General features: G+C 70.5%; 52 protein-coding genes and 1 pseudogene (1 of these 53 running past the window's edge). 30 read left to right on the top strand and 23 right to left on the bottom strand.

Features of this window, described 5'->3' with window-relative positions:
- Both ACFVYN_RS14500 and ACFVYN_RS14495 read left to right on the top strand, forming a co-directional pair.
- Positions 1-148, top strand: partial view of an amino acid deaminase gene (locus tag ACFVYN_RS14500; protein ID WP_389997470.1) — the end only. It extends 1127 nt beyond the left edge of the window; only the last 148 of its 1275 coding nucleotides appear in the window; its start codon lies off the left edge, out of view; its stop codon occupies positions 146-148.
- A gap of 22 nt (positions 149-170) precedes the next feature.
- The gene (locus tag ACFVYN_RS14495; RefSeq protein WP_389997467.1) at positions 171-1781 is read left to right on the top strand and encodes an amidohydrolase family protein; all 1611 of its coding nucleotides are present in this window, start codon (positions 171-173) and stop codon (positions 1779-1781) included.
- Between the two features lie 33 nt (positions 1782-1814).
- Here ACFVYN_RS14495 and ACFVYN_RS14490 read toward each other — a convergent pair whose 3' ends face one another.
- Positions 1815-2747, bottom strand: a complete 933-nt coding sequence (locus ACFVYN_RS14490; protein WP_389997464.1) for a serine protease — start codon at positions 2745-2747, stop codon at positions 1815-1817.
- Positions 2748-3966: 1219 nt separating this feature from the next.
- Between ACFVYN_RS14490 and ACFVYN_RS14485 the strand changes: the two genes are divergently transcribed.
- Positions 3967-5178 (top strand): pyridoxal phosphate-dependent aminotransferase, encoded by a 1212-nt coding sequence (locus tag ACFVYN_RS14485; RefSeq protein WP_389997461.1) that lies wholly within the window; start codon positions 3967-3969, stop codon positions 5176-5178.
- Positions 5179-5261: 83 nt separating this feature from the next.
- Positions 5262-5678 carry a hypothetical protein gene (locus tag ACFVYN_RS14480; RefSeq protein WP_389997458.1) on the top strand — a complete coding sequence of 139 codons (417 nt, stop codon included), beginning with the start codon at positions 5262-5264 and terminating at the stop codon, positions 5676-5678.
- Between the two features lie 397 nt (positions 5679-6075).
- Here the strand turns inward: ACFVYN_RS14480 and ACFVYN_RS14475 are convergent, their stop codons facing one another.
- On the bottom strand, positions 6076-7899 hold the full coding sequence (locus ACFVYN_RS14475) for a phosphoenolpyruvate carboxykinase (GTP) (RefSeq protein ID WP_389997456.1): 1824 nt from the start codon (positions 7897-7899) through the stop codon (positions 6076-6078).
- Between the two features lie 336 nt (positions 7900-8235).
- Here ACFVYN_RS14475 and ACFVYN_RS14470 point away from each other — a divergent pair, with 336 nt between their 5' ends.
- From ACFVYN_RS14470 to ACFVYN_RS14455, 4 genes are all read left to right on the top strand, one after another.
- The gene (locus tag ACFVYN_RS14470; protein ID WP_389997453.1) at positions 8236-8949 is read left to right on the top strand and encodes a hemolysin III family protein; all 714 of its coding nucleotides are present in this window, start codon (positions 8236-8238) and stop codon (positions 8947-8949) included.
- Between the two features lie 102 nt (positions 8950-9051).
- The gene (locus tag ACFVYN_RS14465) at positions 9052-10596 is read left to right on the top strand and encodes a DHA2 family efflux MFS transporter permease subunit (RefSeq protein ID WP_389997450.1); all 1545 of its coding nucleotides are present in this window, start codon (positions 9052-9054) and stop codon (positions 10594-10596) included.
- Complete coding sequence (locus tag ACFVYN_RS14460; RefSeq protein ID WP_389997448.1) at positions 10593-11234, top strand: TetR/AcrR family transcriptional regulator; 642 nt, start codon at positions 10593-10595, stop codon at positions 11232-11234. The genes ACFVYN_RS14465 and ACFVYN_RS14460 overlap by 4 nt, the downstream gene beginning before the upstream one ends.
- Positions 11235-11267: 33 nt before the next feature.
- On the top strand, positions 11268-12026 hold the full coding sequence (locus tag ACFVYN_RS14455) for a Mut7-C RNAse domain-containing protein (RefSeq protein WP_389997445.1): 759 nt from the start codon (positions 11268-11270) through the stop codon (positions 12024-12026).
- On the opposite strand, the gene ACFVYN_RS14450 is transcribed toward ACFVYN_RS14455, so the two are convergent.
- Both ACFVYN_RS14450 and ACFVYN_RS14445 read right to left on the bottom strand, forming a co-directional pair.
- Entirely contained in the window at positions 11983-14013 is a 2031-nt protein-coding gene (locus ACFVYN_RS14450; RefSeq protein ID WP_389997443.1) for a thioredoxin domain-containing protein, read from the bottom strand. The genes ACFVYN_RS14455 and ACFVYN_RS14450 overlap by 44 nt on opposite strands.
- Before the next feature lie 29 nt (positions 14014-14042).
- Complete coding sequence (locus ACFVYN_RS14445; RefSeq protein WP_389997441.1) at positions 14043-14429, bottom strand: hypothetical protein; 387 nt, start codon at positions 14427-14429, stop codon at positions 14043-14045.
- Positions 14430-14870: 441 nt separating this feature from the next.
- Between ACFVYN_RS14445 and ACFVYN_RS14440 the strand changes: the two genes are divergently transcribed.
- Entirely contained in the window at positions 14871-18074 is a 3204-nt protein-coding gene (locus ACFVYN_RS14440) for a tetratricopeptide repeat protein (protein ID WP_389997438.1), read from the top strand.
- A 311-nt stretch (positions 18075-18385) separates the two neighbouring features.
- On the opposite strand, the gene ACFVYN_RS14435 is transcribed toward ACFVYN_RS14440, so the two are convergent.
- Complete coding sequence (locus ACFVYN_RS14435) at positions 18386-18643, bottom strand: hypothetical protein (RefSeq protein WP_389997435.1); 258 nt, start codon at positions 18641-18643, stop codon at positions 18386-18388.
- The gene (gene mca, locus ACFVYN_RS14430) at positions 18636-19496 is read right to left on the bottom strand and encodes a mycothiol conjugate amidase Mca (protein ID WP_389997701.1); all 861 of its coding nucleotides are present in this window, start codon (positions 19494-19496) and stop codon (positions 18636-18638) included. Before mca ends, ACFVYN_RS14435 begins: the two co-directional genes overlap by 8 nt.
- Before the next feature lie 136 nt (positions 19497-19632).
- Between mca and ACFVYN_RS14425 the strand changes: the two genes are divergently transcribed.
- Positions 19633-20031, top strand: a complete 399-nt coding sequence (locus tag ACFVYN_RS14425) for a DUF4307 domain-containing protein (protein WP_389997433.1) — start codon at positions 19633-19635, stop codon at positions 20029-20031.
- Between the two features lie 167 nt (positions 20032-20198).
- Positions 20199-20699: a transcription elongation factor GreA gene (greA, locus tag ACFVYN_RS14420; RefSeq protein WP_389997431.1), complete on the top strand. Its 501-nt coding sequence runs from the start codon at positions 20199-20201 to the stop codon at positions 20697-20699.
- A gap of 60 nt (positions 20700-20759) precedes the next feature.
- On the opposite strand, the gene ACFVYN_RS14415 is transcribed toward greA, so the two are convergent.
- The 3 genes from ACFVYN_RS14415 to ilvA all read right to left on the bottom strand — a co-directional run bounded on the left by ACFVYN_RS14415 (position 20760) and on the right by ilvA (position 23967).
- Complete coding sequence (locus tag ACFVYN_RS14415; RefSeq protein ID WP_352389260.1) at positions 20760-21557, bottom strand: ABC transporter permease; 798 nt, start codon at positions 21555-21557, stop codon at positions 20760-20762.
- A 5-nt stretch (positions 21558-21562) separates the two neighbouring features.
- Positions 21563-22540 carry an ATP-binding cassette domain-containing protein gene (locus ACFVYN_RS14410; RefSeq protein WP_389997428.1) on the bottom strand — a complete coding sequence of 326 codons (978 nt, stop codon included), beginning with the start codon at positions 22538-22540 and terminating at the stop codon, positions 21563-21565.
- 197 nt (positions 22541-22737) lie between these two features.
- Positions 22738-23967, bottom strand: a complete 1230-nt coding sequence (gene ilvA / locus ACFVYN_RS14405) for a threonine ammonia-lyase (RefSeq protein WP_389997425.1) — start codon at positions 23965-23967, stop codon at positions 22738-22740.
- A gap of 163 nt (positions 23968-24130) precedes the next feature.
- Here ilvA and ACFVYN_RS14400 point away from each other — a divergent pair, with 163 nt between their 5' ends.
- The 3 genes from ACFVYN_RS14400 (at position 24131) to ACFVYN_RS14390 (ending at position 25565) form a co-directional block, all read left to right on the top strand.
- Positions 24131-24634, top strand: coding sequence for a MarR family winged helix-turn-helix transcriptional regulator (locus ACFVYN_RS14400; RefSeq protein ID WP_209440215.1), 504 nt, complete (start codon positions 24131-24133; stop codon positions 24632-24634).
- 150 nt (positions 24635-24784) lie between these two features.
- Positions 24785-25288, top strand: coding sequence for a sigma factor-like helix-turn-helix DNA-binding protein (locus tag ACFVYN_RS14395; RefSeq protein ID WP_389997423.1), 504 nt, complete (start codon positions 24785-24787; stop codon positions 25286-25288).
- 28 nt (positions 25289-25316) lie between these two features.
- On the top strand, positions 25317-25565 hold the full coding sequence (locus ACFVYN_RS14390) for a hypothetical protein (RefSeq protein ID WP_389997420.1): 249 nt from the start codon (positions 25317-25319) through the stop codon (positions 25563-25565).
- A gap of 7 nt (positions 25566-25572) precedes the next feature.
- Here the strand turns inward: ACFVYN_RS14390 and ACFVYN_RS14385 are convergent, their stop codons facing one another.
- Positions 25573-26730, bottom strand: a complete 1158-nt coding sequence (locus ACFVYN_RS14385; RefSeq protein WP_389997418.1) for a cystathionine gamma-synthase — start codon at positions 26728-26730, stop codon at positions 25573-25575.
- Between the two features lie 195 nt (positions 26731-26925).
- On the opposite strand from ACFVYN_RS14385, the gene ACFVYN_RS14380 reads away from it, so the two are divergent.
- The 4 genes and pseudogenes from ACFVYN_RS14380 to ACFVYN_RS14365 form a co-directional block, all read left to right on the top strand.
- Positions 26926-28044 (top strand): hypothetical protein, encoded by a 1119-nt coding sequence (locus ACFVYN_RS14380; protein ID WP_389997415.1) that lies wholly within the window; start codon positions 26926-26928, stop codon positions 28042-28044.
- Between the two features lie 126 nt (positions 28045-28170).
- On the top strand, positions 28171-28845 hold the full coding sequence (msrA, locus tag ACFVYN_RS14375; protein ID WP_389997412.1) for a peptide-methionine (S)-S-oxide reductase MsrA: 675 nt from the start codon (positions 28171-28173) through the stop codon (positions 28843-28845).
- 35 nt (positions 28846-28880) lie between these two features.
- Positions 28881-29525 (top strand): hypothetical protein, encoded by a 645-nt coding sequence (locus ACFVYN_RS14370; RefSeq protein WP_389997409.1) that lies wholly within the window; start codon positions 28881-28883, stop codon positions 29523-29525.
- Positions 29526-29669 (top strand): annotated as a pseudogene (locus ACFVYN_RS14365) (peptide-methionine (S)-S-oxide reductase); the annotation flags it as partial.
- Positions 29670-29732: 63 nt separating this feature from the next.
- Here ACFVYN_RS14365 and ACFVYN_RS14360 read toward each other — a convergent pair.
- Positions 29733-30395, bottom strand: coding sequence for a hypothetical protein (locus tag ACFVYN_RS14360; protein ID WP_389997406.1), 663 nt, complete (start codon positions 30393-30395; stop codon positions 29733-29735).
- A gap of 107 nt (positions 30396-30502) precedes the next feature.
- Here ACFVYN_RS14360 and ACFVYN_RS14355 point away from each other — a divergent pair, with 107 nt between their 5' ends.
- The 3 genes from ACFVYN_RS14355 (at position 30503) to ACFVYN_RS14345 (ending at position 32859) form a co-directional block, all read left to right on the top strand.
- Positions 30503-31096 (top strand): DUF4291 domain-containing protein, encoded by a 594-nt coding sequence (locus ACFVYN_RS14355; protein ID WP_389997403.1) that lies wholly within the window; start codon positions 30503-30505, stop codon positions 31094-31096.
- An 89-nt stretch (positions 31097-31185) separates the two neighbouring features.
- Complete coding sequence (locus ACFVYN_RS14350) at positions 31186-31845, top strand: HEAT repeat domain-containing protein (protein WP_389997696.1); 660 nt, start codon at positions 31186-31188, stop codon at positions 31843-31845.
- Positions 31846-31848: 3 nt separating this feature from the next.
- Positions 31849-32859, top strand: a complete 1011-nt coding sequence (locus ACFVYN_RS14345; protein WP_389997400.1) for a MerR family transcriptional regulator — start codon at positions 31849-31851, stop codon at positions 32857-32859.
- Between the two features lie 47 nt (positions 32860-32906).
- On the opposite strand, the gene msrA (ACFVYN_RS14340) is transcribed toward ACFVYN_RS14345, so the two are convergent.
- A complete protein-coding gene (gene msrA / locus ACFVYN_RS14340) occupies positions 32907-33419 on the bottom strand; it encodes a peptide-methionine (S)-S-oxide reductase MsrA (RefSeq protein WP_389997397.1) in 513 nt (170 codons plus the stop codon).
- 174 nt (positions 33420-33593) lie between these two features.
- Here msrA (ACFVYN_RS14340) and ACFVYN_RS14335 point away from each other — a divergent pair, with 174 nt between their 5' ends.
- From ACFVYN_RS14335 to ACFVYN_RS14325, 3 genes are all read left to right on the top strand, one after another.
- Positions 33594-34697 carry an AI-2E family transporter gene (locus ACFVYN_RS14335; protein ID WP_389997394.1) on the top strand — a complete coding sequence of 368 codons (1104 nt, stop codon included), beginning with the start codon at positions 33594-33596 and terminating at the stop codon, positions 34695-34697.
- A gap of 180 nt (positions 34698-34877) precedes the next feature.
- Entirely contained in the window at positions 34878-35798 is a 921-nt protein-coding gene (locus tag ACFVYN_RS14330) for a DUF5829 family protein (RefSeq protein WP_389997693.1), read from the top strand.
- Positions 35799-35913: 115 nt separating this feature from the next.
- A complete protein-coding gene (locus ACFVYN_RS14325; RefSeq protein ID WP_389997391.1) occupies positions 35914-36225 on the top strand; it encodes a hypothetical protein in 312 nt (103 codons plus the stop codon).
- A gap of 39 nt (positions 36226-36264) precedes the next feature.
- On the opposite strand, the gene ACFVYN_RS14320 is transcribed toward ACFVYN_RS14325, so the two are convergent.
- Positions 36265-36648, bottom strand: a complete 384-nt coding sequence (locus ACFVYN_RS14320; RefSeq protein WP_389997388.1) for a VOC family protein — start codon at positions 36646-36648, stop codon at positions 36265-36267.
- An 88-nt stretch (positions 36649-36736) separates the two neighbouring features.
- On the opposite strand from ACFVYN_RS14320, the gene ACFVYN_RS14315 reads away from it, so the two are divergent.
- The 3 genes from ACFVYN_RS14315 to ACFVYN_RS14305 are packed head-to-tail and all read left to right on the top strand — an operon-like array spanning position 36737 to position 39883.
- Positions 36737-37789: an iron-siderophore ABC transporter substrate-binding protein gene (locus ACFVYN_RS14315; RefSeq protein ID WP_389997385.1), complete on the top strand. Its 1053-nt coding sequence runs from the start codon at positions 36737-36739 to the stop codon at positions 37787-37789.
- A 4-nt stretch (positions 37790-37793) separates the two neighbouring features.
- Positions 37794-38780 carry a FecCD family ABC transporter permease gene (locus ACFVYN_RS14310; RefSeq protein ID WP_389997382.1) on the top strand — a complete coding sequence of 329 codons (987 nt, stop codon included), beginning with the start codon at positions 37794-37796 and terminating at the stop codon, positions 38778-38780.
- Positions 38781-38824: 44 nt separating this feature from the next.
- Positions 38825-39883, top strand: a complete 1059-nt coding sequence (locus tag ACFVYN_RS14305; protein WP_389997691.1) for a FecCD family ABC transporter permease — start codon at positions 38825-38827, stop codon at positions 39881-39883.
- Between the two features lie 73 nt (positions 39884-39956).
- On the opposite strand, the gene ACFVYN_RS14300 is transcribed toward ACFVYN_RS14305, so the two are convergent.
- Entirely contained in the window at positions 39957-40997 is a 1041-nt protein-coding gene (locus tag ACFVYN_RS14300; protein WP_389997379.1) for an NAD(P)-dependent alcohol dehydrogenase, read from the bottom strand.
- A gap of 180 nt (positions 40998-41177) precedes the next feature.
- Between ACFVYN_RS14300 and ACFVYN_RS14295 the strand changes: the two genes are divergently transcribed.
- The gene (locus ACFVYN_RS14295) at positions 41178-42080 is read left to right on the top strand and encodes a helix-turn-helix domain-containing protein (RefSeq protein ID WP_389997376.1); all 903 of its coding nucleotides are present in this window, start codon (positions 41178-41180) and stop codon (positions 42078-42080) included.
- Between the two features lie 7 nt (positions 42081-42087).
- On the opposite strand, the gene ACFVYN_RS14290 is transcribed toward ACFVYN_RS14295, so the two are convergent.
- The 6 genes from ACFVYN_RS14290 to ACFVYN_RS14265 form a co-directional block, all read right to left on the bottom strand.
- Positions 42088-42858 (bottom strand): group II truncated hemoglobin, encoded by a 771-nt coding sequence (locus tag ACFVYN_RS14290; RefSeq protein WP_389997373.1) that lies wholly within the window; start codon positions 42856-42858, stop codon positions 42088-42090.
- A 169-nt stretch (positions 42859-43027) separates the two neighbouring features.
- Complete coding sequence (locus tag ACFVYN_RS14285) at positions 43028-46330, bottom strand: S8 family serine peptidase (RefSeq protein ID WP_389997688.1); 3303 nt, start codon at positions 46328-46330, stop codon at positions 43028-43030.
- Between the two features lie 213 nt (positions 46331-46543).
- Positions 46544-47227: an ABC transporter ATP-binding protein gene (locus ACFVYN_RS14280; RefSeq protein WP_389997370.1), complete on the bottom strand. Its 684-nt coding sequence runs from the start codon at positions 47225-47227 to the stop codon at positions 46544-46546.
- Between the two features lie 208 nt (positions 47228-47435).
- Positions 47436-48905, bottom strand: a complete 1470-nt coding sequence (locus tag ACFVYN_RS14275) for an ABC transporter permease (RefSeq protein WP_389997367.1) — start codon at positions 48903-48905, stop codon at positions 47436-47438.
- 216 nt (positions 48906-49121) lie between these two features.
- On the bottom strand, positions 49122-50384 hold the full coding sequence (locus ACFVYN_RS14270; protein ID WP_389997364.1) for an Ig-like domain-containing protein: 1263 nt from the start codon (positions 50382-50384) through the stop codon (positions 49122-49124).
- A 205-nt stretch (positions 50385-50589) separates the two neighbouring features.
- Positions 50590-50934, bottom strand: coding sequence for a hypothetical protein (locus tag ACFVYN_RS14265; RefSeq protein ID WP_389997361.1), 345 nt, complete (start codon positions 50932-50934; stop codon positions 50590-50592).
- A gap of 130 nt (positions 50935-51064) precedes the next feature.
- Here ACFVYN_RS14265 and ACFVYN_RS14260 point away from each other — a divergent pair, with 130 nt between their 5' ends.
- Together ACFVYN_RS14260 and ACFVYN_RS14255 are read left to right on the top strand one after the other, a co-directional pair.
- Positions 51065-51346, top strand: coding sequence for a hypothetical protein (locus ACFVYN_RS14260; RefSeq protein ID WP_389997686.1), 282 nt, complete (start codon positions 51065-51067; stop codon positions 51344-51346).
- A 42-nt stretch (positions 51347-51388) separates the two neighbouring features.
- A complete protein-coding gene (locus ACFVYN_RS14255) occupies positions 51389-52180 on the top strand; it encodes a hypothetical protein (protein WP_389997358.1) in 792 nt (263 codons plus the stop codon).
- Positions 52181-52228: 48 nt separating this feature from the next.
- Here the strand turns inward: ACFVYN_RS14255 and hutH are convergent, their stop codons facing one another.
- The 3 genes from hutH to ACFVYN_RS14240 all read right to left on the bottom strand — a co-directional run bounded on the left by hutH (position 52229) and on the right by ACFVYN_RS14240 (position 56234).
- Entirely contained in the window at positions 52229-53767 is a 1539-nt protein-coding gene (hutH, locus tag ACFVYN_RS14250; protein ID WP_389997683.1) for a histidine ammonia-lyase, read from the bottom strand.
- 82 nt (positions 53768-53849) lie between these two features.
- Positions 53850-54998: a diguanylate cyclase domain-containing protein gene (locus tag ACFVYN_RS14245; RefSeq protein ID WP_389997356.1), complete on the bottom strand. Its 1149-nt coding sequence runs from the start codon at positions 54996-54998 to the stop codon at positions 53850-53852.
- A gap of 417 nt (positions 54999-55415) precedes the next feature.
- A complete protein-coding gene (locus ACFVYN_RS14240; protein ID WP_389997353.1) occupies positions 55416-56234 on the bottom strand; it encodes an enoyl-CoA hydratase/isomerase family protein in 819 nt (272 codons plus the stop codon).
- Between the last annotated feature and the right edge of the window lie 61 nt (positions 56235-56295).

Genomic DNA, 56295 nt, shown 5'->3' with positions numbered 1-56295 from the left:
GGCCACGGCCCCGGACGCCGATCTGGAGGTCGGCGACTGGCTGGGCCTCGGCCTCTCCCACCCGTGCACGTCCTTCGACAAGTGGCAGCTGATCCCGGTGGCGGAGGCCGATGGCACGGTTGTCGAATACATCCGCACGTTCTTCTGAGACGCGAAGGAGGAGTCCGGCGATGGAAGAGCTCGTCATCCGGGACGCGGACGTCGTCGACGGCAGCGGCGCCCCGTCCTACCGCGCCGACGTGGTCGTCGACGGCGGCCGGATCGTGTCGATCGTCCAGGAGGCCGCCGCAGCGGGCTGCCAACGCCCCAAGACCAGGCGGGAGTTGGATGCCGAGGGGCTCGTCCTCTCCCCCGGCTTCATCGACATGCACGCCCACAGCGACCTGGCCCTGCTGCGCGACCCCGACCACAGCGCCAAGGCCGCGCAGGGCGTCACCCTCGAAGTCCTGGGCCAGGACGGGCTGTCGTACGCCCCGGTCGACGACCGCACCCTGGAGGAGGTCCGCCGCGCCATCACCGGGTGGAACGGCCACGGCGACGACATCGACTTCGACTGGCGGTCGGTGGGCGAGTACCTGGACCGCCTCGACCGCGGGATCGCCGTCAACGCGGCCTATCTGATCCCCCAGGGAACCGTCCGCGCGCTCGCCGTCGGCTGGGAGGACCGCGAGGCGAGTCCCGAGGAGCTGGACCGTATGCGCCGGCTGGTCGCGGAGGGCATGGAACAGGGCGCGCTCGGCATGTCGTCGGGCCTGACCTACACACCCGGCATGTACGCCAAGGGCGCCGAACTCACCGAATTGTGCCGGGTGGTGGCCCGGTACGGCGGCTACTACTGCCCGCACCACCGCTCCTACGGCGCGGGGGCCCTGGAGGCCTACGAGGAGATGGTCGCCCTGGCCCGGGAAGCGGACTGCGCGCTCCACCTCGCCCACGCCACCATGAACTTCGGCGTGAACAAGGGCCGGGCGCAGGAGCTCGTCGCTCTCCTGGACGAGGCGCTGGCGTCGGGCGCCGACATCAGCCTGGACACCTACCCCTACACGCCCGGCTCCACGACCCTCGCGGCCCTGCTGCCGAGCTGGGCGGGCGAGGGCGGGCCCGAGGCGCTCCTGAAGCGGCTCGCGGACGACGACACGGCCGAGCGGATCCGGCACCACCTGGAGGTCGTCGGGGCGGACGGCTGCCACGGGGTGCCCGTCGAGTGGGACACCATCGAGATCTCGGGCGTCGGCGACCCGGCCCTCGCGGACCTCGTCGGCCGTACGGTCGCGCAGTCGGCCCGCGCCCGCGGCGAGAGCCCCTGGACGACCGCCCGCCGGCTTCTCCTCGCCGACCGGCTGGCCCCGTCGATCCTCCAGCACGTCGGCCACGAGGAGAACGTCCGCACGATCATGCGGCACCCGGTCCACACCGGCGGCTCCGACGGCATCCTTCAGGGCGCCAAGCCGCATCCGCGGGCGTACGGCACGTTCCCGCGGTATCTCGGCACGTACGTGCGGGAGTTGGGGGTGCTCTCGCTGGAGGAGTGCGTGGCCCATCTCACCTCGCGCCCGGCGTCCCGGCTGCGGCTGCCGGACCGCGGGCTGATCAAGGAGGGCTACCGGGCCGACCTGGCCCTGTTCGATCCGGAGACGGTGGCCCCGGGCTCGACCTTCGACGACCCGCGCAGGCTGCCGACCGGCATCCCGTACGTCCTGGTCGACGGCAGGTTCGTCATCGAAGATGGAAGCCGCACGGATGTCCTGGCGGGGCGGGCGGTCCGTCGCAGTCCCATGTGACGGACCGCCTCGCGCCCTACCGGCGGCCGGGGCTTACGGCTTGGGCAGGGTGCAGCCGCTCGCGCTCAGGTTGAGCTGGTTGCCGGTCGTGAAGCAGGCCGGGATGTTGTAGATCTCCTGGGCGTAGTTGATGCCCTCGCGGACGGTGACGTTGCCGTTCGCGTCGACCTCGCACGGGTTGTTCTCCGTGCAGCGCTCGCCGTCCTCGTTGCCGGTGTTGTTGACGGCGACGACCTTGCCGGTGGCCTGGTCGATGACGGGCGAGCCGGAGGTGCCGCCGATGGTCTGGCAGGCGGAGGTGTAACGGACGGAGTCCTTCCAGGTCCAGTCGCCCTCCTTCAGCCGGTAGGCGAACCCGTCGATGTTGCAGTTGTAGAGGGTCTTCCAGTAGCCGGAGGCGACGGTGATGGCGGTCCCGGCGGTCGGGTGGGTGTCCTGCACGGTGAGCGGGCTGATCCCGTACGCGCTCTTGATCGACGCGTAGGTGCTGGTGAGCTGGTAGATCGACACGTCCGTGTCGGTCATCGTCCCGTAGGCGAGCTTGCTGGCGCGCAGGGTGGCGACCTTGGTGCCGGCGGAGTTGAGCAGTCCGAAGGTCCGGCTGGACGCCTGGTTGGTGAGCACCTCGCCGGGCGCGGGGAAGCCGGTGGAGAGGCAGTGCCCGTTGCTGAGCACCAGGGCCGGGGCGGTGTCCAGGGAGTTCGGGAACCGGATGACCGAACCGGAACAGTTGCTGAGCGAGACGGTTCCGGCGAGGGTCACGGCCTTGAGCCGGGGCGACGGTGCCGTGACCTGGGACAGGGTGTCGGTGGCGGACGTGACCAGTTTCTGGACCACGGAGACGGGGGTGTCGGTGTCCACGCTCTTGCCCACGCTCTGGGCCGTGGGTTCGGCGGCGACCGCGGGTGCCGCGCCTATCCCGGCCAGGGCCAGGGCGCTGAACGCGGCGACGAGAGGCTTTCTCATGTGGGGGTCCCCTCTTGCGACTTGAGCGACCGGAAATCTTCCGGCCGCCCGTGAGTTTGTCATGAACATTGTGAAGAAGGGTGGCCACTTGGACAAGGACCTGTGCCGAGCCCGCGCCCCTGGAGGGGCGACACCCGCACATCCGGGACAGGGCGCACATTCCGATCCCGTCCACTGAGCTCAACTTACCCATCCGTAGGGCTACTTGAGCCTCTTGGTGTCACCCTGCCCATGTCGCTTGGGGGCTGAGGGGGCCGAAGGCGGTGGGGGTGACGGCCTCCCGCTCGCGCGAGTCCCGGACGCGTGCGGGAGGCGTTCACGCCGGAGGAGCCGACGCTGGTCGCAGGGGTGGTGAGACGGTCGGGCGGCGGACGCTGGTCGCAGGGGTGGTGAGACGGTCGGGCGGCGGAGGTGCCGGACAGGACGGGCCGACGCCGGTCGCCCGCCCAGGGAGGCCGTCGGGCCGTCGGGCGTCGGGGTCGGAGACGCTTGCACCGGAGGCGCTGACACCGGTCGCCGGCCCACCGCAAGCCGTCACGCCCGGGACCCATACGCTCCGCGTGCTGCTGGACGGTCCGCCTGTTGGTCACGATTACGCGGATACACCGACGCCCGCTGCCGACCGACCACAGGCCACCGAGCGGCGGGGGCGCTCGCGCCGGATGCGGTGACGCCGGTCGCCGGTCGCCGGTCGCCAGTCGCCGGCCCACCGGCAACCCGCGGGCCGCGGCCCGTCGGCCGGGGTGGAGCAGACGGGGCCACGGCGCCGCTCGGCTCCGCGGAGGCCGGGGTGGCACCGCGGCCCGTGGCCCGGGTCCCGCTCGGGCCGGAGGAGGGGCCCCACAGGGAGAGCCGGCCCTCAAGGCCGCCACCCTCACGGTTCCGGCCGCCACGACCACCCGGCGCGAGTGCCAGGCCGTCCCTACCGCGGGTGTCCCGGTCGGCGGGATCCGGACCGCTCGGCCCGGTCGCCGGGCTTCAGGCCGGCGGGTTCCGAGGGAGTTCCGCCGTCGCGTTGTGCGCCGTGCGTGGCCGCGGGATCCCTGCGCTGCTCGTACGGCAGGCCACCGCAGCCCCCGGCGTACAGGCGTTCGCGGCGCACCGCAGCGGCGGAAGTGGCAGCTGGGACAGCTACACGGCGATAACAGTCCAAACCACCGCGTCTCACGTGGCGGAAAACACGACCCGCCAAGCGTTACCGGGCCGTAAGCTCCCAGACATGCAGGTGATCCAGTCGACCAAGCTCGCCAATGTCTGTTACGAGATCCGGGGCCCGGTTCTCGAGGAGGCGATGCGCCTGGAGGCGGCCGGGCACCGCATCCTCAAGCTGAACACGGGCAACCCCGCCGCCTTCGGGTTCGAGGCGCCGCCCGAGATCCTGGAGGACGTCCTCCGGAACGTCTCGACGGCCCATGGGTACGGCGACGCGAAGGGGCTGCTGGCCGCACGCCGGGCCGTCGTCATGCACAACCAGACCATCGGCATCGAGACCGACGTCGAGCACGTCTTCATCGGCAACGGCGTCTCCGAGCTGATCGTGATGGCGATGCAGGGCCTGCTCGACGACGGCGACGAGGTCCTCGTACCGGCCCCCGACTACCCGCTGTGGACGGCCGCCGTGTCGCTGTCCGGCGGTACGGCCGTCCACTACCGCTGCGACGAGCAGTCGGACTGGATGCCCGATCTCGCGGACGTGGAGCGCAAGGTCACCGACCGCACCAAGGCGATCGTCATCATCAACCCCAACAACCCCACGGGCGCGGTCTACGACGAGACCATGCTCAAGGGGCTGACCGACATCGCCCGCCGGCACAACCTGCTGGTCTGCTCGGACGAGATCTACGACAAGATCCTCTACGACGGCGCCACGCACACCCCGACCGCCGCGGTCGCCCCCGACCTGCTGACCCTCACCTTCAACGGCATGTCGAAGGCGTACCGGGTCGCCGGGTACCGGGTGGGCTGGATGTCGATCTCCGGCCCGCGCGCGCACGCCGACTCCTACATCGAGGGCCTGACCGTCCTGGCCAACATGCGCCTGTGCGCGAACATGCCGGGGCAGCACGGGGTGGTCGCCGCGCTCAGCGGACGGCAGTCGATCAAGGACCTCGTCCTGCCGGGCGGACGGCTCGTCGAGCAGCGGGACGTGGCGTACGACCTGCTGACCCAGATCCCCGGCGTGAGCTGTGTGAAGCCGAAGGGGGCGCTGTATCTCTTCCCCCGGCTCGACCCCAAGGTCTTCAAGATCAAGGACGACCGGCGGATGGTCCTGGACCTGCTGCGCCAGGAGAAGATCATGGTCGTCCAGGGCTCCGGCTTCAACTGGCCCGAGCCCGACCACTTCCGCGTGGTGACCCTGCCGACGGCCGGGGACCTGCGGGACGCGGTGGGACGCATCGGGAACTTCCTGGACGGATACGGACAACCGTAGACGGAGGATCCGCTCCTTCCACTCGCTGAACTTTAGACGGAATCTAAGCTAGGATGGTTTCCTGACTGCACAGGAGGCCATCCATGTACGAACCGATCCGCACCAAGTCGGTCCACTCCACGATGGCCGGCCCCACCTCCGACTTTCCCCACCGTTCCCGCGAGGAAGAGCTGGACATCCAGCTCGCGGGCCATCTCGCCGCACTCCTCGCCGTCACGGACGAACTGCGTGCGCTGGCGCCCTCCGCCGACCTGGACACCGCGGCCGAGCGGCTCGCCGAACAGGCGACCCGGCTGCGGGGCGGAGGCGCACCGGCTCGCGCGTCGCTGCCCGCGGCCTCCTCGAACCTGGACGACCTCCACCGCCGCGCCCACGCCGTGGCGGGCCGCGCCCTGCTCGTGGCGGCGTCCCGCGCGGACACGGCGGCGGCGATCCTGGCGGCGGAGCGGATGGACGCCCACGCGGCGGCCCTGGAGCCCCGCGAACTCGCCACCCACTGAGCCCTACGGCTCCCTGAACGCCCCGGTCCGCGCGCACCCAGAGCGACGTGCGGACCGGGTGCCACAACACTGCGTTGGCTTGAGCGGGGTGCCGGATCGCCGTAGGAGTGGGGGTCGGGTGGCGGCTGCGGGTTCGTCGTGGCTCGTCGCGCCCACGCGGCGGAGCCGCACATCGATGCAGCCCCGCGCCCCTGACGGGGCGCGTCCCCGCCCCGTGGTGAGCCGGGACAGAATCCATCCCAGGGAGTGAGGCGGCAGCACGCCCCGCACGCCGTTGTGCGGGGCTGTTTCGTGACTCAGGGCCTGGTCGGCCCTCGTGCCGCCACCCGCGGCCGGCCCGTGACGATCACGGGTCAGGGCTCCCATCGGGGGCCGGCCGCGGGGGTTCTCGGGGGACTCAGCCCAGGCGCTGCACCAGCGCGTGGTACTCGTCCCACAGCTCCTTCGGCGTGTGGTCGCCGAAGGTGTTGAGGTGCTCGGGGATCAGGGACGCCTCCTCCCGCCACACCTCCTTGTCGACCGTGAGCAGGAACTCCAGGTCGGAGTCGGCCAGTTCGAGGCCCTTCGTGTCGAGCGCGTCCCTGGTCGGCAGGATGCCGATCGGGGTCTCGACGCCCTCGGCCTTGCCCTCCAGGCGCTCCACGATCCACTTCAGGACGCGACTGTTCTCGCCGAAGCCGGGCCAGACGAACTTGCCCTCGTCGTTCTTGCGGAACCAGTTGACGTAGTAGATCTTCGGGAGCTTCGACTGGTCCTTGTCCTTGGCCACGTCGACCCAGTGGCCCATGTAGTCGCCCATGTTGTAGCCGCAGAACGGCAGCATGGCGAAGGGGTCACGGCGCAGCTCGCCGACCTTGCCCTCGGCGGCGGCGGTCTTCTCGGAGGCCACGTTGGCGCCGAGGAAGACGCCGTGGTTCCAGTCGAAGGACTCCGTCACCAGCGGCACCGCGCTCGCGCGCCGCCCGCCGAAGAGGATGGCCGAGATCGGCACGCCCTTGGGGTCCTCCCACTCGGGCGCGATGATCGGGCACTGCGCGGCCGGGGTGGTGAAGCGGGCGTTGGGGTGGGCGGCCGGGACCCCGGATTCAGGGGTCCAGTCGTTGCCCTTCCAGTCGGTGAGGTGGGCGGGAGTCTCCTCCGTCATGCCCTCCCACCAGACGTCGTTGTCGTCCGTCAACGCCACGTTGGTGAAGACCGAGTTGCCCCACAGCGTCTTCATGGCGTTGGCGTTGGTGTGCTCACCGGTGCCGGGCGCGACGCCGAAGAAGCCGGCCTCGGGGTTGATCGCGTAGAGGCGGCCGTCCTCGCCGAACCGCATCCAGGCGATGTCGTCGCCGATGGTCTCGACGGTCCAGCCGGAGATGGTGGGCTCCAGCATGGCGAGGTTGGTCTTGCCGCAGGCGGACGGGAACGCGGCGGCCACGTACTTGGACTCGCCCTGCGGCGGGGTGAGCTTGAGGATCAGCATGTGCTCGGCGAGCCAGCCCTCGTCACGGGCCATCACCGACGCGATGCGCAGGGCGTAGCACTTCTTGCCGAGCAGGGCGTTGCCGCCGTAGCCGGAGCCGTAGGACCAGATCTCGCGGGACTCCGGGAAGTGCGAGATGTACTTGGTGGAGTTGCACGGCCACGGCACGTCCTCCTGGCCCTCCTCCAGCGGCGCTCCGAGCGTGTGCACAGCACGCACGAAGAAGCCGTCGGAGCCGAGTTCGTCGAGGACCGGCTGTCCCATGCGCGTCATCGTGCGCATGGACACGGCGACGTAGGCGGAGTCGGTGATCTCGACGCCGATCGCGGAGAGGTCGGAGCCGAGCGGGCCCATGCAGAACGGGACGACGTACATCGTCCGGCCCTTCATCGAACCGCGGAAGACGCCCTTGTCCCCGGCGAAGATGTCCCGCATCTCCCCCGGTGCCTTCCAGTGGTTCGTCGGGCCCGCGTCCTCCTCCCTCTCCGAGCAGATGAAGGTGCGGTCCTCGACGCGCGCGACGTCGGTCGGGTCGGAGGCCGCGTAGTAGGAGTTGGGACGTTTGATCGGGTTGAGCTTCTTGAAGGTGCCCTTCGCGACGAGCTCCTCGCACAGGCGCTCGTACTCCGCTTCGGATCCGTCACACCAGACCACGCTGTCCGGTTCGGTCAGTTCGGCGATCTCGTTCACCCACGAGATCAGTTCCTTGTGCTGGGTGGGGATGACGGGGGGAGCCGCGATGTCGCGCGCCACGATTGCTCCTAGATGAGGGATTTTTTGTTTGGAGGCCCCGTGGGGGCTGCGACCCGGATGCTCTCGTGCCTTCAGGTGGTGACCTTGGCGCTCATCCGGTGCCGACCGCACTCATTTGATCATCCGACTGAAGCGCCCATCTGTCCAGAGGGCATCACAGGTGAGCGGAGTGAGGATCGCCACGGTTTCTTTGGGTACAGCGCGTTTATTTGCGCACACGTAGCGTTCATTCGACCGTTTCTTTACTGGTCAACTCCCGTGAGACGATGGCCACTCTTGGCCGCTCTCTCGTCGTACTGACGCGTAACCTACGGTCCCGTAGGTACGATGCCGGGCATGACGCCGCCCGCCCACGACGCCGACGCACCCTCCCTGCCCCACCAGATCAAGCAGCACGCCCACCACCTCGCCGAGCCCATCAAGCCGAAGCTGCGCGGCTGGCTGCACCTCGGCATGTTCCCGGCCGCACTGGTCGCGGGGCTGGCGCTGACCGCCCTCGCCGACTCCACCAGAGGCCGGATCGCCTGCGGGATCTTCGCCCTGACCGCCTGCCTGCTGTTCGGCGTCAGCGCGCTGTACCACCGGGGCACCTGGAGCCCCCGCATGGACGGCGTCCTGCGGCGACTGGATCACGCCAACATCTTCCTGATCATCGCGGGCACCTACACCCCGCTGACCATGCTGCTCCTGCCGGGCAGCAAGGGCCGGTGGCTGCTGTGGGGCATCTGGAGCGCCGCCGTGGCCGGCATCCTCTTCCGGGTGTTCTGGGTCGGCGCCCCGCGCTGGCTCTACACCCCCTGCTACATCGCGATGGGCTGGGCCGCCGTCTTCTTCCTGCCCGACTTCATGCGCGCCGGCGGTGTCGCGGTCCTGGTCCTGGTCGTCATCGGCGGTCTGCTCTACAGCGCGGGCGGTGTGATCTACGGCCTCAAGCGGCCGAACCCGTCACCGCGCTGGTTCGGCTTCCACGAGGTGTTCCACTCCCTCACCGTGGCCGCCTTCGCCGTCCACTACATCGGCATCTCGCTGGTGGCGTACCGGCACACGTAGACCGCTCCACCACTTCGCGGGCCACAGCTTTCTCAGCTGTGGCCCTTTTTGCATGCCGAAACTGATTGACAGTCCATCGCTTTTGAGAGTTACTCTCATTTCATGGAAACCATCACTCCGGACCCCCGTCGCTGGTGGGCCCTGGCCGCCCTCGTCGCGAGCATGCTGACGCTCGGCTTCGACCTCACGATCCTCAATGTGGCGCTGCCGACCATGGCCGCCGACCTCGACGCGAGCACCGGCGCACAGCAGTGGATGGCGGACGCGTACGTCGTCGTCTTCGCGGCCCTGATGCTCCCCGCCGGTCTGCTCGGCGACCGGTTCGGACGGCGCCGCATGCTGATCACCGGACTCGCGGTCTTCCTCGCCGGATCACTGGTCGGCGCGCTGGCCGGCGACGTGAACGCGGTGATCGCCGCCCGCGCGGTGATGGGCGTCGGCGGCGCCCTCGTCACCCCGCTCGCGCTCTCCGTGCTGCCCACCCTCTTCGCCTCCGACGAGCGCACCAAGGCCGTCGGCATCGTCTCCGCCGCCTCGGCGCTCGGCCTGCCGCTCGGCCCGATCATCGGCGGCTGGCTGCTGAACCACTTCTGGTGGGGCTCGGTCTTCCTCGTCAACGTCCCGATGGCCGCGATCGGCATCGCCGCCTGCGTCTTCCTGCTCCCCGAGACCCGCGACCCCTCCTCCCCCAGGGTCGACGCCCTCTCCGCCGCGCTCACCGTCACCGGCCTCGGCGCCCTCGTCTACGCGATCATCGAGGCCCCCACCCGCGGCTGGGGCGACCCGCTGGTCCTCGGCATCCTCGCGGCGTCCGTCGTCCTGATCGCCGGGCTGGTCGTACGCGAACGGCGCGTCCAGCGCCCCATGCTCGACATGACCCTGCTCACCCACCGCGGCTTCCTCTTCAACACCGTCGCCGCGACCCTGGTGAACTTCGTCCTGACCGGCCTGCTCTTCGTCCTCCCGCCCTTCCTCCAGGCCGTCCTCGGCCACGACGCCCTCGGCACCGGCGTCCGGCTGCTGCCGATGATGGGCGGACTGCTGCTCGCCTCCCGCCTCGCCCCCAGGATCGTCGCCCGCTTCGGCGCACGCCCCACGGTCAGCGCGGGCCTGGTGGTACTGGCCTTCGCCGGGCTCCTGGGCAGCCGTACGACAGTCGACTCCGGGTACGGATTCGTCGCGCTGTGGCTCGCCCTCACCGGCTTCGGCTTCGGCCTCTCGCTCATCCCCGCCATGAACGGCGGCCTGAGCGCCCTGCCCCGCGACCGCGCCGGGAGCGGCTCCGGACTCCTGATGACCATGCGCCAGGTCGGCGGCGCGATCGGCATCGCCCTGCTCGGCAGCCTCCTCGCCGGCACCTTCCGCGACCGCCTCGACACCACCGGACTGCCCGCCGGGGCCGCCGACACGGCCGGGGAGTCCGTAGTCGCCGCACACATGGTCGCCCAGCACACCGGCTCGGCCGACCTGCTGGCCTCCGCGAACAGCGCCTATGTCCACGGCATGGACGTCGTCCTCCTGGTCTGCGGGATCGCGGCCCTCGTCGCCGCACTGCTCGCCGCGGCCTTCCTGCCGGGCACACCCCGTCCCGCCGAGACCACCACCACCCCGGACATCGCTGCCGAGGAGGCCGATGCCCGACAATGAACCCCATGACGGCCGCACGCTCCCCCCTCTCCCCCGCCGACCGCCCCCAACTCGGTCTCCGTGAGCGCAAGAAGATCAAGACCCGCGAGGCGATCCGCGCCGCGACCTACGCGCTGATCAAGGAACAGGGCTACGACGCCACGACCGTCGAGCAGATCGCCGAGCGCGCCGAGGTGTCACCGTCGACCGTCTTCCGCTACTTCCCGACCAAGGAGGACATCGTCCTCACGGACGAGTACGACCCGCTGATGCTGGAGGAACTGCGGGCCCGGCCCGCGGACGAGCCGTGGATGGACTCGGTGCGGCACGTGATGCGCATGGCCTACGAGGGGCTCATGGCGGAGGACCCCGACATGATCCGTCTGCGGACGCACCTCGCGTTCAAGATCCCCGCCGTCCGCGCCCGGATGGTCGAGAGCATGTCGGAGACAGGACGCGTGCTCCGCCAGGCCCTCGCCGAGCGGTCCGGCCTGGACCCGGACGGCCTGGAGGTGCGGGTCTGCGCGATGTCCCTCATCGGCGGAATCATGGAGGCCTCCCTGTACTGGGCGGAGAACGACTTCGAGGGCGATCTGAGCGATCACCTGAACCACGCCCTGGATGTCCTGGAGCACGGCCTGCCCACGAAAAAGCCCTGAGGCCACCACCGTCCCCCATGGCATCCTGACCGGGTGAGCGCACCGGAGATCCACATCCAATTCGCGCCCGACCTGGGCCTCTTCGTCCCGCACGGACGCCGCGGCGGCTCCACCTCCCTCACCACCGACGGCGCCTCCTCCCTCGGCCACGTCGTCGAGTCCACCGGCGTCCCGCTCACCGAGGTCGGTTCCCTGTGGGTCAACGGCCGCGAGGTCCCGAGGTCCTACGTCCCCGTAGCGGGCGACTCCGTCGAGATCAGAGCCGTCACCCGCCCCCAGCAGATCCCCGGCGCCCCCCTGCGCTTCCTCCTCGACGTCCACCTCGGCACCCTCGCCCGCCGCCTGCGCCTGCTCGGCGTGGACACGGCGTACGAGTCACTGGACATCGGCGACCCCGCCCTCGCCACCCGCTCGGCGACCGAGAAACGGGTCCTGCTCAGCCGCGACCGGGGCCTGCTGCACCGCAGGGAACTCTGGGCGGGCGCCTTCGTCTACAGCACCCACCCAGAGGACCAGCTCCGCGACGTCCTTGACCGCTTCCGCCCCGAACTGCGGCCCTGGACCCGCTGCACTGCCTGCAACGGCCTGCTGTGCCAGGCCACCAAGGAGCAGGTGGCGGACCGGCTGGAGGGCGGCACGGAACGGTCGTACGACGTCTTCGCCCAGTGCCAGGCATGCGGCCGCGCCTACTGGAAGGGCGCACACCACGAACAACTGGAGGCGATCGTGGCTAACGCCCTCGCGGAGACTAACCGCCCAACGCCGCCCGCAACGCCTCCGCGTCGGTCGTAGGCGCCTCACACGTGAAGTGCCGGCACACGTACGCGGTCGGTTCGCCGCCGACGAGAACCCGGTCGGCGAGCAACGGGAGTTCGTCGCTGCCCGGAGTCCCCACCGCGACCACCGCGCCGGGGGCGGTACCCAGAAGTGCCGTACGGTGCAAGGTCCTTGTGGCCTCATCAGTCAGCCCGGGCCCCACGATCGCGACCTCCTTCGGCCCGTCGAGCCACGCCTCCGCCACCGCGAGCCCCCACCCGACGAACCGCGGCACCCGGGGACCGAGCGCCTTCACCACCCCGAGCGCCTTCTCCGCGGCCGCGCGATGCGGCTCGGACCCGGTCTGCGCGGCGTAGGACAACAGCGCCCCCGCCGCTGCCGTCCACCCGGAGGGCACCGCGTTGTCGGTCGGGTCCTGCGGCCGGCGGATCAGCCGCTCGGCGTCGGCGGCGGTGTCGAACAGCGCCCCTTCGGGCCCGGTGAACCGCGTCAGCACATGGTCGAGCAGGAACCCCGCGAACTCGAGCCAGACCCCCTCCCCGGTCACCGACGCGAGCGCGAGGAAGCCCTCGGCGACATCGGCGTAGTCCTCCAACACCCCGTCGTTCGGCCCGACCTGCCCGTCCTTGCTGGTACGGGACAGCCGGGCCTGCTCGTCCAGATGCACCCGTACGAGAAGATCGGCGGCCGATATGGCGACCTCGACCAGGTCGGGCCGGTCGAAGTAGGCGCCCGTCTCGGCGAGCGCGGCGATCGCGAGCCCGTTCCACGCGGCGACGACCTTGTCGTCCCGGCCGGGAGCGGGGCGCTGCGCCCGTGCCTCGAAGAGCCGGCGCCGGATCGACTCGATCCCCTCGGCGTCGAACACGGTGTCCTGCTGCGGAAGTTGCAGAACGGACTGCCCGTGCTCGAAGGTGCCCTCCTCGGTGACGCCGAAGTACTGCGCCGCGACCTCGGCGTCCTGCTCCCCGAGCACCTCCCGCAACTGCTCCGGCGTCCACACGTAGTACGCGCCCTCGACATGCTTGCCGGTCCCGTCGTCACTGTCGGCGTCCAGCGCGGAAGCGAACCCGCCCTCGGCGGTACGCAGTTCACGCACCAGGAAGTCGGCGGTGTCGAGAGCGACCCGACGGGCGAGGTCGGAGCCGGTGGATCGCCAGAGGTGGGCGTAGATTCGGCACAAAAGGGCGTTATCATAGAGCATTTTCTCAAAATGCGGCACAATCCAGTCGCGGTCGACCGAGTAACGGGCGAAGCCGCCGCCGAGCTGGTCGTGGATCCCGCCGCGGGCCATGCGCTCGCAGGTGTCCTGGGCCATCTGCAGAGCGCCCTCGGCGCCGGTGCGGGCGTGGTGCCGCAGCAGGAACTCCACGACCATGGACGGCGGGAACTTCGGCGCCCCGCCGAACCCGCCGCGCTGTGCGTCGTACTCCCGCGTCAGCCCGAGCAGCGCCGCGGCGAGCTGCTCCTCGCCGGGGGCCTGCGAGTCGCCGTAGGAGATCTCCCGCCCGGCGAGGTCCCGCACGATCTTCCCGGCGACCTCGGCGACCTCGTCCCGCCGGTCGGTCCAGGCGGCCCGGACCCCCTCCAGGACCTGCCGGAAGGAGGGCATGCCCTGCCGGGGCGACGGCGGGAAGTAGGTGCCGAAGTAGAAGGGCTCGGCGTCCGGGGTCAGGAACACGGTCATGGGCCAGCCACCCTGCCCGGTGGCGGCCTGCACGGCCTCCATGTAGACGGCGTCGACATCGGGGCGTTCCTCGCGGTCGACCTTGATGTTGACGAAGTGCTCGTTGAGGAAGTCGGCGGTCTCCCGGTCCTCGAAGGACTCGTGCGCCATGACATGGCACCAGTGACAACTCGAATACCCGACGCTCAGCAGGACGGGTTTGTTCGTCTTCCGCGCCTCCTCGAAGGCCTCGGCCGACCAGGGCCACCAGTCGACGGGGTTGTCCGCGTGCTGGAGGAGGTAGGGGGACGTCTCGTGGGCCAGTCGGTTCGGCATGGTGTCCATCCTGCCGCAGTACCCCGGAGTCAGGCGTCAGGCGTCTCCCACACCGTGACGTCGAGCTTTCCCGTGCCGCTGCTCGGTGCGGTGACGACGCGGAGGTAGGCGACCCGGCCCTCGTCGGTCAGCAGGCAGAAACGGTCACCGCGCTTCACCTCCGCCGTGTTGGTGCCGTTGCGGTCGACGCTCTCGGCGCACTCCTCGGCCGACGGCGCGGCCCCCGAGGCGGGCAGGGGCGCCAGGTTGGAGGCGGAACCGGGCACGAACAGGTTCGGGTCGCCGAGGGACGCCCCGAAGATGATGTCGCCGCCCTTGATGTCCGTGCCCGACACGATCGGCCGGGACGTGTCGAGTTCGATGTACGACCTCGAGTTGGTGGTGTCGGCGTCCACGACGGCCGGGCCGAACCGCACCCGGCCGGCCGGCGCTCTTCGCGGGCCCCTCCCCGGTCGAGTCGGACGACGGCGCGCCGGACCCCGACGTGGTGGGCGCCGACTGCGCGCTCCCGGCTCCGCCGGCACCCGTGTCGCCCTTGTCGTCGGTCGACGACCCCTGGCCGCTCACCAGCACCGTGACGAGGATTCCCACGACCGGTACGACGATCCCGACAACCCACCAGGCCCAGCGCGGCTGTTGGTGGGGCCCCTGCGGCGGGCTCGGCGGCGCGTTGTTCTCCGCAGTCATGTGATCCCCGTCTTCCCCGTGATGTCTGTGATCACGATAGCCATACGGCAGCCCACAGCCTCGATTCAGCAACCCTTCACGACGCCGGGACGCCTGCGCCCTCTCGCCCCGATGCCCCGTCCGCCGCACACTTGACCAAGAAAGCCGTCGCCGCCGGAGGGGGAAGTGACATGCGGGACAGTCATCGGGCGGAAGCCGAGCGGTTGTTGGGGCGGGCCGTGGAGGAGGAGGTGCGGCGGTCGGGCGGGCGGGTCGACGGGGCCGTACTGCTCGCGCGGGCCCGGGGATCGCTGGACGCGATGGCGCAGACGGCCGCCGAGGAGTACGAGGCCTACACGCGCGCACTGGACGAGGCGCAGGCCGGCCAGCTCAGCTTCGGGCAGCGGTACGCGAAGGAGGCGGCCGGAACTCCGCTGCTGGTGGCCGCGGTCGCCGCGCTGGCCGCCGCCGTGGCGGACCTGGCGCTCGGCACCGGCACGGGCACCGCACTGGGCGCCGGCGTGGTCGTAGGGGTGGTGGGTGCGGCGGCGACCGTGGTGAAGGTGGCCGGCTCGCATCTGCCCGCCGCGCACCACCGGGCGGGCGCCCTCGGTCAGCCCGGCGGTCCGGAACAGCTGCGGCTGCAGTGGCTGACGGCGCTGGAGGTGCGGGGGATACGGCCCTTTCTCGATCAGCAGCGGGTGCTGAGCGCGTCGACCGGTCCGAAGAAGGGGGGCCCGCGGCTGCGTGGCACGGACAAGAGCGCGGCGGCCCGCGGCAGGAGTGTGCTGGAGCAGTCGTTCGGGCAACTCCCTGAGCGGATCGGGGAGTTCGCGGACCGGCGGACGGAGATGGGCCGTATCCGGCAGTGGGTGCAGGCCTCGCGCGCGACCACCGAGACCCGGCCCACGGTGGTCGTGCTGCACGGACCGCCCGGCAGCGGCCGTACGGCACTCGCGGTGCGGGCGGCGCACGACCTCAAGGACTACTTCCGCGGCGCCTGCGTCGTGGACCTGCGCGGCGACAACCCGGACGAGTCCCCGCTGTCCACCCGGGACGCGCTGATGCATCTGCTGAACCGGCTCGGCGCCCCGCGCGAACAACTGCTGTTCCGTGAGCGTTCCTCGCCGGACCAGCAGGTCAAGCGGCTGAGCGAGCTGTACCACCAGCATCTGACCGGTCTGCCGGTGGTGATCGTGCTGGACGACGCCTCGGACCCCGAGCAGGTCCGCACCCTCGTCCCCGAGCGTTCCGACGGCCTGGTCCTGGTCACCGCGCGCCAGCCGCTCGGCCTGCCGTCGGACCTCGCCGCCCAGGTGCACGAGCTCCCGGTCGAGGCCATGGACGCGGCGGGCGCCGAGGAGCTCCTGGCGGCGGCCGCGCAGTCCGCCACCGGCCCCTACGACGCCCAGTCCGCCGACCGGATCAGGGAGCTGTGCGGCGGCCTGCCCCTGGCCCTGCGCATCGCGGGCTCGTCCCTCGGCCCCCGCTCCCCGCGCCAACTCGCCGCGGATCTGGGCGCGTACGGCCCGGTCGGGCCCGTCGAACGCGCCCTGTGGCTGCGCTACACCGACCAGTCGGAGCCGGCCCGCCGGCTGCTGCGCCGGCTCGCGCTGGCCGGCCGGTCCTCGCTCGGCGCCGCCGCGGCCGCCGCGCTGCTGGCGACCGACGAGACGGAGGCGACCCGGCATCTGACGGCGCTGTCCCGCGCGGGCCTGATCGACCACGTCCGGGGCAGCCGTTACCGCGTCCATGACGTGGTCCGCGCTTTCGCCCAGGCCAGGCTGCTGGACGAGGAGGAGCCGGCCGAGCGCACGGCCGCGCAGGAGCGCCTCATCGTCAACTACGCCGATCTCGCCGACTCGGTGCTGCGCCTGGTCGACGGCAACATGTCGACGCGTTCGGACCGCTTCAGTCCGCACGGTTTCACCTCCCTCGACGAGGCGCTGCGCTGGCTGGACGACGAGTCGAGTTTCATCACGGCGGCGCTCAGGCACGCGGAGGGCGTCAACCAGGGGGCGGTGCTCAACCTTCTGGGCGCGCTGTGCGACTACTGCCTGCTGCGCGGCGACCTGTACCGGCTGGGCGAGATCAGCGAGTTGGCGCAGGCGGTGGACCAGGGGCTGCTGGTGCGCTCGGTGCAGTGGCGCACCGGTATCGCCGCCCGCCAGCTGGGCGAGCTGGACAAGGCCCGTACCACGCTGACCTCGGTGGTCGACCTCTACATGGAGGCCCATCACGACGCGGGGGCCGCGCGCGCCCTGTGTTCCCTGGGCATCACCCTGCACCACCAGGGCCAGCTGACCGAGGCGGCGGCGCGGCTCCAGGAGGCGCTGGCCCTGCAGTCACCTCCGGAACTGGCCACGGACCGTGCCTGGACCATGCACGCCCTGGCGGCCGTCGAACGCGACCGCGGCCGGGTGGCCGAGTCCCTGGACCTCCTCACCCGTTCCCTGGTCCTGCACCGGGCCGGCGAGTCCGTCCACGGCGAGGCCTGGGCCCACTTCCAGCTCGGCCAGCTGGCCCTGCGCATGGGCGACGTACCGCGCGCGGAGTCGGAGCTGGGAACCGCCCTCGACCTGTACGGCCGTACCCGGGACGCCCGTGGCGAGGCGTGGGCGCTGACCCAGCTGGCGCGGGCCCGTCTGGTGGCCGGGGACCCGTCGGCGGCGGTGGACGGCCTGCGCCAGGCGGCCTCCCGGCACCGCGACAACGAGGACGCGCGGGGCGAGGCGTGGACGGTGTACTACCTGGGCCAGGCGTTGGAGGAGACGGGCAACCTGGACCTCGCGGTCCGTGAGCTGGAGCGCTCGCGCACGATGTTCTCCCGGATGCGGGACGTCTACGGCCTGGCCTGCGCCCGGCACCACTCGGCCCGCGTCACCCGCGACCAACGGGCCGCGCAGACCGGCTCGTTGCGCAACTCCGGCTTCGCCCGCCAGCTCCTGGTCGATGCCCGCGCCGACTTCCAGCGCATCGGCGTCGCCCACGGCGAGGCGTGGACCTGCCTGGAACTGGCGGTGGTGGACGCGGGCAACGGCCGTACGCCGCAGGCCCTCGCGCTGTGCGACGAGGCGGTGGCCCTGTTCGCGTCCTACGGCGACCAGCGGGGCGAGGACTGGGCCCGTTTCCTGCGCTGCACCCTGCTGCCGTACGCGGCACCGGGCGGCGTGGAGATCGGCGCGGCGGTCGCCCAGGAGGAACTGGCGGAACTGGGGCGCCGGGAGCACGCGGCACGGGACGAGAAGCTGGACGACTACGTGGGGGCGTACGGGCTGCTGCTGGAGCGCGGGGTGAACCTGGACGCCGGGTGGCAGGCCTGGCGCCTGGGCATGGTCCCGAACCGTCATGCGCGGGAGGTGATGGGGGTGGGGGTGGCCCCGGCGCGGGGCTGAGGGGGGCGGTGGGGCTGCCCTGCGGGCGCGTGGGGCGGATCAGTACCCGGACCGGTAGCGCCGGTTGATCGGTACGTCTTCGGGTGCCGGTACCGGTGCCTGCGCGAGGCGGTGTACGACGGTGCGGTGCCCGCGGTGGTGTCGGCGATCCGTGCGTCGGTCCCGGCGTCAGTGCGGGCCGGGATGCGCTCGGCCCGCGACGCGAACGGCCCCTCGACGTGGACGGCCACCGGCTGCTGCTGTTGCCGGCTGGGCACGGCCGTAGACGGGAGGGGGCCCCAGGTCGCCCCCTCCCGTCGATGCCGCGTGGGTCAGCCCTTGGCCGGTGAGGCCTTGCCGGACGGGCTCTCGGCGGTCTCCTTGCCGGAGGCCTCGTCCGCGGGCTCCGTGAAGTCGACCTTCTTCATGTGCTTGCTCATGGACTTCATCAGGGCCCACACCGCCAGGGCCATCGCCGCGAAGACGATGAAGCCGAGGACGCCGGGGGTGACCTTGTCCTCGTCGACCTCCTTGGCGAAGGTCACGAGGTGCGTCATTGCCAGGCTTGCGCTTGCGCTCATGTCAGGCATTGTCGCGGATGCCCGCAAAGAGGTCGTCCTCGGGGAGGGAGGTATCGACGAGGGACTTCGCGAGCTCGTACTCCTCCGTCGGCCAGACCTCCTTCTGGATCTCCATCGGCACCCGGAACCAACCGCCGTCGGGGTCGATCTGGGTGGCGTGCGCGATCAGGGCCTTGTCGCGGATCTCGAAGAACTCCGCGCACGGGATGTGCGTGGTCAGGGTGCGGTCGCGCATCGGCGACTCGTCCCAGCGCTTGAGCCAGTCCCCGTACGGCGACTCCATGCCCCGCTCGATCAGCGCGTGGTGCAGCGCCTCGGTGCGGGGACGGTTGAAGCCCTGGTTGTAGTAGAGCTTCTGCGGCTGGTACGCCGGGCCGAACTCCGACTCGGGGAACTTCTCGGCGTCCGCCGCGCCCTCGAACGCCACCATCGAGATCTTGTGGGTCATGATGTGGTCGGGGTGCGGGTAGCCGCCGTTCTCGTCGTAGGTGGTGATCACCTGGGGACGGAAGGCGCGGATCTGCTTGACCAGCTCACCGGCCGCCTTGTCGACGTCCTCCAGGGCGAAGCAGCCCTCCGGCAGCGGCGGCAGCGGGTCGCCCTCGGGCAGGCCGGAGTCGACGAAGCCGAGCCACTCCTGCCTCACGCCGAGGATCTCGCGGGCCTCGTCCATCTCCTTCTTGCGCACCTCGTGGATGTGCTCCTCGATGTACGTGTCGCCCTGGAGCTTCGGATTGAGGATGGAGCCGCGCTCCCCACCCGTGCAGGTCACGACCAGCACGTCCACCCCCTCGGACACGTACTTCGCCATGGTGGCCGCGCCCTTGCTCGACTCGTCGTCGGGGTGGGCGTGCACGGCCATCAGTCGCAGCTGGTCAGTCAAGACTCAATCCTCGTAAAGTCAGCGCCCCCGGTGTCTTCGGGTGCGAACGGCGGCTTCTATAGTGACCGAATCGGGGGGCGATTAATTCCGCGGCCCGGTTTCCAGGGAGACGATCATGAGTACGGCGAGCACACGGCTGCCCGAGGGGCGCTACGGCCGCTCCTCGGACGAGCGCGCCGACCACAAGCTCAAGATCGCCGGTGCCGTGCTCGGAACCCTCCTGCTCGCGTTGATCGGTTACCTCGCGTACCACTACGTCGGTCAGAACAAGATCAGCGGCGAGGTGATCGCCTTCGACTCGACGAAGTCGGCGGTCCAGGTGCATCTGGAGGTCCGCAAGGACTCCGGCACCTCCGGCTACTGCACGGTCCGCTCCCAGGCGGCGGACGGCACCGAGGTGGGCCGGGCCGACTTCCGCTTCGACGGTGACGCCACCCGCATCGACAAGGTCGTCACGCTCCGTACGACGGCCCCGGGCACCACGGCCGAGCTGCTGGGCTGTCACGCCGACTGACGTCACTCTCGATCCATGGGTGCTGACCTGCGTCGACGTATTTCTGATGGCTTATGTCCTCCCCCTTCGGCTCCTGAATTGTTAGGCTCGTGGTTTCGCCCATCCGTAAGGAACATTCTTCTGGGTAGGGCGATGCTTTGTATTCCCAGTACCTACGAGGAGCACCTGTGACCCAGACCAGCGAAGACGTCACCTGGCTTACGCAGGAGGCGTACACCAAGCTCAAGGAAGAGCTGGCGTACCTGTCTGGTCCCGCGCGCGAGGAAGTCACCGCGAAGATCGCGGCCGCGCGCGAGGAGGGGGACCTGCGCGAGAACGGCGGGTACCACGCGGCCAAGGAAGAGCAGGGCAAGCAGGAGCTCCGCATCCGCCAGCTGACCCAGCTCCTGGAGAAGGCCAAGGTGGGTGAGGCCCCGGTCTCCGCGGACGGCACGGTGGCGCCCGGGATGGTCGTGACGATCGCCTTCGACGGTGACGAGGACGACACGATGACCTTCCTGCTCGCCTCGCGCGAGTACGCGAGCGCGGACGTCGAGACCTACTCGCCACAGTCCCCGCTGGGCTCCGGCGTGCTCGGCCACAAGGTCGGCGAGGACGCGCAGTACGAACTGCCCAACGGTAAGAAGGCCTCCGTGACGATCCTCAAGGCCGAGCCCTACAACGGCTGACCCCGGCCGACCGTCTGCCTTTGACGGGCCCCCGGCGCCCTGGCGGTGCCGGGGGCTCTGTCATGCGGTGGCCGAGCGGTACTTGCGGACCGCGAGCGTTCTGAACAGGGCGATGATCAGGACCGAGTAGATCAGCGAGGCCCAGACCGGGTGCTGCATGGGCCAGGCGTCGGACTGCGAGAGACCTGGGTCGCCGAAGAGCTGACGGCAGGCCTGCACCGTGGCGCTGAAGGGGTTCCACTCGGCGATATGGCGCAGCCACGGGGTCATCTGGCCGGAGTCCACGAAGGCGTTCGAGATGAACGTCACCGGGAAGAGCCAGATCAGCCCTCCGGAGGTGGCCGCCTCCGGTGTCCGCACGGACAGACCGATCAGGGCCCCGATCCAGGTGAAGGCGTACCCCAGCAGGAGAAGCAGACCGAAGCCGCCGAGGATCTTGCCGAAGTTGGTCGGGTCCACGGAGCCGGGACGCCAGCCGACGAGCAGCGCGACCAGCGCCAGGACCAGCAGGGTCAGCGCCGTCTGCACGAGGTCGGCGACGGTACGGCCGGTCAGTACCGCACCGCGCGCCATGGGCAGCGAGCGGAAGCGGTCGATGAGCCCCTTGTGCATGTCGTCGGCGATGCCCGCGCCGGCGCCCGCGGTCGCGAACGTGACGGTCTGCGCGAAGATGCCGGCCATCAGGAAGTTCTTGTAGACGTCCGGGTCGGTGCTGTCACCGATCTTCATCGAGCCGCCGAAGACGTACGTGAAGAGGACCACGAACATGATGGGCTGGATCAGCCCGAAAAGGATCATCTCGGGGATCCGGGTCATGCGGATCAGGTTCCGTCGGGCGATGACCAGGGAGTCGTTCATCATGCTCACTTGGCAGCCTCCTTGTCGTTCTCCTCGTCCTTGACCTCGGCCGCGTGTCCCGTCAGTGACAGGAAGACGTCGTCGAGGGTGGGCCTGCGCAGGCCGATGTCGTCTATCTCGATGCCCCGGGTGTCGAGCTCGCGGATGACCTCGGCTAGCAGCTTGGCGCCGCCGGTGACGGGCACGGTGAGCTTGCGCATGTGGTCCTCGACCGTGGTGTCGCCCTTGCCGAAGCCGCGCAGGATCTCGGAGGCGGCCTGGATGTGCTCGCGCTCGTGCACGACGACCTCGACGCGTTCGCCGCCGGTGCGGGCCTTGAGCTCGTCGGAGGTGCCGGTGGCGATGACACGGCCGTGGTCGACGACGGCGATGTCGTGGGCGAGGTGGTCGGCCTCCTCCAGGTACTGGGTGGTCAGCAGCAGGGTCGTCCCCCCGGAGACCAGTTGCTTGATGACCTCCCACAGCAGCTGGCGGTTGCGCGGGTCGAGGCCGGTCGTCGGCTCGTCCATGAACATCACGGGCGGGGACACCACCAGGGCGGCCGCGAGGTCGAGGCGGCGGCGCATACCGCCGGAGTAGGTCTTGGTGGGGCGGTCGGCCGCGTCGGCCAGGTCGAACTGCTCCAGCAGTTCGGTCGCGCGGGCCTTCGCGGGCTTGGCCTTCATCTGGTACAGCCGGCCGACCATCTGGAGGTTCTCGCGGCCGGTGAGGTATTCGTCGACCGCCGCGAACTGGCCGGAGAGTCCGATGGAGCGTCGTACGTCGTCGGGGTGCTTGAGGACGTCGATGCCGGCGACGACCGCCGAGCCGCGGTCCGGCTTGAGCAGGGTCGTCAGACAGCGGACGGCCGTCGTCTTGCCCGCGCCGTTCGGTCCGAGGAGGCCCAGGACGGTGCCTTCCGGGACATCGAGGTCGACGCCGTCCAGAGCCTTTACGTCTCCGAAGGTCTTGACCAGGCCTTCGGCATAGATGGCGCCTGGCATATCAGTCTCCACGTCGTCGGGGATTCTTGGGAAAGCCTAGATTTGTACGGTTTCCTGCGCCCGTGTTTTTCGTCCGCGGGCGTGCGGTATGAACGGTGACACCGAGACACACCATAACGCGATGTATCGCGTCTCTCAATGGACTTACCCGAAAGAGTGGCTCCGGGGCCTGAAGGGGTTGGGAAAGGACCCTGACCTCAGTCGATGACCGTGTAGCCCGCCTCGCGCAGGGCTCGGCCGACCTCGGCGCAGTGCTCGGGGCCCTTCGTCTCCAGGTGCAGCTCGACCTCCGCCTCCGCGAGCCCGAGCCGTGGATCGGTCCGGACGTGGCTCACGTCCAGGACATTAGCGTCGACCACTGACAACACCCCGAGAAGCGTCGCAAGGGCACCGGGCCGGTCCGTCAGCCGCAGCCGGACGGCCAGGTAGCGGCCCTGCGCGGACATGCCGTGCCGCAGGACCCGCTGCAGCAGCACCGGGTCGACGTTGCCGCCGGACAGCACGGCGACGACCGGACCCTCGAAGGCGCCGGGGTCGCTCAGCAGTGCGGCGACCGGACTCGCCCCGGCCGGCTCGACGACCAGCTTGGCCCGCTCCAGACACAGCAGCAGCGCGGCGGACAGCTCGTCCTCGGTCACCGTGCGGACCTCGTCCACGAGTGCGCCCACGATCCCGAACGGCACGTCCCCGGGCCGCCCCACCTTCATGCCGTCGGCCATCGTCGCCGGGTTCTCGATCGACACCGGGTGCCCGGCCGCCAGCGACGGCGGATACGCGGCTGCGCCCGCCGCCTGCACGCCCACGATCCGCACATCGGGCCTGAGCGCCTTCACGGCGATCGCGACCCCGGCCGCGAGTCCGCCGCCGCCGATCCCGAGGACGATGGTGCGCACCTCCGGGCACTGCTCCAGGATCTCCAGGCCGACCGTGCCCTGGCCGGCGATGACGTCCGGGTGGTCGAAGGGGTGGATGAACACCGCGCCCGTCTCGGCCGCGTACTCCTGTGCGGCGGCCAGGGTCTCGTCGACCACCTGGCCATGCAGGCGCACCTCGGCGCCGTAGTGCCGGGTGGCGCTGATCTTGGGCAGGGGGGCGCCCTTGGGCATGAACACCGTGGAGGGCACGCCGAGCAGCGTGGACGCCAGCGCGACGCCCTGCGCGTGGTTCCCGGCGCTCGCGGCCACGACACCGGCGGCCCGTTCCTCGGGCAGCAGCCCGGCGATCCGGACGTAGGCGCCGCGGAGTTTGAACGAGCCCGTCCGCTGGAGGTTCTCGCACTTGAAGTGCACCGGCGCGCCCACCAGCCGGCTCAGATGGCGGCTGCCCTCCATCGCGGTCGTCCGCGCCACGCCCGACAGCATCTTCTGCGCGCCGCGCACGTCGTCGAGCGTCACCGGCGGCACGGGGTGGGCCTTGCGGTAGTTCATGACTCGAGTCTCGCAGTTCACACGCGCGTGTTCGCGCTGTGACCAACGTCCGAGACGGGTTTGTGCAGCGCTGGTACGACCTGCCTCCCGGCCGCGTACTCTGTCCCCCAATTCAGCTGCCCCTTCATGAAGTGAGCCTCCGGCCATGCCCACAACACCTGGAATGTCGATGGACATGACGACCGTCGGTGACACCGGTCTTCTCGACACCCTGCAGCACGAGGTGGCGGTCTTCGCCCGTCGTGCCGAACAGACCCGGCTCGGCGGGGTGGGGCAGGTGCGCAACTCCATGGACCGCGCCGCGTACCTGCTGCTCAACCGGCTCGACAAGGAAGGTCCGATGGGCGTCAAGGCGCTCGCGGCGAGCATGGGCATCGACTCGTCGACGGTCACCCGGCAGGTGGCGCCGCTCGTCGACACCGGCCTGGTCAAGCGCACCTCGCACCCCGAGGACGGACGCGCGGTGGTCCTCCAGCTGTCCCCGCGCGGGCAGTCCCGGTTGGAGGAAGTGCGCTCCTCGCGGCGTCAGTTGATGGCCGAGCTGACACACGACTGGGCGCCGGAGGAGCGCGAGGCGTTCTGCACGCTCCTCACGCGCTTCAACACCGCGCTCTCCTCCCGGATGGCGGCCCAGGGCGTTCCGGGACCGGAGGCGCAGTCCTCCTAGGCTCGCGTGAGGCACGCACGCGCGTGGGTAGCGCCCCGCCTCTTGACCGGACGGCCGCGCCGGGCCTCATATGAGATCGGGTCCTTCGAGACCGGGTCCTCGTGGTCGTACGAAGCCGTCGTACGGCCACCCCGCGGGCGGGGAGGTGCGGTGCGGCAACGGCAGGTGGTCCAGGGCACGCGTCGGACCAGGGAGTTCGAGGCGTTCGTCGCGGGCGCGGCCGGGCGGCTGCTGCACACCGCGACACTCCTGACGGCGGAGTCCCCCGACAACAACCCGCGCGCACGGCGTCTGCTGACGCTGGCGCTCGCCCACACGTACGCGTGCTGGGACCGGCTGCGCGGCGAGGACCCCTACGACCGGGCCCGCCAGTACCTCGCCCTGCGCTTCGCACACGGGGCGTGGCGCCGCCACGGCGTCCTGTTCGGCGGCCGCACACACCCCTCCGGCCCGTTGTCCCGGCTGGCCCCCCAGGAGCGGCTGGTCCTGGTGCTGCGCCTCTACGAAGGTGTGGCCGAGGAACAGGCGGCGGCCCTGCTCGGCCTGCCGGCGGAACGCGTCCGCACGATCTGCGACCGGGCGACGGCGACCCTGCTGGACCCACCGCGTGGGCCGGCACCGGCGGTGGTGGGGGCGAAGGTGGCGGCGTCATGAGACGAACGGCCTGCGCCGGGAGGTGTCCGTGAACCGGAGCCAGCGCGAGGCCGCCGTGCGCCGGCTCATGGAGCGCGGGACGCCACAGGTGCCGCCGGATCTGTACGGGGACGTCGTGCGGCGGGGGTCACGCATGCTGCGGCGCAGGGCCGCGGCGCGCCGGCTCATGTGGCTGCTGCTGCTCGCCGCGAGTGTGGCGTTCACGGTGTGGGCGCTGACCGCGCGCCCCTGGGTGGAGCCGCCGTCCACGACGACTCCACCGATGACGGGCTGGTGAGCCCGGCCTACCTGGCCAGCGCCTGCTGGAGGTCCTCCAGCAGGTCGTCGACGTTCTCGATGCCCACGGACAGGCGTACGAGGTCGGCGGGCACCTCGAGGGCGGAGCCGGCCACGGACGCGTGCGTCATCCGGCCGGGGTGCTCGATCAGCGACTCGACGCCGCCCAGGGACTCGCCCAGCGTGAAGATCCTTGCGCGGTTGCAGACCTCGACGGCCGCCTCCTCGCCGCCCTCGACCCGGAAGGAGACCATGCCGCCGAAGGACCGCATCTGCTTGGCCGCGACCTCGTGGCCGGGGTGCTCCTCCAGGCCCGGGTACAGCACCTGCGTCACGCGCGCGTGCCGGGTCAGCATGTCGGCGACCTTCGTGGCGTTCTCGCTGTGCCGGTCCATGCGCACCGACAGCGTCTTGGCGCCGCGCAGCACCAGCCACGAGTCGAAGGGCCCGGCGACCGCGCCCATCGCGTTCTGGTGGTACGCCAGCTCCTCGCCGAGCGTCTCGTCGGCGGCGACCAGCGCGCCGCCCACGACGTCGGAGTGGCCGCCCATGTACTTGGTCAGGGAGTGCACGACGACATCGGCGCCGAGCGCCAGCGGCTGCTGGAGGTAGGGCGTCGCGAAGGTGTTGTCGACGACGAGCCGTGCGCCCGCGTCCCGGGAGACCTGGGCGATGGCGGCGATGTCGGTGATGCCGAGCAGCGGGTTGGAGGGGGTCTCCACCCATACAGCCTTGGTCTTGGGGGTGATCGCGGCCCGTACGGCGGCCGGGTCGCTGGTGTCGGCGACCGACCACTCGACGCCCCAGCGGGCGACGACCTTCGCGAAGAGGCGGAACGTGCCGCCGTACGCGTCGTTGGGGATGACCACGTGGTCGCCGGGGCTGAGCAGCGTACGCAGCAGGCAGTCCTCGGCCGCCAGTCCGGACGCGAACGCGAGACCCCGGCGGCCGCCTTCGAGGGCGGCGAGGTTCTCCTCCAGGGCGGTACGGGTCGGGTTGGCGCTGCGGCTGTACTCGTAGCCACCGCGCAGACCGCCCACGCCGTCCTGCTTGTAGGTCGAGACCTGGTAGATCGGCGGGACCACCGCTCCGGTGAGGGGGTCCGCGGTGTTGCCCGCGTGGATCGCGAGGGTCTCGAAGTGCTGACTGATGTGCCTGTCGCTCATGGGCTCCGAGGGTAGTCCGCCCGGAGCGCCGATGACGGACGGCGGGCTCCGCACGGCGGTACGGCAGGGTTTTCCCCAGGCGTCCGGCCTGGTCGCGGAGAGTTTTCCCCAGGGCGTCCGGGCCGGTCCGTGGAGTTTTCCACAGGGCGCCGAGCGGGTTGGGCAATTGTCGGCGGCGTCTGGAACTCTTGGGGCATGGAGATTCTCTGGGTCCTGATGGCGGCGGTCCTGCTGGGCTTCGTGCTGCTTCCGTTCCTGCGGCGCGGGCGGGGCGGGATCGAGCAGGTCCCGGCCGGCCACCCGGACGCCGCGGACCCGGAGGACTACGGCTTCCTGCGGCAGGAGGAGCTGGACATCCGCATGCCCGGCCCCGACCAGGATCTGCTGGACGTCCTGGACCTGGTGCAGCGCACACAGGACTACAAGGCCGCCTCCCAACTCCTGGCGGGCACCGAGCGGCAGGGCGAGCTGCGCTGGCAGCGCGTGCAGGCCTTCGCCGGAGCCGCCTCGCTGGAGCTGCGGCAACGGCCGGGCGGGGTCAGCGAGGCGCCGGGCGGACAGTGGCTGCGGGTGTGGCGGGCCGAGCAGCCCAAGGACGCGGGCGGCGCGGCCGTGCACGCGGAGTTCCTGGTGCAGCAGGCGTGGCGGACGTCGACCCCGGGCACGGACGATTTCCGGATCATCATGGAGGAGGCGAAGGCGGCCTGCGGCGAGGCGGCACTGCTGGCTCCGGGCGATCCGGTGCCGTACATCGTCGAGCTCTCCGTCGCGCGCGGACTGGCCTACCCCCGGGCCGAGTTCGAGCAGCTGTGGCTGAAGATCCTGGACCGCGCGCCGGCCCACATGGGGGCGCATCTGGCCGCGCTGCACTACTGGTGCGAGAAGTGGCACGGCTCGCGGGAGTTGGCCTACAGCTTCGCGGAGGCGGCGGCCGCCCGCGCCCCGCACGGTTCACTGCTCGCCGCCATGCCGTTGTTCGCGGTCTTCGAGCACCTGCCCGAGGTCAATCTGGTCAGCGGTTTCTACCAGAGCGAGGTCGTGACCAAGGCGGTCCACGGCGCGCTGCACGCCGTCCACTCCGCCCGCGCCGACGACCCGATGGCGGCCCATGTCCGCCACCTGCTGGTCTTCTTCCTGGTGCGCGGCGAACGCTGGGCGGAGGCCATGAACCAGCTGGTCCACGTCGACGGCCACATCGGGGCCCTGCCCTGGACCCTGTCCGCCGACCCGGCCGCGGAGTTCGCGATATACCGGGCGCTCGCGGTGGCGGGGTACGAGGCGAACGGCGGGAGTCCGGCGACGCTGACGCAGTGAACGCGACAGCGAGGCGGGCGCGGCGCCTGCGGACCGACGCCGGGCTTGCCGGAATGCGGCCCGGCACGGAAACGTTCCCGGTGCCGACACCCCTGTGCGACGCGCACGAACGAAGGAGCCCACGCCATGCTGTTCGGCCGTACGCCCGTCCTGCCCACCCGCGAACAGGCGCTGAAGGGCCGCTCCGAGCCGGCGTACACGGTCCCCGGCCGGCACACCGTCCTCGGCACCCCGCTGCTCGGCCCCTACCCTGAGGGCTACCGGATCGCCGACTTCGGCCTGGGCTGCTTCTGGGGCGCCGAGCGCATGTTCTGGCAGCTGCCGGTGGGAGTGTGGACGACGCTGGTCGGCTACCAGGGCGGCCACACCGAGAACCCCATGTACGAGGAGGTCTGCTCGGGTCTCACCGGCCACACGGAGGCGGTCCGCGTGGTCTTCGACCCCGCCCTCATCTCGTACGAGCGCCTCCTGAAGACCTTCTGGGAGTCCCACGACCCCACCCAGGGCTTCCGCCAGGGCAACGACGTCGGCACCCAGTACCGCTCGGCGATCCACACCCACACCCCCGAGCAGGCAGCGGCGGCGGAGGCGTCCCGCGCCACGTACCAGCGAGTCCTCACGGCTTCGGGCCACCGCGGCACGATCACCACGGAGATCCTCCCCGCGGAGGGCCGCCCCTTCTATCCGGCGGAGGGGTACCACCAGCAGTACCTTTCAGGCAGCAAAAACCCGGACGGGTACTGCGGGTTGGGTGGGACGGGTGTCTCTTGCCCGATCGGTGTGGCCAAGGCCGAAGGCTGACGTCAGGGGTGGCCTTCGGAACGTACGCCCGCAGAGTGCGTGACGAGCGTTCGCCGCTCGTCAGACGCCACGCGGCGCTGAGGTGTGCCGTCGGCGACTACGGCCCGCTCGGCTTCAACGCGACCTGGGCGTATCTGAGCGCGACGGCGTGCCCCGCCCCTGATCTGCGCAGGGATTCGCCAGCGTTGTTGCGCGCGCTGGGCACGCTGGAGGAGAGCCGGGCCGCGCACCTCGCCGAGATGGAGACCTTCGCCGCCCGCCGCCAGGGGGAGAAGGCGGCCGGCCGTCGAACTCCACGGGCTTCCGACATGGCCGCTCTGCGTTTTCCGCGCTGGCCGAGTTCGTCGCCTCCTTCCCGATTGGGGCTGATCGCCGCCGTAGCGAACCGACACTCGGCGTTCCAGCGCATCCCCTACCCGGACGAGACGCTCTCCCCCGACATCGAGGTACGCCAACTCGCCCACCTGCACGCCCGGCTCGAAGACTGCGCCGCGTCCTACCTAAGGGCCCTCGGTCGCCTCGACCGCCGGGCGGCAGCGGAACTGACCGACACCGTCCACGGCATCCACAGCCTTACCCGGCCGGGCTACTCGCCCCTGAACATGTACCTGCTCCAGTGGCTGCGCTTCGCGAACCTACTCACTTACGCCATTGAGGAGTCCTTGACGATCGAGCACTGACACCAGCAGTACCTGGACAAGAACCCGGCGGGTTACTGCGGGATCGGCGGGACGGGGGTCAACGTAAGTACCCCGTTCGGGACGAACTGGGGGGCGTCCTGCCCGACAGGCGTCGCACCGGCACCGGAGGCGAGAGAGAAGTAGCCGGTGGCGCGAGCATCGGCACCTGTGCAGAGAGCGAACCGTGGCACAGCAATGTGTTCGGTGCTACGGCTCGACTCCCCCGCGCAGCCCCCACTTGTCCAGACCTGAGTAGATGAGCGCCGTGCGACCTTTGGGAAAGCCGAAACACTCGGCTTCTCCGGAATAGACCGCCACCAACGAGTCGGTTCCGCGCCACCAGGTGTCCGCCAGGCCCCTCACCTCTCGTACCGGCTCGTAGGCGTCAAGCGCGATGCGATCGACCTCGTCGCCGATGACCTTGGTGATCTGCTTCGCCCAGCCGGATGCATGGTGGGCCAGAGCGAGCGACTCCACCCAGCCCTCGACAGTCGCATGCAGAGGGGTCCACCGCTCCGCGTGAATGCCGAACTCTCCCTGCGGTCCGATCATGAACGAGTACGGGACTGCGGTCCTCTGCGTACCTGCTTCGAACCACCATCCCTCGGGCAATGAGCCTTCAGGTGAGTCGGGATCGAAGTACTTGGGGCCTCCGTCGTACTGCGGAGCGGGCGGCAGGAGCAGTCCACCCCACCGCTGTTGAAAGCAGGCCATCCGGTCGATCACCGCAGTCGGAACTTGCCGATCGAGCCACCACTGCCGGTGCTCCGCAACCGATCGGACGTCGACCTTGACGCCGTGCGCACTCACAAAGGACCGGGCTCTTCGTGTCAGCCCGTCGGGCACGTCGTTGACGAGGTCGAGGTTCACCGAGAGGACGGTAGCCGGTACGTCGACATGCGGGGCAACTGTCGCTTTCCCCAATACGCACAGAAAACCGGTGGCCGCCCGCGCCGGCCGACTCCACGCTGTACGTCATGGAACAACCGCAACGCGGAATCCGCGCGGCCTACGCGGACACCACGATCACCGTCTACCAGGCGTACGCCCCGGAAATCGGCCTGCCCGCCGTCCGGGAGGGCCGTTTCCCCGCCGGGTGGAAGCGCGACAGGATGACGTGGATCAAGCCTTCGTTCCTGTGGATGATGTACCGCTGCGGCTGGGGCACCAAGGAGGGGCAGGAGACCGTTCTCGCGGTCGAGATCAGCCGTGACGGCTTCGACTGGGCGCTGAGGCACGCATGCCTGTCGAGCTACGCTCGCGGCACACACCCCGACCGGGCCACCTGGCAGCGTCAGTTGAAGCGCGCGCCGGCTCGCGTGCAATGGGACCCCGAACGGGATCTGCACCTGCAACCCCTGCCGTACCGGTCTCTGCAACTGGGACTCTCCGGAGAGGCCTCACGACGCTATGCGGACGAGTGGACGATCAGCATCCGCTACGTGACCCCACTCGCCCACGAAATCCACGCCATGGTCAGAGGTGGCGAGTTGGACTCCGCCACGCGCCTGCTGCCCGAAGAACGTCCCTATCCCGTCGAGGACGACCTTCTGGCCCACCTACGCGAATAAGTGCCTCCGCCCACTCCGGGCTCCGGCCCATTGACCTTGACACCGTGACAAGGCCTTCACTGCTTGCCGAGGAGGTGGTCTCGGTGACCATGACGGAACAGGGTGCCCAGGTGATGCTCAAGGGACTGGAGGACCCTCGTTCGTCCGTGCGGCTGCGGGCGGCCCTGGGGGTCGGTACGGCGCCGGATCCGCGGTTCGTCGACAAGCTCGTCGAGCGGTGCGCGGTCGAGCCGGAGTTCTTCGTCCGGGACATGCTCACCTGGGCCCTCACCCGCCACCCGGTGTCCGTGACGCTCCCCGCGCTGTTCCGCGAAGTGGGCTCGGAGCGGGCGCAGGCGCGGAGTCAGGCGTTGCACACGCTGTCGAAGATCGGGGACCGGCGGGCGTGGCCGGCGATCACCAGGGTGCTCCTGTGCGACGGCGACGACGAGGTGGCGCGCAGTGCCTGGCGGACCGCGGTGGTGCTGGTGCCGGAGGGCGAGGAGTCCGGGCTGGCCACCGTACTGGCGACGCAGCTGGGCCGTGGCGGGCGGGAGACGCAGCTGAGTCTCAGCAGGGCGCTGGTGGCGCTGGGCGAGGTCGTGCTGCCGGTTCTGCGTGCGGCGACGACGGCCCCTGACCGGCGTGTGCGCACACACGCGTTCGCCACGGAACGGCTGCTGCGCGACCCTGATGCGGGTTTCGAGTTCGCGATCGAGGAGGCGAAGCGCGCAGTGGCCCTCGGCGGGGACGGCCAGGAGGGACGATAGGGCGTGTTGATCGGTGAGGTGGCGCGACGGTCCGGGGTCAGTGCCCGCATGCTCAGGCACTACGAGTCGCTCGGCCTGCTGCGCCCTTCGGGCCGTACGGGCTCCGGCTACCGGGAGTACTCCGGCGACGACATCCGGCGGATCTTCCACGTCGAGAGCCTCAGGTCGCTGGGGCTGTCGCTGCGTGAGATCGGGCGCGCGCTCGACGATCCCGGCTTCACGCCCTCGGCACTCGTCGACGACCTGATCCGTCAGACGCGTGAACGCATCGCGGCCGAGACCGAGTTGCTCACGCGGCTGCGCCGGATCGATGCCGCGGAACCCGCCGGCTGGGACGACGTACTCCAGGTCGTCGTGCTGCTTCGGGCGCTGGGGTCCAAGAGCGCCGCCGCCCGTCAGCGTGCCGCCCTGTCCTCGGCCGACGAGATCCGCGTACCGGTGGAGGCCCTGGTCGAGGCGGTCCTCAGGGAGACCGATCCGATCGTCGCCGGGGCCCTTCGATGGGCGCTGGCACGCTCGGGCGACGGCGGTACGGCACTGCTGGCGGAGGGTCTCGGCTCACCGTCGGCCGCGGTACGGGAGCGTGCCGTCCGGTCCCTCGCCGAGATCCCGGGCGAGGAGTCCGCCGCCGGGCTGCGCGAGGCTCTCGCGGACCCCGATGCCGTGGTCCGCGGCCAGGCGGCGCTGGCACTCGGTACGCGTGGCGTGACCGATGCCGTCCCGGCGCTCATCGACATGATCGTGGCGGGGCCGAACGACACCGACGCGGCCGACGCGCTGAGCACGCTGGCGCGCGACACCGCGACCGCGGATGCGGACCGGATCGCCGCCGGGCTCGTCGACCGCCTCGCGCACGACGCCACCGAGGCGCCCGCCCGCGCCCGGCTGACCCAGGCACTGGCGGACATCCCCGGAGCCACGGCCGCACGCGCCCTCGTGGAGCTGTCGTACGACGGGGACCGCGCCGTCGCGCTCACCGCGACGTATCTTCTGCGGCTCCGCGAGACCCGCTGACTGACGAACCTCTCGGCGGCCGAGCAGGCCTACGGACCGCCTCGGGGTCAGCCCTCCGCGCGGGCGGGCAGCCGCCATCCCGGCCGCGGGAAGTGGCAGGTGTAACCGTCCGGGTAACGCTGGAGGTAGTCCTGGTGCTCCGGCTCGGCCTCCCAGAAGGGGCCCACCGGCTCCACCTCGGTGACGACCTTGCCCGGCCACAGACCGGAGGCGTCGACGTCCGCGATCGTGTCCTCGGCGATCCGCTTCTGCTCGTCGTCCACGTAGTAGATCGCCGAGCGGTAGCTGAGGCCGATGTCGTTGCCCTGGCGGTTCTTGGTGCTCGGGTCGTGGATCTGGAAGAAGAACTCCAGGAGCGTGCGGAAGTCGGTCTGCTCGGGGTCGAAGAGGATCTCGATGGCCTCCGCGTGCGTGCCGTGGTTGCGGTACGTCGCGTTCGGCACGTCACCGCCGGTGTATCCCACCCGGGTCGCCGTGACGCCCGGAAGCCGGCGGATGAGTTCCTCCATGCCCCAGAAGCATCCGCCCGCCAGCACGGCCCTCTGTGTCTGCGCAGCCATCGCTGTCCTCCCATATCTGCTCGCTCGGGCCGCTCGGCCGGCAGACCGCCGGCATCCCCTGCCCACTCCCCCTCAACGCGCGCGGGCACCGGGCGATTCCACGGCCCGACCGGTGACGCAGCCACGGTGCCGGTGTGACGTGAGTACCCATAGGGTGCCTCCGTGACTGCGAACTTGAGTGCTACGAGAACCCGCGCAGCGCTGCGCACGTCGGCGCGGGCCTCCGCGGAGTTGCTGCTCATATTGCTGATGATCGCGGTGAGCCTGTGGTTGTTGGGGCGGATGTGGTCGGTGGTGTGGCCGCTCGTGATCGGTCTGCTGCTGACCACGCTGACCTGGCCGCCGACCCGTTTCCTGCTGCGACGCGGGTGGAAGCCCGCGCTCGCCGCGTCGACGGTGACCGTGCTGTTCCTGCTGGTCGCCGCGGGGGTCGTGGCGCTGATCGCGGTGCCGGTGGCGTCTCAGTCCGGCCAGTTGACCGACGGGGTGGTCGACGGCGTCCAGAAGGTGCGCGAGTGGGCCGCCGGGCCGCCGTTGAACATCGGTGACGCCCAGATCGACAAGGCCTTCGACTCCGCGGTGTCCCGGGCGCAGGACGGTCTCGGCAGCATGGTCGGTGCTGTGGTCACGGGGGTGAGCACCGTGGTGAACGGCCTGGTCACCGCCGTCCTGGCGCTGTTCCTGATGTTCTTCTTCCTCAAGGACGGCCCGCGGTTCCTGCCGTGGCTCGCCCGTCAGCTGCCCGGTCGGCTCTCCACCGACGTCCCGACGGTGGTCGCGCGCGGCTGGGACACGCTGGGCTCCTTCGTGCGTTCCCAGGCGGCCGTCGGCCTGCTCGACGCCGTCCTGATCGGCCTGGGTCTGTGGATCCTGGGGGTGCCGCTGGTGCTCCCGCTGGCGGTGCTGACCTTCGTCTCCGCGTTCGTGCCGATCATCGGTGCTTTCTTCGCCGGCTTCGTCGCGGTTCTCATCGCGCTGGTCTCCAACGGCCTGACGGACGCGCTGATCGTGCTGGCCATCATCGTGGTGGTGCAGCAGCTCGAGGGCAACGTGTTCCAGCCCATGATCCAGAGCCGGGGGCTCGGTCTGCACGCGGCGGTCGTCCTGCTGGTGGTGACGCTGGGCGGCAACCTCGCCGGAATCGTCGGAAGTCTGCTCGCGGTACCGGTCGCCGCGCTGATCGCGGTGATCTGGGACTACGTGCGCGAGCAGCTCCAGGAGCCGTCACAGGACCGGGGCGGCGACGAGCCGGAAACCGGCACCGCCGCCCCGTCCTGAGCGGTCCGGCCCCCGGGGGCGGCGGCCCACACCGCGCCAGAGCCGACGGCCGTCGGGCGGTGCCATGGACCTCCCCGCCGAACGCCACATGTCAAGCATTTCGACCTCGTTGAAAAAGACCCGCGGCCGCCGCCTCCCCGCCCTACGATCGCCCGCATGATGATTCCGCGGATATTACGGATGATCGTCGTGCTCGCTGTGGCCCTCGCCGGAGCGATCGGGGGTGCTGTGGGGACGGCACAGGCCGAGGGGAACCGGTCCTCGTCCGACCGGCAGCTGTTGTTCTACAACCATTCCTACGGGGTTTTCGACCGGGAGACCGCCGACGCCATCGAACACTCCGACTACCTCAGGGAGTTCGCCAACTTCCAGGTCCGCACCACGACCGGTACCGGCGGACAGACCTGGACCGGCCGCTACCTGATGGGCCGCGAGACCTATCTCGAACTGTTCGGGGTAGGTGACATCGCCGGCCAGGACGGCACCCTCGGCTCCGCCGGGCTGGGCCTGTCCACCGAACAGGACGGCGACCTGGCGACGGTCACCGAACGACTGAGGAGCGAGGGGGTCGCCGACCCCGTCGAGTTCCTGCAGACCCGGGACTTCGGTGACGGTGTGCCCGTGCCGTGGTTCGACGCCGTCCTCACCGCCACCGAGTACGACGCCTTCGGTGCCTGGGCGATGGAGTACCGGCCGGAGTACTTCGCCGATCCCCGCAGCAACACCGAGCCCGCGAGCTTCCCCGGTGACGTGGGCCGCGAGCGCGTCCTGTCCGACGACTACCGCACCCACCTGATGCGTGACGTGACCTCCGTGCGCATCGCGGTCACCGAGGGCGACCTCGCCGACACCGTGCCGCTGTTGCGGGCCGGCGGGTTCGCCGTCAAGACCGTGACGGGCGGCGGCGTTGTCGCACAGGGCGGCGGCACCACGATCCGGCTCGACGCCGTCCCGCGCGAACAGGCGGGCTTCCAGCGGGTCGAGATGTCACTCAACCGGCCCGTGAAGGACCGGCACGTGGAGCAGCTCGGCCACTCGACCCTCACGGTCGGCCCCGGCAGCCGCGCGGTGTGGACGTTCGCAGCCAACGGCACCCGGTAGGCGGTTGGACAGTGGGTGCGCCCTCTCGCCCGAGGGGGCGCACCCACACCGGCGCCGGCCCGGGTCCGCGTGCCTGCCAGGCTGGTTCGATGATGTACACCGTGACGCAGAGCCGATGACTTCCGCTGACGACGCCGAGCACCTCTCCGCCCTGTGGCAACGGCAGTGGCCCCAAGGCCCGCCCGTCGCGCATGAGTTGCGGGGCGACTATCCCGATCGCCGACGAGAACGATCCCGCCCCCGAGACGCGATCCTCCGGGAGGTCAACGACGTGCTCGCCGGGGTGTTCGTGACGGACACCGGGATGCGGCGCATCCATCATCCCTACGCCGGTGGCGCGGACGTCGTCCTCGCGTCGGCCGGTGAACGGGACCGGCTGCGCGAGCAGTTCGGCGGCTGGGTGTCTCCGCACGCGTCCGGACTGTGAAGCAGCATGCAGGTGAAGGTCTTTGCCGCCTGGGGAACGTCAGCCCCCGCTGCCGTACGGCCGCGTCAGGACTTCCAGTCGGTGGCCGTCCGGATCGTCGAAGTAGGCGCCCCGGCCGCCGTCGTTGTGGTTGATCTCGCCGGGGCGGTGGTGGAAGGGGTCGGCCCAGTACGTGAGGCCCGCCTTCCGGATCCGGGCGAAGATCGTGTCGAAGTCGTCCTCGGAGACGAGGAACGCGTAGTGCTGCGGCGTGATCTCGTCGGTCGTGTCCATGTAGTCGAGGGTCACGCCGTTGGGGATCTCGACCGGGACGAAGGGGCCGTACCGGGGGCTCACCCTCAGGCCCAGGATGTCGGCCAGGAAGCGGGCCGAGGCGTGCTTGTCGCGTGCGGTGACGATGGTGTGGTTCAGCTGAACGGTCATCGCTACCTCCTCGTTCAGACCATACTCCGGAACCAGCTAAGGTAAGGCTTGCCTTAGCAGACCGAGAAACCCCGAGCCCGGAGCAGCCGTGCGTGCAGCAGCAGTGAAGGCCGTCGTGGCCGCGACCGTCGTCGGAGGGCTGCTCGCCGGCTGCTCGTCGTCCTCGTCACAGACGGCCGGGAGCACCGAGAAGGCGGCCGGCGACCGCAATTCCGTGCGGGGCGCCTCCGAAGGACCCTCCGCCGCACCGAGCACCCTCGCCGACGGCATGGGCTCCGACCAGGACAAAGACGGCGCTTTCCCACGCGCGGTCACGCACTTCGAGGGCAGGACCACGGTCAAGGCCCGGCCGAAGCGGATCGCCGTGCTCAGCACCGGTCAGCTCGACGACCTGCTGTCCCTGGGGATCGTCCCCACGGCCACCACCCGCGCCGACAACGCCGGGCTCGTGCCCGGCTATCTCGCGGACGCCTTTCCGACGTACAAGAAGCCGCTCGCGGACATGACCGACGCGGGTACGCGCCAGGCACCCAACCTGGAGACGCTGGCCGCCGCCGAGCCCGACCTCATCCTCGCCAACGACTCCCTCGGCGACCTCTACCCCAAGCTGTCGAAGATCGCGCCCACCGTGATCACCGCGGGCAACGGCATCAACTGGAAGCGGGACCTGCTGCTCGTCGGCGACGCGGTCGGCAAGGGGCAGGCGGCACGGAAGACGCTGAACGGCATCGTCGCCGACGCCCGGGCCAAGGGCCAGCGGATCGACGGCGACCCGACCGTCTCCATGGTGCGCTTCACACCCGACCGCACCCGGATGTTCGGCGTCTCCTCCTTCACCGGGTCCATCGCCGTCGACATGGGGCTGTCACGGCCCAAGTCCCAGCGGTTCCACGCCATTTCGCAGGACATCGGTGCCGAGAGCGTCGACACCGCCGACGGGGACTGGATCTTCTACTCGGTACAGGGGGACGCCTCGACGACGGATGCCGCGAGCGTCGTGGCCGGGCCCCTGTGGAAGTCGATGAAGGCAGTGAAGGCCGGGCAGGCCGTGAAGGTCGACGACGACCCCTGGTACCTCAACGCCGGCCCGTCCGCCGCACGCCTGGTCATCTCCCGACTCGCCGACACCGTCGGCAAGTAGCCGCGTGATACGTCGTCTCGCCTGGCCGGCGGCTGCCCTCGCGGTGGCCGCCGCCGGGCTGCTCAGCCTCGCGGTCGGGACGCGGGCGGTGCCGCTGTCCGCCGTGCTGGACGCCCTGCTGCACGGCGGCGGATCGCCGGACGCGCTGGTCGTACGGTCGCTGCGGGTGCCGCGGACCGGGATCGGGCTGACGGCTGGGGCGGCGCTGGGTGTCGCGGGGGCCGCGCTCCAGGCCGTGACGCGCAATCCGCTCGCCGATCCCGGCATCCTCGGGCTGAGTCAGGGGGCGGCCGCGGGGGTCGTCGTCGCGATCTCGCTCGGGCTCGCGAACGGGTTCTCCGGGTACGTCTGGTACGCCTTCGTGGGGGCCGTCCTCGCCGCCTGTCTCGTGTACGGGATCGCGGCCCGGGGGCGGGAGGGGGCCTCGCCGGTGAAGCTGGCGCTGGCGGGTACGGCGTTGTCGGCGATGACGGCCGGGGCCACGACCGTGGTCCTGACGTCGAGTTCGGCAACGCTCGACCAGTTCCGGTTCTGGCAGGTGGGGGCGCTGAGCGGGCGGGACGCGGGGACGGTCGTACGCATGCTGCCGTTTCTCGTCGTCGGGGCGGTGCTGGTGCTGGGGTGCGCGCGGGGGCTGGACGCATTGGCGCTGGGCGACGAGACGGCTCGGGCGCTCGGGCACCGGGTGTCGTGGGTGCGGGGGGCCGCGGCGCTGGGGGCGGCGCTGCTGACCGCGGCGGCGGTGGCCTCGGCGGGGCCCATCGCGTTCGTCGGGCTCGCGGTGCCGCATCTGGCCCGACGGCTGGTGTCGGGCGGGCATCGGGCGGTGCTGCCGTTGTCCGCGCTGCTCGGGGCCGCGTTGTTGGTGGGGGCGGATGTGGCGGGGCGGATGGTGCGGGCCCCCGCGGAGGTGCCGGCCGGCGTGATGACCGCGCTGGTGGGGGTGCCGGTGCTGGTGTTTCTCGTACGGCGTCGGGGGGCCGTCTCGTGAGAGGTGCCCGGCGTGCTGCCGCGCCCGTGGATGTGCCTCGCCCTGTGGTCTCGGGGCTGCGGGGGCGTCGTGGCCGGACGACTGCGGTCCTGCGCCCCCACCCCCGCCTCTCTCTCCTCGTCCACCGCCGTTCCGTCGGCGTGGCCCTCGTCCTGCTCACCCTCCTCCTCGCCGTCATGGTCGTCTCCGCCTGTCTCGGGCAGACGTACGTCTCCCCCGCCGAGGTCTGGCGCACCCTCCGTACCGGAGCCGGGCCGTACGACCTCGTCGTCAACGAGCTGCGCGTCCCCCGGATCGTGCTCGGCGCTCTCGTAGGGGCCGCACTCGGGCTGTCCGGGGCGCTCGTGCAGACCGTCACCCGGAACCCGCTCGCCAGTCCCGACGTCATCGGCGTGGGGCATGGCGCCGCTGCCGCCACCGTGCTCGCGCTCGCCACCGGGACGGTCGGCTCCCCCGCCGCCCTGCCCCTCGTCTCCGTCGCGGGAGGTCTCGGCGCCGCCGCGCTCGTCTACGTACTCGCCTGGCGGCACGGCATGCAGGCGGGCCGGTTCGTGCTCACCGGGGTGGGGATCGGCGTGGCGCTGTCCGCGATCGTGCAGCTGTACCTCACCGACGCCGAGCTGGAGGCCGCCGAGCAGGTCAAGCTGTGGCTGACCGGAAGCCTCAACGGGCGCGGGTGGCAGCAGGCGGGGCCCCTCGGCGTCGTACTGCTGCTGTGTCTGCCCGCCCTGGTGTGGGCGAGCAGGGCGGCGCGGCCGCTCGGGCTCGACGCGGACACCGCCGCCGCGCTGGGCGTGCGGGTGGACCGGGTACGGCTCGGGCTGACCGTGCTCGGAGTGGTACTCGCCGCGACCGCCACCGGGGCCGCCGGACCGATCGGCTTCGTCGCGCTGACCTCGCCGCAACTGGCCCGACGGCTGACCCGGACCCCCCAACTGCCGCTGGTGTCCTCGGCCCTGACCGGTGCGCTGGTCCTGGTGACCGCCGACCTCACGGCACGGACGCTGCTCCCGCCACTGGAAATCCCGGTCGGGGCACTGACCTCGCTGGTCGGGGGGCCGTACCTGCTGTGGCTGCTGGGGCGACGGACGGCCGTACGGTGAGCCGCCCCGGGGCGACGACACACGCCGAAGGGCCCCGGCGCAAGACCGGGGCCCCTCGTTCACGCCATGGGTGTCAGATCGTGGAGGTGTCGATCACGAAACGGTAGCGGACGTCGCTGTTGAGGACCCGCTCGTACGCCTCGTTGATCTCCGAGGCGGCGATCAGCTCGATCTCGGCACCGAGGCTGTGCTCCGCGCAGAAGTCCAGCATCTCCTGGGTCTCGGCGATGCCGCCGATCGCCGAACCGGCGAGGATCTTGTTGCCGCCGATGAGGGAGAAGAGGTTGATGGCGACCGGCTCCTCGGGGGCGCCGACGTTGACCAGCGCGCCGCCCGTCTTGAGCAGGCTCAGGTACGCGCCGAAGTCGAGGGGCGCCGAGACCGTGGAGAGGATGAGGTCGAAGGAGCCGGCCAGCTCCTTGAAGGTGTTCTCGTCGCTGGTGGCGTAGTAGTGGTCGGCGCCCAGCTTCAGGCCGTCGTCCTTCTTGCGCAGGGACTGCGACAGGACGGTCACCTCGGCGCCCAGCGCGTGCGCGATCTTGACGCCCATGTGGCCGAGGCCGCCCAGGCCGATCACGGCGACCTTCTTGCCGGGGCCCGCGCCCCACTGCTTGAGCGGGGAGTAGGTGGTGATGCCGGCGCACAGCAGCGGGGCGGCCACGTCGAGGGACAGGCCGTCGGGGATGCGGACGACGTAGTTCTCGTCGACGACGACCTTCTCGGAGTAGCCGCCGTAGGTGGGCTCGCCGTCCTTGCCGATGCCGTTGTACGTGGCGACGTTGCCCTGCGTGCAGTGCTGCTCGACGCCGGCCTTGCAGTTCTCGCACTCACCGCACGAGTCGACCATGCAGCCGACGCCCACGCGGTCGCCGACCTTGTACTTGGTCACGCCGGGGCCGACCTCGGAGACGACGCCCGCGATCTCGTGGCCCGGGACCATCGGGAAGATGGCCTCGCCCCAGCCCTCACGGGCCTGGTGGATGTCGGAGTGGCAGATACCGGCGAACTTGATGTCGATCAGGACGTCGTGTTCACGGACCGCCCGGCGCTCGATGGTGGTGCGCTCCAGGGGAGCCTTCGCGGCGGGGGCGGCGTATGCGGCGACAGTGGTCATGCCGGGGGTTCTCCTAGCGAGGGGGTTCGTGCCCGGCTGCCTTCTGTCCATCCGTCCGGGCACGCTCTACAGAGTGCCCCACCCGGCACGATCCACCCAGAGCACAGCTTTGCGTACGTCCACTGGTCCTACTACTGGCGGGGACAGGATGGTGGGCGTACCACCATGAATACTTGACGCATGGACGACATGGCCGAGGAACTGCCCGGAAGCGGCTCACTGGACCGGCGCGCCGAGCTCAGCGAGTTTCTGCGCACCCGGCGGGCCCGGCTGAAGCCGGAGGACGTGGGGCTGCCGGACTTCGGGCGGCACCGCAGGGTACCGGGACTGCGCCGCGAGGAGCTGGCCCAGCTGGCGGGCGTCTCCGTGGCGTACTACACCCGCCTGGAGCAGGGCAACGGACGCAACGTCTCGACGGAGGTCCTCGGCTCGATCGCCCGCGCGCTGCGGCTGACCGACGCCGAGCACGCGCACCTCGAGCATCTGGCGAAGCCCAAGCAGCACAAGAAGAAGGCGGCTGCCCGGACCGAGCAGGTGCGCGGGGCGATCCGGCAGCTGCTGGACTCGGTGGACGTCCCGGCGTACGTCTCGGGGCGGCGCTCGGACATCCTCGCCTGGAACCGGATGGCGGCGGCGGTCTTCGGGGACTGGTCGGAGCTGCCGGTGCAGGAGCGCAACTGGGCCCGGCTGGTGTTCCTGCGGCCTGAGTACCGCGAGCTGTTCGTGCCGTGGGAGCAGAAGGCGACCGACATGGTGAGCTATCTGCGCATGGACGCGGGCTGCCATCCGGACGATCCGCGGCTGTCCGCCCTCGTGGGTGAACTCTCCGTCAAGAGCGAGGAGTTCAGGCGTCTGTGGGCCACGCACGACGTCAAGGAGAAGAACTTCGGCGTCAAGCAACTCCGCCACCCGCTGGTCGGCGAACTGACCCTGAACTTCGAGTCGTTCCCGCTCTCCGACGGCACCGAGCAGGCCCTGGTCACCTACCACGCGGAACCGGGCTCCCCGTCGGCCGACGCGCTCCGGCTGCTGGCGAGCTGGGGCGCGGACGCCACCCGGGCGGGCGAGTCCGCGCACTCCTGACCCGCTCTCAGCCCTGGTACGGCGGTGCCGCCCCCCAGTTCCAGTTCGGCACCGGCTGCTCCGCGGGCGGCTTGGCGTCCGGTCCGGAGAAGTGGACCGCGAGCCGGGTGCCCCACTCCACGTAGGCGAGGAACGCCGAGCGGAACTCCGGGTCGGTGGGGAGGCCGGCCTCGTCGGCGGCGTCCTGGATGAGGTTCACCCAGCGGCGGCGCTGCGGTTCGCTGATGTCCCGGCCCAGGTGCTTGGCGACCATGTGGCCGTGGCCGCCCTGGGTCTCCGAGTAGGCTGCCGGGCCGCCGAAGACCTCCGCGAGCCACAGGGCGACGTGCTCGGCGTGCTCGGGGGCCAGGCCCGCGAACACCGGGGCCAGGAGGTCGTCGGCGAGGACCTTCTCGTAGAACACCGTGGTGAGCCGGCCGAAGGCCTCCGCGCCGCCCGCCCACGCGAACAGGGTGGGGACGGCGGCGCCCCGGCCGCGGACCGTCGTCGGTTTGTAGTGGCGCGTCTCCTCGATGTTCCCGGTGTACGGCTGGATCTCGGCGAGGAAGTCCTGGAACAGCTCCGACGTGCGGAAGCCCTCCAGGTGGTCCTCGGTGGAGGTCCAGGTGATACGCAGGACGAAGTGCTCGAAGTCCTCCTCGCAGCGCGCCAGTTCGTAGTCGACGCACTGCGGGGCCGCCGCCAGCTGGACCGAGGCGTGCGTGTAGGCGGACAGGAACTCCGCCGAGCGGTCTTCCGGGATGCGGTAGCGGATGTACTCGACGGTTTCTGTGGTCATACGGCCACTCAAACACGAGTGGCCCGTCCGAAGCTGCTCTTCCGGGGGGCCGATCCGGGCGGTACGGAACCCGGAGAAGCTGCGAGCCCTGGACGGCGGCCGACGGCACACGGAAGGCCCGCCGGAAGCGGTGCTTCCGGCGGGCCCTTCACCTACCGCGTCCTCCAGGTCACTTCCCGTAGTACGCGTTGTAGATCGAGATCGTCGACTTGTTGCCCTTCTTGTCGGCGATCTTGGCGTGGAAGGAGATGGCCTTCCCCTTCGCCGGGTTCTTCACAGTGATCTTGCCGCCCGAGACCGTGACCTTCTTCCAGGTCTGGCCGTAGTCGTACGACACGTACACCGCGAGGGACTTCAGGTTGGAGCCCTTGGCGGCGCCCTCGACGCTCAGCGGGATCTTGACCGTCTTACCGGCCTCGACCCTGTTGTCCGGTCCCGTGGCCGCGTTGAAGCGGACCATGGAGACGGGCAGCTGTGTGAAGTCGGCCGTCTTCTTGGACGTGAACGTCCAGCTGGCGTCGATCCGGGTGGAGGCCGCCGCGACCTTGACACTGCGCTTGACCGAGGTGGTCAGCTTGTAGTTGGCCTGGCCGGACGGGACCGTGAACGTCTCGTTGCCGGCCAGCAGCGGGTCGCTGCTCGTGCCGATCCTGGTGCCGTTGCGGTAGAGGTTCGTGCTGGCCGAGGTGAGGTCCGAGTAGCCGGGGTGCCCGGCACCGTCGGAGAACAGCGGCACATAGCTGTAGATGATGTTCTGTTCGCGGAAGAGCCCGTACAACGAGTTCAGGTGCGGGCTGAAGACCGCCGTGTTGAAGGTCTTCGTGTACTTCTGGCCCGCCTTGAAGGCCTGCGGGTTGCCCAGCGAGGAGTACGCCTCCGCGATCGGGAAGCCGTCCGCGTCCTTGCCCTTGTACTGCGCGAAGTCGAACGACCACTGGATCTTGTCGACCGTCGACAGGTACATCGTGCGGGAACCGGGCAGCTTCTGCTCCACGGGGATACCCATGGTGAAGTCGTTGGGGAAGAAGCCCGACGCTGCGATCGCCCCGGTCTTGCCGGAGGCACCGGAACCGAGGTTGTTCTTCACCGTGGCGAGTTCGCCCGCCTTGAAGTGCCGGACCTTGTCGCCCTGGAGCTTCTTGACGTCGGCGGTGGTGGCCACGTCGTACTCGGCGCTGCCGCCCTTGGTCCACTGGCCGTTCCAGGTCTGGTGCAGACCGGAGACCTCACCGCCGAGAGGCGCCACGCGTATGCCGTCGAAGGACTGCATACCGGCACTGATGCCGATGCCCGCCGGGTCGTACATGTAGCTGACCAGGGCGAACTGCGGCTTGGCCTGGGCGTCCGGCACGGTGATGTCGGCCGTCTTCGTCTTGCGGGCGTCGATGGTCACCGAGGTGTTCTTGGTGACGCTCAGCTTCGGCTGGACCAGCCAGTCCAGGCCGCCCTCGAAGTTCACGAAGTCCTTGGCGATCCAGGCGTCCAGGAGGTAGTTGCCCTTGGGGACCCGCATCGTCGTGGTACCGGAGTCCGACAGGGGCACCTGGTAACCGCGGCCCTCGGACACGCCCGAGAAGGCGAACAGGACGGTGTCGTAGTCGGCGGTCGGCTTCCCGTCGCGGTCGATGTGCTTGAGCGTGACGTCGTACGACTCGACCTCGCGCTGCACCGCCGCCGCCGTGCGGACGGTCTGGCCGCCGCCCGTCGCGGTCACGTACGCCGAGTAGGCGCCGTCGAGCGTGCCGCCCAGCTTTGTGTTGACGGTCAGCGCGACGGAGGCCTTGCCGCCCGCCGGGACGGTCACCGTGGTGGCGGCCAGCTTGAAGAAGCCGGCCGGAGCGGCCTGCCCCTTCGGGTTGGTGGCCGTCGACGACAGCTTCAGCGTGACGTCCTTGGTACCGAGGTTGCGGTACGTCAGCTGCTTGCTGGCCGGGGTGTCGTCGGTGTGCGGCCACTGCTGCGTGGCGAAGCTCAGCGACGCCGGGTCGGCGATGACGGTCTGCTTGATGGCCTTGTCGACCTGGATGCGGCCCGAACCCTGCTGGAACGGCGTGTACTTGCCGCCCTTCGCGGAGCCCGTGAGGGCGCCCTTCAGCTCGGCGTAACCCCAGTCGGGGTGCTCCTGCTTGAGGATGGCCGCGGCACCCGCGACATGCGGGGTCGCCATGGACGTACCCGAGATGGTCAGGTAGCCGGGCGGCTTCTCGCCGACCTCCTGGTCGATGACGCTGCCCTTGGCCGCGGCTGCGGTGATGTCGACGCCGGGCGCGGTGACGTCCGGCTTGATGGCACCGTCGCCGGTGCGCGGGCCGGTGCTGGAGAAGTCGGCCAGCTTGTCCTTGTCGTCGACGGCGCCGACGGTGAGCGCGGCGTCCGCGCTGCCCGGCGAACCGACGGATTCCGGACCGGCGTTGCCCGCGGCGATGGCGAAGAGGATGCCCTTCTCGGCGGAGAGCTTGTTGACCTCCGCCTCCAACGGGTCGATCTCCGGGGTGTCCTGGCCGCCGAGGCTCAGGTTGACGACGTCGGCGCCCTGCGCGGCCGCCCACTCCATCCCGGCGAGGATGCCGGAGTCGTCACCGGATCCGGTGTCGTCGAGGACCTTGCCGCTGAGGATCTTCGCACCGGGCGCGACACCCTTGTACTTGCCGTTGGACTTGGCGCCGGTGCCCGCCGCGATCGACGCGACGTGCGTGCCGTGGCCGAAGTGGTCGGTGGCGTCGGCCGCGGTGGAGAAGTTCTTGGCCTCGATCACCTGGCTCTTGAGGTCCGGGTGGGTCGCGTCGACACCGGTGTCCAGTACGGCGATCTTGACACCCTTGCCGTCGTAGCCGGCCGCCCATGCCGTGGGGGCGCCGATCTGCGGCACGGACTTGTCGAGGCTTGCCTTGCGGACGCCGTCGAGCCAGACGTGGGCGATGCCGGCGGCGGTCCTGTCACCGTTGGTGACCGCGTCCCACAGCTCGGGCGTCTCCTTCTGCGGCGTCTGCACGGCGTCCGCGTTGAGGGTCGTCAGGCTCCGGCGCAGGGTGCCCGCGTCCCGGACGTCGGCCTTGGCCGCCGTGGCGGCGCCCTGGTAGCCGACGATGACCTTCAGTCCCTTCTTCTGGGACGTACGGGTGGCGGACTTGTTGAGCTCGGTGATGTCGAACAGCCGCTGGTCGAGCTTGCCGCCGGCGACCAGCCGGGCCGCGTCCGCCGGCACCACGAGCGTGTGACCGGCCATCTTGCGGATCTGCACCGGTATGTGTTCGCGGCCCTTCGCACGCTCCAGGCCGACGACCCGGCCCTTGGCGTCGACAGTGACACGGTCACCGGTGATCAGGGTGATGCTGTGCCTGGGCGCGAGCTGCGCCTTGCTCGTGTGTGCGCTCGCCGTCTGCTGCGCGTCCGCCGACGCCGGGCTGGTCATGCCCGCCGCGAGCGCTACCGCGGCCGCCGTGGCGATCGTGGCCGCGCATGCCTTTTTCACTTGTCTGCGCAAGTTTCCCCCTTGCAGAAGGACCGGGTGAATTCCCCGTTCACCCGGGCGGGGGAGACTCGCACGCGTATGCGTGCACCCCCCGGTGCTCGAAGTATGCCGAGGGGTGATAACGACCTCAAGAGACAAGTCCCTGACAGCAAAGTCTGTTACAAGACCGCCGGGTTCAGGGGGAGTTGCGGCTGCTGGTGCTCGCTCGCCCGTTCAGGAGGCGGCGTTCTCCTTCACGGTGATCCTGCCCTTGCGGATCGTGGCGAGGCGGGGGGCCTTCTTCGCGATGGCGGAGTCGTGGGTGACCATGATGAAGGTCAGCCCCAGCTCCTTCCACATGCGTTCGAGCACGTCCATGATCTCGTCGCGCATCGACTCGTCGAGGTTGCCGGTGGGTTCGTCGGCGAGGAGCACCTTCGGCTGCTTGACGAGGGCACGGGCGATGGCGACGCGCTGCTGCTGGCCGCCGGACAACTCGGAGGGCAGATGCCTCAGGCGCTCCCCGAGCCCGACGGAGGTGAGCGCCTCGGCCGCCCGCTCCCGCCGTTCCTTCGCCCTCACGCCGAGCGGTACGAGGGCGGTCTCGACGTTCTCCTGGGCGGTGAGGGTGGGGATGAGGTTGAAGGACTGGAAGACGAAGCCGATGTTCTCGCTGCGGACCTTGGTCAGCCTGGCCTCCGACAGCTTGGCCAGGTCGGTGCCGTCCAGCACGACTTCGCCCTCCGTGGGCTTGTCCAGTGCGCCGAGCATCTGCAGCAGGGTGGACTTGCCGCCGCCGGTGGGGCCCTGGATGACGAGCCGGTCGCCGTCGGCGATGGTGAGATCCACACCGGCGAGCGCGTCGACGGTGTCCTTGCCTCGGGAATAGCGCTTGGTGACGCTTCTGAGTTCGTACATGGTGGGTCGCTCCTGGGACAGGGTTCGGGGTGGTACGGGTTGTTGTCCGGCTGCGGGCCGGTGGGAGGGCATGCCGCTGAGCAGGCCGGGCGTCGTCAACTACGGTTCGGCAGCGCCCCGAAGGGGCGCGGGGAACTGCGCGACCAGCCACGACGGCGCCGCAGACGACCGATGGCCGCAGCCGGTCGGCCCGCCCGGCCAACGCCCGCTACTCGACCCGCCGCAGCGCGTCAGCCGGCCGTAGCCGCGACGCGCGCCAGCCGCCGAACCCGCCGGCGATCAGACCGCCGGCCACGGCCAGTCCGACCGCGATCGACACCGTCGTAAGGCTGACCGGAGCGGTGAGGGAGACGTCCAGGGTCCTGGCGGCCGCCTGACGGCCGAACCCGCCGCCGAAGCCGCCGCCTCCGCCACCGGGACCACCCGTGCCGCCGCCACCGCCACCGCCGCCCAGCTGTGCCTGCAGCGTGGGGCTGATGGCCGTCACGACGTACGCGCCCGCCAGGCCCAGCGCGATGCCGAGCGCACCGCCCAGCAGCCCGTTGACCATCGCCTCGCCGACGACCTGCCGGGTCACCCGTCCCGACTTCCACCCCAGCGCCTTGAGCGTGCCGAACTCCCGTACGCGACGGGACACCGCGGACGAGGTCAGCAGTCCTGCGACGAGGAACGCGGCGACGAGCACGGCGATCGACAGCCACTTGCCGACGTTCGTGGCGAGCGAGGAGGCCGTCGACAGCGACCCCGACACCGTGTCCGCGAGATCCGCCGAGGTCGTCACCGTCGTACCCGAGATGTTCTTCTGGATCGTCGACTTGACGGAGTCGATCTTCTGGGAGTCGGTCGCCTTGACGTAGATCGTGGTGACCTTGTTCTTCGAGTCGCTGAGGGTCTGCGCCTGGGTGAGCGGGATGTAGACGTTGGCGGCCGCGTCCCCGCTGTCCGCGGTGGCGACGCCGATCACCTTGAACTTGACGCTCTTGATGGTGACGGTGGAACCGACCTTGAGCTTCTTCTCCTTGGCATACGCGGAGTCGAGGACGGCGACCTTGGCGTTCGCCTCGGCCGACGTGAACGTGCGGCCGCTGGTGATCTTGGAGGAGGTCAGCGGGCCGAGGGCCGCCTTGGTGACGTCGGTGCCGAAGACGGAGTAGTTGTTGACGTCGAAGTTGGCGCCGCCGCCCCGCACCTCACCCTGCGGCTGACCGGTACCGCCGCCGCTGCCGGGCTGCCGGTTCCCGCCGTTCTGGTTCTGCTGGAACTGGCCACGGGTGAACTGACCGCTCACCTTGATGACTTGCAGGCTGAGGCCGCCGACCGCGTCCGAGACCCCGGTCTGCCGGTCGACCTTGGTGACCGTGGAGGTGGCCAGGGTCTGGAACCCCTGCACCAGAACCCGGTCGCTGCTCTGCTTGGAGTCCGAGCCGTTGTCCTGCGCGTCGAACTGGAAGCGCGGGCGCTCCGAAGAACTGGCCTGCGGCTGGGCGGCCTTGGTGACCGTCATGTCGGTGCCCAGCCCGTACAGCGACTGCAGGACCTTGTCCTGGGCCTTCCCCATGCCGGACGACACGGAACTGACCACGATGACCAGCGCGATCCCGAGCGCGAGCCCGGAGGCGACGACGAGGGCCGCCTTTCTGCGGCGGCGCAGTTCGCGCCTCAGGTAGGTGAAGAACATGGCCGCAAGCTAGGTACGGCGCGTGATGACTCCATAAGCCCTGAATAAGAGCTGCATGAGAAGGCTGTCCGGGAGCCAGGCAGGACCGTGGACGAACCTGTCAGAAACAGGGAGGCGCCCTGAGCAAGACGCCCTTTTTCATCGGCCCCGGCAAAAGCCGAGGGCGGCCACCCGTCGGGTGACCGCCCTCGAACGATCCGTGTCGGCAGTCGGACGTCAGACCGCCGACCCCGCCTTCCACTGCGCCCAGCTCAGGTTCCAGCCGTTGAGGCCGTTGTCCGGGGCCACCGTCTTGTCGCCGGTGTTCTTCACGACCACCACGTCACCGACGATCGAGTGGGTGTAGAACCAGTAACCCGGCGTGCCGGTGTCGTTGGCACCCTTGGTGTCGGACAGGCCCACGCAGCCGTGGCTGGTGTTCACGTTGCCGAAGACGGACTTCGCGCCCCAGTAGTTGCCGTGCACGAAGGTGCCGGAGTTGGTGAGCCGGATGGCGTGCGGCACGTCCTTGATGTCGTACTCGCCCTTGCCGTCGTCGTCGGTGAAGCCCACGGTCGCGCCGTTCATGCGCGTCTCCTTGAACTTCTCGGACATCACCATGATGCCTTCGTACGTCTTGTTCTCCGGCGAGCCGGCGGAGATCGGGATGGTCTTGACGACCGCGCCGTTGTGCGTGATCTTCATCTGCTTGGTCTTCGCGTCGACGTACGAGACCTGGTTGCGGCCGATCTTGAAGGTGACCGTCTTCTGCTGGACGCCGTAGACACCGGAGGCGCCCTCGACACCGTCGAGCGCGAGCTTCAGCGTGACGGTGGAGTTCTCCTTCCAGTACTCGTCGGGACGGCAGTCCATGCGGACGGTGGAGAACCAGTGGCAGACGACCTCCTGGCCGCTGCTGGAGGAGACCGTGACGCCCTTCTGCACGGCCGCCTTGTTGGTGATCTCCTTGTTGAAGTTGATCGACACGGGCATGCCCACGCCGACGGTCGAGCCGTCCTCGGGCGTGAAGTTGCCTATGAAGCTGTTGGCCGGGGAGACCGTCGTGAACGAGGCGTTCTCGTGGGCGACGAGCCCGTCGGTGTCCTTGGCCTCGGCGGCGAGCTTGTAGGTCGTGGAGCGCTCCAGCTGGGTGCTGGGCTTCCAGCTGGTCTTGTCCGCGGACAGCTCGCCGGCGACCTTCGTGCCGTCGGTCGTCGTCATCGTCACGTCGGTGAGCGTGCCCTTGCTCACGGTGACGGTGGCGGAGTTGTTGATGGAGGCGTTGTCCGTGCCGTCCTTGGGTGTGATCTTGATATCGGCCTGGGAGCTCTTCTTGGCCGCCGCCTCGTCGGCCTTGGCCTGCGAGGTGTCGCTGCCGCCGCCCGACGAGGAGTCATCGCCACCGGAACAGGCCGAGAGCATCAGCACCCCGCCGAGCAGAGCGGACGCGACCGTGAGGCCCCTGCGCCGCTTACTGACCGTCATCACACGCTTCTCCATCGTTGCCGAATCCCAGAAACCCCGAGAGTCCCCGTCAGTGACCTTCAACGCTACGACCGGTTCGTCCCGTTCCACCTTCTGAGAAGGTGTGGGGCACACCACGTCCGCTGTGGCGGAAGGTGTGTCTCTCGGTCCGTGCGACCCCTGAGACGACGAAACCCCGGGCGGCGGTTGCCACCCGGGGTCACGAATTTCCCGGGCGCGCTCAGCCGACGACCTCTTCTTCCTCGTCTTCCGCCACATCATCGTCGTCGAGGTCCCAGTCCGGCGAATCCGGGTCGTAGTCGATGTGCTCGCTGCTCCAGGACGCCTGGGCCAGTTCGACCCCCGACACCTCCCCGACCAGGTCGAACGGGTCCACGAGGTACGCGAGGGCCTCGGCAGTGTCTTCCGTCACAGCGCTCTCGGCGTGCGCCCGCTCATCCCCCGGCATGTCCGGATCCGCCGCGATCCGCGCCAGTGCGGCCCGGGTCACGGCGTCCCGGTCGTCGACCTCCACGACGAGCTCCACCCGAAGCCGTACAAAACGTGATGTCTCTTCAGTGCTCATGCCCGGAGCGTAAAGCCCATGACTCCCGTGACTTTCCCGTGACCCGCGCCTTTCACTAACATCGCCCCACACGGCCAATTCGCCAGCACCACAAGGGGATCGATATTCCGTGTCATCCGTTCGACGTCCGTTGCTGACCGCCACCGCCGCGGGGACCCTCCTGGGCGCCCTGTGGTTCGTCCCGTCCGCCAACGCGTCCCAGGACACCCCGGCGAGAACCGAGCCGTCCGTGCAGGCCACGACGCAGGCACGGGTCACGACCGCGAGTGCGCAGACGTCCACGGACGGCACCGGGCTCGCCGACACCGGCAGCTTCGACACCACGCCGTACGTCGTCGGCGGGACCCTGTTCCTCACGCTGGGTGCGGGCTTCGTCGTCTATTCGGTACGTCGGGAACGGCTGGGTTTTTAAACTGGCTTGAAGTTTTCTTGGCAAGCCCTTCATAGTCCGCTCATGAAGAGATCATCGAGGGCGCGCATAGGCGCCACGGCGACCGTGAGCGTGCTGTCGCTCGCCCTCATCACCGGATGCGGCGGGGGCTCGGACGACGACTCGAAGGGGTCCGGTACGTCCAAGGAAGCCGGCTCCTCCGCCTCGCCGAGCACGACCACGGCCGCGAAGGCGCTCAGCGCGGCCGCGCTGAAGAAGCTGTTCCTCGCCAAGGGCGATGTCGCCGGGTACGAGGTCGACACCGCCGTCGACGGCTCCCTGCCGAAGTCCAAGAGCGAGGTGAAGACCGACAAGACCGACTGCGCGCCGCTGGCCCACGCCATGGCGGGCCTCGCACCGGGCGGCACGGACGCGAGCGCGAGCTACACCGTCACGAAGACCCCCACGACCACCGCGTCCCCGGACGATGCCTCCTTCGAGGACGCCCTCGACGTCGACGTCACCTTCGTGGGCCTGTCCTCCTACGACGGCGACGGCGCCGAGAAGGCCGTCAAGTCCGTCTCCGACGCCATCGCGGCCTGCTCCGGCGGCTTCACCATCAGCGCACAGGGCGAGAAGCAGAAGGTCACCAAGGTCGCCCCGGTGAAGGCCTCCGGCAAGGGCGAGGAGTCCGTCGCGTTCTCCGTCGCCTCCGACATGGACGGCGAGGGCACGGCCACCCTCAACACCGAGGTGATCCGCGCCGGCAACACCGTCTCCTCGTACTACACGTTCAACTTCTCCGCGCTCGACAGCGGCAAGGCGGCTCCGGTGCCGGCGGCCGTGATCGACGCCCAGCTGGCCAAGCTCAAGTAACCGCAGGAGGGCCCTGTTCGCTCGTACGCCGCACAGGGCCCCGTCTCCTTACAACAGCGGCCCGGTGACGGCCTCCACCGCCGACACCAGCCGTCCCTCCCGCACGAACACGTCGGCCGCGGCGAGGTCGGGCGACAGGAACCGGTCGGGACCGGGGCCCTCGACACCCGCCTTGCGTACGGCGCTGATGGCGGCCTGCGTCGCCGGCGCCGGGCTCAGGCCCTCGCGCAGCTCGACGGCGCGCGAGGCGGCGTAGAGCTCGACGGCGAGTACCCGGGTGAGGTTGTCGACGGCGGTGCGCAGCTTGCGCGCGGCCGACCACCCCATCGAGACGTGGTCCTCCTGCATCGCGGACGAGGGGATCGAGTCCGCGGACGCCGGGACAGCCAGCCGCTTCAACTCGCTGACCAGCGCGGCCTGCGTGTACTGGGCGATCATCAGCCCGGAGTCGACACCGGCGTCGTCGGCGAGGAACGGCGGCAGCCCGTGGGACCGGTTCTTGTCGAGCAGCCGGTCGGTGCGCCGCTCGGCGATCGACGCGAGGTCGGCGACGGCGATGGCGAGGAAGTCGAGCACATAAGCCACCGGCGCACCATGGAAGTTGCCGTTGGACTCGACGCGCCCGTCCGGCAGGACGACCGGGTTGTCGACCGCGGACGCCAGCTCCCGCTCCGCCACCAGCCGCGCGTGCGCCAGGGTGTCCCGTCCGGCCCCGGCGACCTGCGGCGCGCAGCGCACGGAGTAGGCGTCCTGGACCCGGGGCGCGTCGTCCTGGTGGTGCCCGGTGAGCTCCGAACCCTCCAGCACGGCCAGCATGTTGGCGGCGGAGGCGCCCTGTCCCGGGTGCGGCCGGATGGCGTGCAGTTCGGGAGCGAGCACCTTGTCGGTGCCGAGCAGGGCCTCCAGCGACAGGGCGGCGGTGATGTCGGCGGACTTGTAGAGCATGTCGAGGTCGGCGAGCGCCATGACCAGCATGCCGAGCATGCCGTCGGTGCCGTTGAGAAGGGCGAGGCCCTCCTTCTCCCGCAGCTCGACGGGCGCGATCCCGTGCTCGGCCAGCAGTTCCCCGGCAGGCCTCACCACCCCGTCGGGCCCCTCGGCGTCCCCCTCCCCCATGAGCGTGAGGGCGCAGTGCGAGAGCGGCGCGAGATCACCGGAGCAGCCGAGGGAGCCGTACTCGTGGACGACCGGCGTGATCCCGGCGTTGAGCACGTCGGCCATGGTCTGCGCGACCTCGGGCCGCACCCCCGTGTGCCCCGAGCAGACGGTCTTCAGCCGCAGGAACATCAGCGCCCGTACGACCTCCCGCTCGACCCGCGGCCCCATTCCCGCGGCGTGCGAACGGACGATGTTGCGCTGCAACTGCGCCCGGAGCTCCGGGCTGATGTGCCGGGTCGCGAGGGCGCCGAAGCCGGTGCTGACGCCGTAGACGGGCTCGGGCCTGGCCGCGAGGGCGTCGACGATCCCGCGGGCCGCGGCGAGAGCGGCGAGCGCCTCCCCGGAGAGCTCGATACGGGCACCGTCCCGCGCCACGGCAAGGACGTCGGACGCGGTGACCCCGGACGTCCCCACCACCACAGTGTGCATATCCATATTCAGGAGCGTACGCAGTGAATTCCAGGATGTCACTACTGGGTCGGGGTTACGCCCCTTACAAGGACAACCGGCCTCAGGGCCGCCGCCCGCGGAACGTCCGCCGCTCGGCCGTCTGCCCCGACGGAGCCGCGTCGGCCAGCCGTACGACGGGATCGTCGGGCCCGCCCCGTCCCGCGACGACGGGTCTCTCGGCACGCTCGGCCTTGGCCCGGTACTGCGCGGCATCCGCGAGCCGGAAGAGCCGCCGGGCGGACCGGACCGGCCCGATGGGGTCCGCGGTGGAGGCGACCCCGCACGCCACTCCCTCCCCCAGCTCCAGCTCACCGGCCCGCCGGCAGAGTTCGTCGGCGGCCCTGACGACGTCGTCGGCGGACGGCCCGACGGCGAGCAGACAGAACTCGTCCCCGCCGAGCCGTGCGGCCAGCGCGCCCGGCAGCATGGCCCCGCACAGCGACAGCACCGACCCGAAACGTTCCAGCAGCCGGTCGCCCACGGCGTGCCCACGGGTGTCGTTGACCCGCTTGAGCCCGTTCAGATCACACACCACGAGGCTGACGACGACACCGTCCCTCTTGTGCCGGTCGACGGCCTCGTCGAGCCGCGCGTCGACGGCCCGGCGATTGGCGAGCCCGGTCAGCGCGTCGGTGAACGCCAGCCGTCTCGCCTCCTCCAGCCGCTCCGCCTGGGCGATCCCGGCGGCGACGACGGCGGCCAGTACGGTGGCGAAGTCGGCGTCCTCCCGCCCGAAGACGGGGGCGCCGATGGGCCGGGCGACATACAGCTCCCCCCAGGCCCGCCCGTTCAGCACGATGGGGGCGACGACACAGCTCCCCCGCCCCCGCCTGCGAAGTGCGGCGACCCGCTGGTGCACATACCCCGGCCGCCCCCCGGCCGCCGGCCCCTCCGCCGTCTCCACCCACGCGTTGGGCTCCCCGCCCCCGGCCCACCGCTCGTGCAGAAACTCGGTGATCTCCGGGAACTGGTGCACGGGGTAGGCCTCACCCTCGGGGAACTCCTCCTCACCGGCGGTCCGCTCCCCCACGTTCACCAGCACCCTGAGCCGTCCGCGCTCCCGCTCCCACACGGACAACGCGGCGAAACTCCCCCCGAGCGCACGGCACGCCCCAGCGGCGGCGGCCCGCCACGCCTCCCGCGAGCCGTGGGCCGCCGCCATGCCCTGAGCCAACGCGACGACCGCAGCCAGCCGGATGTCCTCACCCATCACTCCAGGCTAGGGAGGATTCGGGCGGGGGCCCGGGTGAGGTTGGGCCGTTAGAGAACGGGGCGCCCAATGAGGTGCCGGGTCAGGTTGTCGGGCGGCTACCGGCCGGTGGGGGCTGGTCGCGCAGTTCCCCGCGATGCCGCTGCGCTGGGCTTGGGCGAGGCGCCTACGGGGGTGCCGGGTCAGGTTGTCGGGCGGCTACCGGCCGGTGGGGGCTGGTCGCGCAGTTCCCCGCGCCCCTAGGGGGTTGCAGTCACCGGCGCCACGATGGGCCCCCACCCACCCACCGGACCCCACGTGCTACCCAAGCCCCCACCGGACCGCAACGGGCCGCCGCAGGCATTCAGGGGCGCGGGGAACTGCGCAAAACGCCCGCCCCCGCACCCGCACCCGCACCCGCACCCGCAGACAAAACCGTCAAACCGCCGGAGGCCACCGTGGGGCGCGGTGCTCGTTGAACGCCGCCACCCCCTCCGCCCGGTCTCCCGAGAACGCCACCGCCCGCCACGCCGCGTCCTCCACCTCCAGCCCGGTCCGCAGATCCAGCCCCTGCCCCAGCCGCAGCGCCCGCTTCGCCGCCCGCAGCCCCACGGGCGAGTTCGCGGCGATCTGAGCCGCCAGCGACAACGCCGACGCCCGGTCCTCCCCCGGCTCCACCAGCTGATCGACCAGCCCCAGCCGGTACGCCTCCTCCGCCTCCACCCGCCGCGCCGTGAAGATCAGCTCCGCGGCCCTGGCCGCCCCCACCCGCCGCGGCAGCAACTGCGTCCCCCCACCCCCGGGGATCACCCCCACCGACACCTCCGGCAGCCCCACCACCGCCGTACGGTCGGCCACGATCAGGTCGCAGGACAACGCGAGCTCGTACCCCCCGCCCAACGCGAACCCGTGCACCGCGGCGATCGTCGGCACCGGCAGCTCCAGCACGCCCGTGTACGCCCCCCGGGCCACCGGCCGCTGCCGTACCAGATCCGCGTCGCTGAAGGAGTTGCGCTCCTTCAGATCGGCCCCCACACAGAAGGCCCGCTCATGCGTCGAGGTCACCACGACAACCCGCACCCCCTGATCACCCCCCAGTGCGTCGCAGGCGGCGGCGACGGACCGGGCCATCTCCGTGGAGACCGCGTTCATGGCCTTGGGCCGATCGAGAACCAGCTCGGCGACGCCCCCCTCCTCGACACCCTCCTCCCCATGCCGCCTCACCAGCACGAACTCCCCGAACCGCTCCTCACCCATGACACCCTCCCGGTTAACGCGGGTTAACAAGAACGCTCCGATCATCGCAGCCCCGCCCCCG

Origin of the sequence: Streptomyces sp. NPDC058307, from assembly GCF_042880295.1 — a bacterium.
Classification (GTDB): Bacteria; Actinomycetota; Actinomycetes; order Streptomycetales; family Streptomycetaceae; genus Streptomyces.
Note: the sequence above shows the minus strand (reverse complement) of the source record. Positions and strands in the feature narration are given on the sequence as shown.

Coding starts and splice junctions, on each gene's coding strand:
- ACFVYN_RS14495 (WP_389997467.1), top strand. CDS start 171: ATGGAAGAGCTCGTCATCCGGGACGCGGACGTCGTCGACGGCAGCGGC.
- ACFVYN_RS14490 (WP_389997464.1), bottom strand. CDS start 2,747: ATGAGAAAGCCTCTCGTCGCCGCGTTCAGCGCCCTGGCCCTGGCCGGG.
- ACFVYN_RS14485 (WP_389997461.1), top strand. CDS start 3,967: ATGCAGGTGATCCAGTCGACCAAGCTCGCCAATGTCTGTTACGAGATC.
- ACFVYN_RS14480 (WP_389997458.1), top strand. CDS start 5,262: ATGTACGAACCGATCCGCACCAAGTCGGTCCACTCCACGATGGCCGGC.
- ACFVYN_RS14470 (WP_389997453.1), top strand. CDS start 8,236: ATGACGCCGCCCGCCCACGACGCCGACGCACCCTCCCTGCCCCACCAG.
- ACFVYN_RS14465 (WP_389997450.1), top strand. CDS start 9,052: ATGGAAACCATCACTCCGGACCCCCGTCGCTGGTGGGCCCTGGCCGCC.
- ACFVYN_RS14460 (WP_389997448.1), top strand. CDS start 10,593: ATGAACCCCATGACGGCCGCACGCTCCCCCCTCTCCCCCGCCGACCGC.
- ACFVYN_RS14450 (WP_389997443.1), bottom strand. CDS start 14,013: ATGCCGAACCGACTGGCCCACGAGACGTCCCCCTACCTCCTCCAGCAC.
- ACFVYN_RS14440 (WP_389997438.1), top strand. CDS start 14,871: ATGCGGGACAGTCATCGGGCGGAAGCCGAGCGGTTGTTGGGGCGGGCC.
- ACFVYN_RS14435 (WP_389997435.1), bottom strand. CDS start 18,643: ATGCCTGACATGAGCGCAAGCGCAAGCCTGGCAATGACGCACCTCGTG.
- mca (WP_389997701.1), bottom strand. CDS start 19,496: ATGGCCGTGCACGCCCACCCCGACGACGAGTCGAGCAAGGGCGCGGCC.
- ACFVYN_RS14425 (WP_389997433.1), top strand. CDS start 19,633: ATGAGTACGGCGAGCACACGGCTGCCCGAGGGGCGCTACGGCCGCTCC.
- ACFVYN_RS14415 (WP_352389260.1), bottom strand. CDS start 21,557: ATGAACGACTCCCTGGTCATCGCCCGACGGAACCTGATCCGCATGACC.
- ACFVYN_RS14410 (WP_389997428.1), bottom strand. CDS start 22,540: ATGCCAGGCGCCATCTATGCCGAAGGCCTGGTCAAGACCTTCGGAGAC.
- ilvA (WP_389997425.1), bottom strand. CDS start 23,967: ATGAACTACCGCAAGGCCCACCCCGTGCCGCCGGTGACGCTCGACGAC.
- ACFVYN_RS14400 (WP_209440215.1), top strand. CDS start 24,131: ATGTCGATGGACATGACGACCGTCGGTGACACCGGTCTTCTCGACACC.
- ACFVYN_RS14385 (WP_389997418.1), bottom strand. CDS start 26,730: ATGAGCGACAGGCACATCAGTCAGCACTTCGAGACCCTCGCGATCCAC.
- ACFVYN_RS14380 (WP_389997415.1), top strand. CDS start 26,926: ATGGAGATTCTCTGGGTCCTGATGGCGGCGGTCCTGCTGGGCTTCGTG.
- msrA (WP_389997412.1), top strand. CDS start 28,171: ATGCTGTTCGGCCGTACGCCCGTCCTGCCCACCCGCGAACAGGCGCTG.
- ACFVYN_RS14355 (WP_389997403.1), top strand. CDS start 30,503: ATGGAACAACCGCAACGCGGAATCCGCGCGGCCTACGCGGACACCACG.
- ACFVYN_RS14350 (WP_389997696.1), top strand. CDS start 31,186: ATGACGGAACAGGGTGCCCAGGTGATGCTCAAGGGACTGGAGGACCCT.
- msrA (WP_389997397.1), bottom strand. CDS start 33,419: ATGGCTGCGCAGACACAGAGGGCCGTGCTGGCGGGCGGATGCTTCTGG.
- ACFVYN_RS14330 (WP_389997693.1), top strand. CDS start 34,878: ATGATCGTCGTGCTCGCTGTGGCCCTCGCCGGAGCGATCGGGGGTGCT.
- ACFVYN_RS14325 (WP_389997391.1), top strand. CDS start 35,914: ATGACTTCCGCTGACGACGCCGAGCACCTCTCCGCCCTGTGGCAACGG.
- ACFVYN_RS14320 (WP_389997388.1), bottom strand. CDS start 36,648: ATGACCGTTCAGCTGAACCACACCATCGTCACCGCACGCGACAAGCAC.
- ACFVYN_RS14300 (WP_389997379.1), bottom strand. CDS start 40,997: ATGACCACTGTCGCCGCATACGCCGCCCCCGCCGCGAAGGCTCCCCTG.
- ACFVYN_RS14295 (WP_389997376.1), top strand. CDS start 41,178: ATGGACGACATGGCCGAGGAACTGCCCGGAAGCGGCTCACTGGACCGG.
- ACFVYN_RS14290 (WP_389997373.1), bottom strand. CDS start 42,858: ATGACCACAGAAACCGTCGAGTACATCCGCTACCGCATCCCGGAAGAC.
- ACFVYN_RS14280 (WP_389997370.1), bottom strand. CDS start 47,227: ATGTACGAACTCAGAAGCGTCACCAAGCGCTATTCCCGAGGCAAGGAC.
- ACFVYN_RS14275 (WP_389997367.1), bottom strand. CDS start 48,905: ATGTTCTTCACCTACCTGAGGCGCGAACTGCGCCGCCGCAGAAAGGCG.
- ACFVYN_RS14270 (WP_389997364.1), bottom strand. CDS start 50,384: ATGGAGAAGCGTGTGATGACGGTCAGTAAGCGGCGCAGGGGCCTCACG.
- ACFVYN_RS14265 (WP_389997361.1), bottom strand. CDS start 50,934: ATGAGCACTGAAGAGACATCACGTTTTGTACGGCTTCGGGTGGAGCTC.
- ACFVYN_RS14255 (WP_389997358.1), top strand. CDS start 51,389: ATGAAGAGATCATCGAGGGCGCGCATAGGCGCCACGGCGACCGTGAGC.
- hutH (WP_389997683.1), bottom strand. CDS start 53,767: ATGCACACTGTGGTGGTGGGGACGTCCGGGGTCACCGCGTCCGACGTC.
- ACFVYN_RS14245 (WP_389997356.1), bottom strand. CDS start 54,998: ATGGGTGAGGACATCCGGCTGGCTGCGGTCGTCGCGTTGGCTCAGGGC.
- ACFVYN_RS14240 (WP_389997353.1), bottom strand. CDS start 56,234: ATGGGTGAGGAGCGGTTCGGGGAGTTCGTGCTGGTGAGGCGGCATGGG.